The 57,671-nt window shown below is 71.5% G+C and carries 33 protein-coding genes and 4 pseudogenes (1 of these 37 cut by a window edge); 19 read left to right on the forward strand and 18 right to left on the reverse strand.

Going from position 1 to position 57,671, the window contains the following annotated elements; genetic code table 11:
- Positions 1-14,733, reverse strand: a 14,733-nt coding sequence (locus KUM38_RS32505; protein WP_217134798.1) for a non-ribosomal peptide synthetase, incomplete at its 3' end; no start/stop codon positions are given.
- A 552-nt stretch (positions 14,734-15,285) separates the two neighbouring features.
- Between KUM38_RS32505 and KUM38_RS32510 the strand changes: the two genes are divergently transcribed.
- Positions 15,286-16,833 (forward strand): MFS transporter, encoded by a 1,548-nt coding sequence (locus tag KUM38_RS32510; RefSeq protein ID WP_254398109.1) that lies wholly within the window; start codon positions 15,286-15,288, stop codon positions 16,831-16,833.
- Between the two features lie 182 nt (positions 16,834-17,015).
- On the opposite strand, the gene KUM38_RS32515 is transcribed toward KUM38_RS32510, so the two are convergent.
- Together KUM38_RS32515 and KUM38_RS32520 are read right to left on the reverse strand one after the other, a co-directional pair.
- Positions 17,016-19,184 carry an MMPL family transporter gene (locus KUM38_RS32515; protein ID WP_217134802.1) on the reverse strand — a complete coding sequence of 723 codons (2,169 nt, stop codon included), beginning with the start codon at positions 19,182-19,184 and terminating at the stop codon, positions 17,016-17,018.
- A gap of 25 nt (positions 19,185-19,209) precedes the next feature.
- Positions 19,210-19,758 carry a TetR/AcrR family transcriptional regulator gene (locus tag KUM38_RS32520; RefSeq protein WP_217134804.1) on the reverse strand — a complete coding sequence of 183 codons (549 nt, stop codon included), beginning with the start codon at positions 19,756-19,758 and terminating at the stop codon, positions 19,210-19,212.
- A 246-nt stretch (positions 19,759-20,004) separates the two neighbouring features.
- Here KUM38_RS32520 and KUM38_RS32525 point away from each other — a divergent pair, with 246 nt between their 5' ends.
- On the forward strand, positions 20,005-22,176 hold the full coding sequence (locus tag KUM38_RS32525) for a TerD family protein (RefSeq protein WP_217134806.1): 2,172 nt from the start codon (positions 20,005-20,007) through the stop codon (positions 22,174-22,176).
- A gap of 292 nt (positions 22,177-22,468) precedes the next feature.
- On the opposite strand, the gene KUM38_RS32530 is transcribed toward KUM38_RS32525, so the two are convergent.
- Positions 22,469-23,032, reverse strand: a complete 564-nt coding sequence (locus tag KUM38_RS32530) for a dihydrofolate reductase family protein (RefSeq protein ID WP_217134808.1) — start codon at positions 23,030-23,032, stop codon at positions 22,469-22,471.
- A 527-nt stretch (positions 23,033-23,559) separates the two neighbouring features.
- Positions 23,560-23,955: pseudogene (locus KUM38_RS32535) on the reverse strand (VOC family protein); the annotation flags it as partial.
- A gap of 97 nt (positions 23,956-24,052) precedes the next feature.
- Between KUM38_RS32535 and KUM38_RS32540 the strand changes: the two are divergent.
- From KUM38_RS32540 to KUM38_RS32555, 4 genes are all read left to right on the forward strand, one after another.
- Positions 24,053-25,690: a recombinase family protein gene (locus KUM38_RS32540; RefSeq protein WP_308409109.1), complete on the forward strand. Its 1,638-nt coding sequence runs from the start codon at positions 24,053-24,055 to the stop codon at positions 25,688-25,690.
- 2,096 nt (positions 25,691-27,786) lie between these two features.
- Positions 27,787-28,029, forward strand: coding sequence for a hypothetical protein (locus KUM38_RS32545; protein ID WP_217134810.1), 243 nt, complete (start codon positions 27,787-27,789; stop codon positions 28,027-28,029).
- A 549-nt stretch (positions 28,030-28,578) separates the two neighbouring features.
- Entirely contained in the window at positions 28,579-29,304 is a 726-nt protein-coding gene (locus KUM38_RS32550; RefSeq protein ID WP_217134813.1) for a hypothetical protein, read from the forward strand.
- A gap of 80 nt (positions 29,305-29,384) precedes the next feature.
- Positions 29,385-29,525: a hypothetical protein gene (locus tag KUM38_RS32555; RefSeq protein WP_217134814.1), complete on the forward strand. Its 141-nt coding sequence runs from the start codon at positions 29,385-29,387 to the stop codon at positions 29,523-29,525.
- A 500-nt stretch (positions 29,526-30,025) separates the two neighbouring features.
- On the opposite strand, the gene KUM38_RS32560 is transcribed toward KUM38_RS32555, so the two are convergent.
- The 4 genes from KUM38_RS32560 to KUM38_RS32575 all read right to left on the reverse strand — a co-directional run bounded on the left by KUM38_RS32560 (position 30,026) and on the right by KUM38_RS32575 (position 33,689).
- Positions 30,026-30,565 (reverse strand): hypothetical protein, encoded by a 540-nt coding sequence (locus KUM38_RS32560; RefSeq protein ID WP_217134815.1) that lies wholly within the window; start codon positions 30,563-30,565, stop codon positions 30,026-30,028.
- Positions 30,566-31,112: 547 nt separating this feature from the next.
- The gene (locus KUM38_RS32565) at positions 31,113-32,333 is read right to left on the reverse strand and encodes a helix-turn-helix transcriptional regulator (protein ID WP_217134816.1); all 1,221 of its coding nucleotides are present in this window, start codon (positions 32,331-32,333) and stop codon (positions 31,113-31,115) included.
- Positions 32,334-32,903: 570 nt separating this feature from the next.
- Positions 32,904-33,167, reverse strand: coding sequence for a hypothetical protein (locus KUM38_RS32570; RefSeq protein WP_217134817.1), 264 nt, complete (start codon positions 33,165-33,167; stop codon positions 32,904-32,906).
- Between the two features lie 180 nt (positions 33,168-33,347).
- Positions 33,348-33,689: a VOC family protein gene (locus KUM38_RS32575; protein ID WP_254398099.1), complete on the reverse strand. Its 342-nt coding sequence runs from the start codon at positions 33,687-33,689 to the stop codon at positions 33,348-33,350.
- Between the two features lie 217 nt (positions 33,690-33,906).
- Between KUM38_RS32575 and KUM38_RS32580 the strand changes: the two genes are divergently transcribed.
- From KUM38_RS32580 to KUM38_RS32595, 4 genes are all read left to right on the forward strand, one after another.
- Positions 33,907-34,164, forward strand: coding sequence for a hypothetical protein (locus tag KUM38_RS32580; protein WP_217134818.1), 258 nt, complete (start codon positions 33,907-33,909; stop codon positions 34,162-34,164).
- Positions 34,165-34,372: 208 nt separating this feature from the next.
- The gene (locus KUM38_RS32585; protein WP_217134819.1) at positions 34,373-34,891 is read left to right on the forward strand and encodes a hypothetical protein; all 519 of its coding nucleotides are present in this window, start codon (positions 34,373-34,375) and stop codon (positions 34,889-34,891) included.
- Between the two features lie 206 nt (positions 34,892-35,097).
- The gene (locus tag KUM38_RS32590; protein ID WP_217134821.1) at positions 35,098-36,432 is read left to right on the forward strand and encodes a S8 family serine peptidase; all 1,335 of its coding nucleotides are present in this window, start codon (positions 35,098-35,100) and stop codon (positions 36,430-36,432) included.
- Positions 36,429-36,677 carry a hypothetical protein gene (locus KUM38_RS32595; RefSeq protein ID WP_217134823.1) on the forward strand — a complete coding sequence of 83 codons (249 nt, stop codon included), beginning with the start codon at positions 36,429-36,431 and terminating at the stop codon, positions 36,675-36,677. The genes KUM38_RS32590 and KUM38_RS32595 overlap by 4 nt, the downstream gene beginning before the upstream one ends.
- Positions 36,678-37,061: 384 nt before the next feature.
- On the opposite strand, the gene KUM38_RS32600 is transcribed toward KUM38_RS32595, so the two are convergent.
- Positions 37,062-39,158, reverse strand: coding sequence for a BTAD domain-containing putative transcriptional regulator (locus tag KUM38_RS32600; RefSeq protein WP_308409110.1), 2,097 nt, complete (start codon positions 39,156-39,158; stop codon positions 37,062-37,064).
- Positions 39,159-39,312: 154 nt separating this feature from the next.
- Between KUM38_RS32600 and KUM38_RS32605 the strand changes: the two genes are divergently transcribed.
- Together KUM38_RS32605 and KUM38_RS43815 are read left to right on the forward strand one after the other, a co-directional pair.
- A complete protein-coding gene (locus KUM38_RS32605) occupies positions 39,313-40,194 on the forward strand; it encodes an alpha/beta fold hydrolase (RefSeq protein WP_217134825.1) in 882 nt (293 codons plus the stop codon).
- 105 nt (positions 40,195-40,299) lie between these two features.
- Positions 40,300-40,743, forward strand: coding sequence for a hypothetical protein (locus tag KUM38_RS43815; protein WP_374227114.1), 444 nt, complete (start codon positions 40,300-40,302; stop codon positions 40,741-40,743).
- 110 nt (positions 40,744-40,853) lie between these two features.
- Here KUM38_RS43815 and KUM38_RS42455 read toward each other — a convergent pair.
- The 3 genes and pseudogenes from KUM38_RS42455 to KUM38_RS32620 all read right to left on the reverse strand — a co-directional run.
- Positions 40,854-41,039, reverse strand: a pseudogene (locus KUM38_RS42455) (VOC family protein); the annotation flags it as partial.
- Between the two features lie 115 nt (positions 41,040-41,154).
- The gene (locus tag KUM38_RS32615; RefSeq protein ID WP_217134828.1) at positions 41,155-43,746 is read right to left on the reverse strand and encodes an MXAN_6230/SCO0854 family RING domain-containing protein; all 2,592 of its coding nucleotides are present in this window, start codon (positions 43,744-43,746) and stop codon (positions 41,155-41,157) included.
- Between the two features lie 565 nt (positions 43,747-44,311).
- Positions 44,312-45,580 carry an MFS transporter gene (locus KUM38_RS32620; RefSeq protein ID WP_217134830.1) on the reverse strand — a complete coding sequence of 423 codons (1,269 nt, stop codon included), beginning with the start codon at positions 45,578-45,580 and terminating at the stop codon, positions 44,312-44,314.
- A 133-nt stretch (positions 45,581-45,713) separates the two neighbouring features.
- Between KUM38_RS32620 and KUM38_RS32625 the strand changes: the two genes are divergently transcribed.
- On the forward strand, positions 45,714-46,649 hold the full coding sequence (locus KUM38_RS32625) for a LysR family transcriptional regulator (RefSeq protein ID WP_217134832.1): 936 nt from the start codon (positions 45,714-45,716) through the stop codon (positions 46,647-46,649).
- A 370-nt stretch (positions 46,650-47,019) separates the two neighbouring features.
- A pseudogene (locus tag KUM38_RS43380) lies at positions 47,020-47,149 on the forward strand (antibiotic acetyltransferase); the annotation flags it as partial.
- Between the two features lie 80 nt (positions 47,150-47,229).
- Here KUM38_RS43380 and KUM38_RS32630 read toward each other — a convergent pair.
- The 3 genes and pseudogenes from KUM38_RS32630 to KUM38_RS32640 all read right to left on the reverse strand — a co-directional run bounded on the left by KUM38_RS32630 (position 47,230) and on the right by KUM38_RS32640 (position 49,651).
- Positions 47,230-47,849 (reverse strand): annotated as a pseudogene (locus KUM38_RS32630) (LysE family translocator).
- 189 nt (positions 47,850-48,038) lie between these two features.
- Positions 48,039-49,046: an EamA family transporter gene (locus tag KUM38_RS32635; protein WP_308409111.1), complete on the reverse strand. Its 1,008-nt coding sequence runs from the start codon at positions 49,044-49,046 to the stop codon at positions 48,039-48,041.
- On the reverse strand, positions 49,043-49,651 hold the full coding sequence (locus KUM38_RS32640; protein WP_217134834.1) for a TetR/AcrR family transcriptional regulator: 609 nt from the start codon (positions 49,649-49,651) through the stop codon (positions 49,043-49,045). Before KUM38_RS32640 ends, KUM38_RS32635 begins: the two co-directional genes overlap by 4 nt.
- Before the next feature lie 604 nt (positions 49,652-50,255).
- Between KUM38_RS32640 and KUM38_RS32645 the strand changes: the two genes are divergently transcribed.
- Together KUM38_RS32645 and KUM38_RS32650 are read left to right on the forward strand one after the other, a co-directional pair.
- On the forward strand, positions 50,256-51,533 hold the full coding sequence (locus tag KUM38_RS32645; protein WP_308409116.1) for a GAF domain-containing protein: 1,278 nt from the start codon (positions 50,256-50,258) through the stop codon (positions 51,531-51,533).
- A 102-nt stretch (positions 51,534-51,635) separates the two neighbouring features.
- The gene (locus KUM38_RS32650) at positions 51,636-53,159 is read left to right on the forward strand and encodes an aldehyde dehydrogenase family protein (protein WP_217134838.1); all 1,524 of its coding nucleotides are present in this window, start codon (positions 51,636-51,638) and stop codon (positions 53,157-53,159) included.
- Between the two features lie 69 nt (positions 53,160-53,228).
- Here the strand turns inward: KUM38_RS32650 and KUM38_RS32655 are convergent, their stop codons facing one another.
- Complete coding sequence (locus KUM38_RS32655; RefSeq protein WP_217134840.1) at positions 53,229-54,257, reverse strand: LacI family DNA-binding transcriptional regulator; 1,029 nt, start codon at positions 54,255-54,257, stop codon at positions 53,229-53,231.
- Positions 54,258-54,328: 71 nt separating this feature from the next.
- Positions 54,329-54,892 (reverse strand): hypothetical protein, encoded by a 564-nt coding sequence (locus KUM38_RS32660; protein WP_217134842.1) that lies wholly within the window; start codon positions 54,890-54,892, stop codon positions 54,329-54,331.
- Positions 54,893-55,138: 246 nt separating this feature from the next.
- On the opposite strand from KUM38_RS32660, the gene KUM38_RS32665 reads away from it, so the two are divergent.
- The 3 genes in view from KUM38_RS32665 to KUM38_RS32675 are tightly spaced (at most 1 nt apart) and all read left to right on the forward strand, a layout consistent with a single transcriptional unit that may run on beyond the window.
- Entirely contained in the window at positions 55,139-56,449 is a 1,311-nt protein-coding gene (locus KUM38_RS32665; RefSeq protein WP_217134844.1) for an extracellular solute-binding protein, read from the forward strand.
- Positions 56,446-57,348 (forward strand): carbohydrate ABC transporter permease, encoded by a 903-nt coding sequence (locus KUM38_RS32670; protein WP_217134846.1) that lies wholly within the window; start codon positions 56,446-56,448, stop codon positions 57,346-57,348. Before KUM38_RS32665 ends, KUM38_RS32670 begins: the two co-directional genes overlap by 4 nt.
- A gap of 1 nt (position 57,349) precedes the next feature.
- Positions 57,350-57,671, forward strand: the beginning of a protein-coding gene (locus KUM38_RS32675; RefSeq protein ID WP_217134848.1) for a carbohydrate ABC transporter permease. 575 nt of this gene lie beyond the right edge of the window; only the first 322 of its 897 coding nucleotides appear in the window; its start codon is at positions 57,350-57,352; its stop codon lies off the right edge, out of view.

The raw sequence follows: 57,671 nt of genomic DNA on the forward strand, positions 1-57,671 counted from the left end.
CAGGTGGTGCACGGTCACCAGCAGCCGGCCCGGGGCCTCCGCGCCCGCGTCGAACCACACCACCTGCACCATCACGCCCGACTCCGGCGCCAGCCGCGCCACCGCGGCCCGCGCCTCGGCCACCACGTCGGCGTCGGCCAGGGACGTGCGGCGCACGCACGCGGCAGCGTCCACCGAGCCCCGCTCACCCACCTCCAGCGCCCAGACCAGTCCGCCCGCCGTCCGGGTCAGCCGCAGCCGCAGGGCGTCGTGGTGGTCAAGGAGTGCCCGCACCGCCGTCGTCAGCCGCTCCTCCCCCAGCCCGGCCGGGACCTGGAGCAGCACCGACTGGTGGAAGGCGTCGACGGGTCCGTGACGCTCGCGCAACCGGTGGACGATCGGGGTGAGTTCGACGGGTCCGGTCCCGTCGTCCTCGGCGCGGACGGCCGGCCGGTCGTCCGCGCGCCCGCTGACCCGGGCGAGTCCGGCCACCGTCTGGTGGGTGAAGACGTCACGCGGGGTGAGGACCAGGCCGGCCCGCCGCGCCCGGCTGACCAGCTGGATCGACATGATGCTGTCCCCGCCCAGCGCGAAGAACCCGTCGTCCGTGCCCACGCTCCCGGCATCGACGCCGAGCAGTTCGGCGAAGATGCCGCGGAGGGTCTCCTCGGCCGGGGTGCGCGGCGCGCGTCCTCCGTCCGCCGTGCCGGTGGGGTCGGGCACGGGCAGGGCCGCGCGGTCCAGCTTGCCGTTGGGGGTGACGGGGAGGGCGTCGAGCACCATGATCTCGGCGGGGACCAGGTACTCGGGCAGGGTGTCGGCGGCCCGGCGGCGCACCTGTCCGCCGTCCAGGGTGCGGCCCCGTTCGGGCACGACGTAGCCGACCAGGCGCCGGCCGCCGGAGGGAGCCCCGTGGGCCACGACCACGGCGGCGCCCACGCCCTCCTGCTCGCCGAGCGCGGCCGCGGCCTCGCCCGGCTCGACGCGTACGCCGCCGATCTTGACCTGGTCGTCGACGCGGCCCAGGTACTCCAGTTCGCCGTTGTCCGTCCAGCGGGCGAGGTCGCCGCTGCGGTACATCCGGGCGCCGGGCGGGCCGAAGGGGTCGGCGACGAAGCTCTCCGCCGTGGCGCCGGGGCGGTCCAGGTAGCCGCGGGCCAGCTGGGCACCGGCGATCCACAGCTCGCCGGAGGCGCCCGGCGGCACCGGCTCCAGGGCCGCGTCGAGGACGTACAGGCGGGTGTTGGCGACCGGCCGGCCGAGCGGCGGCGGGCCCTCGGGGTCGGCGGGGCAGCGCCACCAGGTGACGTCGACGGTGGCCTCGGTGGGACCGTACTGGTTGAACAGAGCCGCACCCGAGGCGCCGAGCACGTCGTGGAAGCGCCGTACGAGGCCGGCGGGCAGGGCCTCGCCGCCCGAGAACACCCGGCGCAGCCCGGTGCAGCCGGCGGCGGCCGGCTGGTCCAGGAAGGCGCGCAGGACGGTCGGCACGAAGTGCGCGGTGGTGACGGACCGGTCCCGTATCAGCTCGGCGAGCCGGGCGGGGTCGCGGTGCGCCTCGGGCTCGGCGACGACCACGGCGGCGCCGGCGAGCACCGGCCAGAACAGCTCCCACACGGAGACGTCGAAGCCGGCGGAGGCCTTGTGCAGCACCCGGTCGTCGGACCGGAGACCGTACTGCTCCTGCATGCCCCACAGACGGTTGACGACGGCCCGGTGCGGGACGGCGACGCCCTTGGGGCGCCCCGTCGAGCCGGAGGTGTGGATGACGTAGGCGGTGCTGTCGCGGTGCGGCGCCGCGAACCCGGCGGGCCCGGAGGCGTCGTCCCGCGGTCCGGGCGGCCCGTCGAGCGGCAGGGCCGGGGCCCGCACGGCGGAGGGCAGCAGGCCGCGCGTCTCCTCCGTGGTCACCACGCACACCGGGTCGGTGTCGGCGAGCAGCAGGGCGATGCGCTGGGCCGGGAGGTCGGGGTCCACGGGCACGTACGCGGCGCCGGTGCGCAGGACCGCGTGCAGGGCCACGGGCAGGCCCGCCGAGCGCGGGACGAGCACCGCGACGCGGCGCTCCGGTCCGGCCCCGAGCGCGCGCAGGCGGCGGGCGAGGGCGTCGACGCGGGTGTCCAGCTGCGCGTAGGTGAGCCGGTCGGCACCGCAGACGACGGCCTCGGCGTGCGGGGTGCGCGCGACGCGGTCGGCGAGGAGTTCGGGCACGGTGGCGGACGGGACGTCCATGGCGGTGTCGTTCCAGTCGGTGAGTACCCGCCGGCGTTCGTCGTCGGCGGTGGTGGCGGCCCGGGACACGGTGAGGTCCGGGTCGTCGGCGAAGGACTCCAGGAGCCGGGTCCAGCGCCGGGTGAGGAGCCGTACCGTCGCGGGGGTGAAGCGGTCCGCGCGGTATTCGACACGGCCGTCGATCCCGTCCGGAGCGCCTTCGGGGGTGCGGTGTTCGGCCATGTTGAAGGAGAGGTCGAAGCGGGCGGTGGCGGCGCCGACGCGGATCGGCTCGGCGGTGAGGCCGGGGAGTTCGACGGCGTCGCGGGTGAGCTCGGGCTGGGCGGCCAGCATCACCTGGAACAGCGGGTTGCGGTCCAGGGAGCGGGTCACGCCCAGGTGGTCGACGAGACGCTCGAAGGGCACGTCCTGGTGGGCGTAGGCGGTGAGGTCGGTCTCCCGCACCCGCCGCAGCAGCTCGCGGAAGTCCGGGTCGCCGCTGGTGTCGGTGCGCAGGACGAGCGTGTTGACGAAACATCCGACGAGGTCCTCCAGCACCTCGTCACCGCGCCCGGCCACGGCCGTGCCGAGCGGGATGTCCGTACCGGAGCCGAGACGGGTCAGCAGCGCGGCGAGGGCGGCCTGGAGCGTCATGAAGACGGTGGCGGAGTGCTCGCGGGCCAGCTCCGCCAGGCGGGCGTGGAGCGGTGCCGGGATGTGGAAGAGGTACGAGCCACCGGGCGCGGTGCCGGTGGAGTCGCCCGGTGCGACGGTGGTGGTGTCACCTGACGCGCCGGTGGTGGGGTCCACGGGCAGGTCGATGCGGTCCGGCAGGTCCGCGAGCCGCTGCCGCCAGTACGCGAGCTGACGGTCCGTCACCCCGTCCGCTCCGTCGTCGGCGAGCAGGTCGTGCTGCCACAGGCTGTAGTCGGCGTACTGGACGGGCAGCGGGGCCCAGTCGGGCGCCCGCCCCCGCGTACGGCTGCGGTAGGCGGTGGACAGGTCGGCCGCCAGCGGTCCGAACGACCAGCCGTCGGCGGCGATGTGGTGCAGCACCAGCGCCAGGACGTGGTCGTCCTCCCCCAGCTCGAACAGGGCCGCCCGCAGCGGGATCTCGGCGGCCAGGTCGAAGGGCCGGCGGACGGTCCGCTCCAGCTCGGCGGCCAGGTCCGCCTCCGCGACGCGGACCGCCTCCGGTTCCGGGCGGGCCCGCTCGGAACCGGCGTCCAGGATCTCCTGGCGGGGACGGCCGTCGACGTCGGGGAAGACGGTGCGCAGCGCCTCGTGGCGGGCGGTCAGGTCGGCGAGCGCGGCGCGCAGCGCGGGGAGGTCGAGGGGACCGCGCAGCCTCAGCACCACCCGCATGTGGTAGCCGTCCGTGGTGCCCTCGGCGAACCGGTGCAGGAACCACAGGCGGCGCTGGGCGGAGGACAGCGGGACGTCGTCGGGCCTGGGGCCGGCGGCGGGACGGGGACGGGGCGGGGCGCCTGCGGCGGCGGCGACGCGTTCGGCGAGTTCCGCGATCGTGGGGGCCTCGAAGACGGCGCGGACCGGCAGGTCGGCGCCGAGCGCGTTGCGCAGGTGGGCGACGAGGCGGGTGGCGAGCAGTGAGTGTCCGCCCAGGTCGAAGAAGCTGTCGTCGATGCCGATCCGGCCGACGCCGAGGAGCCGCGCGTACAGGCCGCACAGCACTTCCTCGAGCGGCGTGCGCGCCTCGCGGCCGCCGTCCGCCGCGGAGCCGTCCGCGGCGCCGGGGTCGGGCAGGGCGCGGCGGTCGACCTTGCCGTTGGGGGTGAGCGGCAGCCGGTCCAGGACGACGAACGCGGAGGGCACCATGTAGCCGGGCAGGCCGGCCGCGGCGTGGCGGCGCAGCTCGGCCGGGGCCGGGGCGCTCTCGGGCCCGGTTACGGTTCCGGCCCCGGTCTCCGGGACGACGTAGGCGACCAGCCGGAGGTCGCCCTCGGGCGTGTCCCGGCGTACGTCCGCGACGGCGCGGGCGACCGCCTCGTGGCTCTCCAGGAACGCCTCGACCTCGCCGAGTTCGACGCGGTGGCCGCGCACCTTGACCTGGTGGTCGGCGCGGCCGAGGTGGTCCAGGCGGCCGTCCGCGGTCCAGCGGGCCAGGTCGCCGGTGCGGTACATGCGGGTGCCGGGCCCGCCGTACGGGTCGGCGAGGAAGCGCTCGGCGGACGGACCGGGGCGGCCCGCGTAACCCCGGGTGACGCCGGGACCGGCCAGGTAGAGCTCGCCGGGCGTTCCGGCGGGGACCATGCGCAGCCGGTGGTCCAGGACGTAGGCGCGGACGCCCGGGCGGGGACGGCCGATCAGGAAGCGCCCGCCGGACCGCAGTGCCCCGGGCTCGTCCACCGCCTGGAAGGTGCTGCTCATGGTCGCCTCGGTGGGCCCGTACTGGTTGACGACCAGCGGGTTCCCGAGGGCGGCCGTCTGCCGGAGATGGCTTTCGGTGAGCGCTTCGCCGCAGGTCATCACCAGCCGCGGGGAGGGGCGTTCGCCGGCGGGCAGCTGTGCCGCCTCCTCGTTCAGGGCGACCAGCAGGGACGGTACGACGGAGAGCAGCGCGGTGACCCGGTGGCGGCGCATGGCGCGGACGAGGGCACGGGCGTCGTTGGCCTCGTCGGGCGGCACCATGACGACACGCCCGCCGACGGCCAGGGTGCCGAGGATGTCGCGCACCGAGGGGTCGAAGGAGACGGACGCCAGGTTGAGCACGACGTCGTCGGGGCCGAGCCGGGCGGTCCCGGACGTCAGGTACGAGAAGTAGGCGGCGACTCCCTCGTGCGGCACCACGACCGCCTTGGGCCGCCCGGTGGAGCCCGAGGTGTGGATGACGTAGGCCGGGTGGCCGGGCCTCAGCGGCGCGGTGCGCTCGTCGTCGGTGAGGTCGCCGTCCGGCAGGGCGCGCAGCGCGCGTCCGGTGTCGGGGGCGTCGAGCCGTACGGCGCCGGAGCGGGCGTCCTCGGGGAGCGACGCGGCCGCCCCGGTGGTGGTCAGCACCGTCACCGGCCCGGCGTCGCCGAGCATGTACGCGATGCGGTCCGCCGGGTAACCGGGGTCCACCGGGAGGTACGCCGCGCCGGCCTTGAGGACCGCCAGCAGGGCCACCACCAGGTCCGGGGAGCGGGGCACCGCGACGGCGACGGTCCGTTCGGGCCCGGCGCCCCGGGAGACGAGCAGGCGGGCGAGGCGGTTGGCGCGGGCGTGCAGTGCGCGGTGGGTGAGCCGCTCGTCCCCGAAGAGGACCGCCGGGGCGTCGGGGGCGGTGGCCGCCCGGGCCTCGAGGACGCCGGTGACGGTGCCGTCCGCCGTGCTCCCGTCCTGTGCTCCCTGCCAGGCGGTCAGCAGGTGGCCGCGTTCGCGCGGGGTGAGGACGCCGGCGCGTCCTGCGGGCCGGTCCAGGCCGTCGCCGAGCTCCTCGAAGAGGCGCACCAGCCGGTCCATGAGCGCTTCGGCGGCGGCCCGGTCGTAGGCGGAGGTGTGGTAGCCGAGGGTGAGGTGCAGCCGCTCGCCGGGGGTGGCGAGCAGCCGCAGCGGGTAGCTCGTGGCCACCCCACCGTCGACGGCGGAGACGCGGATGCCGTCCGCCGGCCGGAACACGGCCGGGTCCAGCGGGAAGTTGAGGAACACCACCATCGTGTCGGCGAGCGCTCCGGCACCGGTCTGCCGCTGGATCTCCGGCAGACCGAGGTGCTGGTGGGCGGCGAGACGGGACTGCTCGTCCTGCAGCCGGCGCAGGACGGCGGCCATCGGCCGCACCGGGTCGAGGCGCACCCGCACCGGAACGGTGCTGATGAACAGACCGATGACGGACTCCACGTCCTCGACGTCGGCCGGGCGGCCCGCGTTCGGAGCGTCGAGGACGACGTCGTCACGGCCCGTCAGCGCGCCGATCAGGGTGGCCCACGCGCCCTGCACCAGGGTGGCCGGTGTCAGGTCGTGGCGGCGGCAGTGCGCGGTCAGGCGGGACGTCAGGTCCGGGGGCAGCAGGCGCTCCACGACCTCGTGCCCGGGTGCGTACGCCGTGCTGCCGGTGTCGTCGTGGTCGGTCCGGCTGCCGGTCACCGGCACCACGAGGGTCGGTTCGGCGCCGTCGAGCGCCTGCCGCCACGCCCGCCGTGCCGCGTCCTTGTCCTGCCGGGCGAGCCAGGACAGGTACCGCTCGAACTGCGGCGCCGGGGGGAGGGAGTCCGGCTCGGCGTAGGCGGTCAGCAGTTCGTTCAGCAGCAGCGGCTGTGACCAGCCGTCGAGCAGGATGTGGTGGTAGGTCACGATCATCGTGTGCCGGTGCGGGGCCAGCCGGGCCAGCGCCACGCGCAGCAGCGGCGGCCGCGCCGGGTCGAACGGGGTCCGTCGCTCCGCGGCCCGCAGCTCGGCCAGCCGCGACTCCCGCTCCGGCCCGTCGGCCGTGGACAGGTCCGTCTCCCGCCAGGGCGGTTCCACCTCGCCGGAGACGATCTGCACCGGGCCCGCGTCCGCGTCGTGCACGAAGGCGGCCCGCAGGCTGCCGTGCCGGGCCAGCAGCCGGGCCCAGGCGGTGCGCAGCCGGGTCGGGTCGAGGGGGCCCTCCAGCGTGAGCGACAGCTGGACGGTGTAGTCGTCCACCCGGGCCCGACCGGCCTCCCCCGCCTGCGCGGCGGCCAGGGACTCGAAGAGCAGTCCTTCCTGCAACGGTGTCAGCGGGAGGATCGGCATGTCCGCCGGACCCGGGTACGGGGCGGTCAGCCGCTCGCGCACCGGCGCCGGTACCGGCAGCAAGGGCTCCTCGTGTGCCGCCTCCGGCACTTCGGTGACGCCGGTGTCCTCGGCCTCCCGCGCCACGGAGGCGAGGGCCGCGACGGTGGGGTGCGCGAAGACGTCACGGACGGCCAGGCCGATCCCCGCCCGGCGCGCGGCGCCCACCAGCCGCATGGCCAGCACGCTGTCGCCGCCCAGCGCGAAGAAACTGTCGTCGATCCCCACGTGCGGGAGGCCCAGCAGCTGGGCGAAAACAGTGCACAGGGCCTGCTCGGTCGCGTCGCGCGGCGCCCGGCTGTCCGGTGCGGCCGCGAAGTCCGGCGCCGGAAGGGCGGCGCGGTCCAGCTTGCCGTTCGTGGTGAGCGGCAGCTCCGCCAGCACCACGAAGGCGGCGGGCACGAGGGCCTCCGGCAGGGTGCGTTCGGCCAGGGTCCGCAGTTCGGCCGGAAGCACGGCGAGCCTGCGGGCGAGACCCGGCTCGTTGGTGTGCCGCGCCCGGGCCGGGACGGATTCCGTCGCGGCCCGGTAGGCGCACAGCACTTCACCGGTCGGGGAGTCCGGGGTGTCCGTGCGCCGGAAGACGGCGTCCACCGCGCCGGGGCCGGTCACCGACGGCGCCACGGCCACCCGGTAGCCCAGTTCCCCGGCGAGGGCGTACAGGTCCTCGGGGTCCACCGCGCCGGGCACCGGGACGTCGTCCGCGAGGACGCGCGCGGCACGGGCGGGTTCGGCCCCCTCGTCCAGCCGCCGGGCCGCCAGGACCTGCCGGGCCGTGCGCTCGTCGGGGAGCCCCGACACGCGCAGTCGGGCCGGGCGGGCCGTGGACAGGATGCGCCGCAGCCCGTCCAGGTCCGTTCCGTCGCCGGCGTCGTGGCTGTCGGCCGGCGTCGCCACGGCCGCCGGGGCCGTGTGCAGGACGACGTCGTAGCGGTAGCGGCTCAGTTCGTTGCGGTACCCGCCCCGCTTGACCTGGACGTCCGCGGCGGTGAAGGGGCCGCCGGGGCCGGTCCGGCCGGTGAACCAGGCGGGGTCGACGAGGAGTTCGTTCTCGTTCAGCAGGGCCCGGCCTATGGACCGGCGCAGCGCCGCGGTGCCGGTGTGCCGGCCCGGAGGGAGGCGGACGAGGTGCTTCTCCGTCTCGAAGACGCGGGCGGCCCGCAGGTCCCGTACGTCACCGACGAAGATCCGCCCGCCGGGGGCCAGCAGCGGCGTGACGGCGTGGATCACCCGGTCCAGGTAGCCGGCGTCCGGGAAGTACTGGATCACCGAGTTCAGTACGACGGTGTCGAAGAATCCGGTGGGCAGGCCCTCGGTGTCGTCCGCCGCCTGGTGTCGCAGGGTGACGCGGCCGGCGAGGTGGCCGGGCAGCCGGTCGCGCAGCGTGCCGATCACCGCGGCGGAGAAGTCGGTCGCCCAGTAGGTCTCGGTGTCCCCGGCGAGCCGCGACAGCAGCAGGCCCGCGCCGACGCCGATCTCCAGCAGGCGCACGGGACGCAGGGCGCGGATACGCTCCACGGTCGCGTCGCGCCAGCGGCTCATCTCCCGGTGCGGGAGGGGCCGGCCGTCGTAGCTGCTGTCCCAACTGGAGAAGTCGTCGCCGAAGGCGGGGGGTTCGCCGGTGGCGCCCGGTGCGGACGGTGTCTGGGCGGCGGGCGCGTAGACCGACTCCCAGACGGCGTTCCACTCCTGTACCTGTGCCCGTACCCGCTCGGACCCGGACACGTCCGTGTCACGTCCGTGGAGGGCCGGCACCACGTAGGCGGTGAGCTGCCGTCGGCCCGGCTCGTCCTCCCGCACGATCACCGCGGCCCGGCTCACCGCCGGGTGCCCGGCGAGCGCGGCCTCGATCTCGGCGGGCTCGGCGCGCACCCCCCGGATCTTGACCTGGTGGTCGGTCCGGCCCAGGTACTCCAGCGTGCCGTCGCCGCGCCACCGCGCCAGGTCGCCGGTGCGGTACATGCGGCTGCCCGCGGGGCCGAAGGGGTCGGCCACGAAGCGGAGCGCGGTCGTCCCGGGCAGGGCCGGGTAACCGCGGGCGAGCTGGCGTCCCGCCAGGTACAGCTCACCCGCGACGCCCGGGGCGGCCGGCCGGAGCGCCGCGTCGAGCACGTACACCCGGGTGTTGTCCACCGGACCGCCGATGGGGACCGTGCCCGTCCCTGCGGGCGGCGTGGTGCCCGTCCCGGCGGGGAGGCAACTCCACCGGGTGACGTCGATGGCCGCCTCGGTCGGCCCGTACAGGTTGAACAGCGGAACGCCGAGGAGGCCGAGGCAGGTGTCGGCGAGTTCGGCCTCGAGCGCCTCGCCGCTGCAGATCACGCGCCGCAGCCCGGCCCCCGCCGCGGCCGCGGCGGGCTCGTCGAGGACGTCGAGGAACACCCGGAGCATCGACGGGACGAAGTGCACCGTCGTCACCCGGTGGGTCTCGACGGCCGCCGCCAGGTACTGCGGGTCGCGGTGCCCGCCGGGGCGTGCCACGACCACCGTGGCGCCCGTGGTCAGCGGCCACAGCAACTCCCACACGGACACGTCGAACCCGACGGGCGTCTTGTGCAGCACCCGGTCGTCGGCGGTCAGGGCGAACTCCCGCTGCATGCCCAGCACCCGGTTGGCGATGGCCTCGTGGGAGACGACGACGCCCTTCGGGCGGCCGGTCGAGCCCGAGGTGAAGATCATGTACGCGGCCGAGCCGGGCGCCACGGGGACCGGCGAGGACAGGGCTCCGCCGTCGCCGGCGGACGCGCCGTCCCCGAGGAGGACCGTGTCCGGGCCGCTCAGGCGGGGGAACCGCTCGACGAGGCCGCGCGTGGTGAGGACGCAGGCCGGGGCCGCGTCGTCCAGCAACAGTCCGATCCGCTCCGCCGGCAGGTCCGGGTCCACCGGCACGTACACCGCGCCCGCGCGCAGCACGGCGTGGACGGCGACGAGCAGGTCCGCCGAACGCGGCACGGCGACGGCCACGCGGGTCTCGGGCACGGCCCCGCGCTCGCGCAGCAGCGCCGCGAGCGCCGCCACCCGGGCGTCGAACTCGGCGTACGTCAGCTCCTCGGTACCGTCCCCGCCGTCCCCGTACACCACGGCGGTCGCGTCGGGCGTGGCCGCCGCCCGTGCCGCGACCAGTTCGGGCACGGTGACGGGCGGCACCGGCACGGCGGTGTCGTTCCACTCCGCCAGCACCTGCCGCCGCTCCTCCGGGAGGAGCACGTCGACGGCGCCCACGGTCCGGGTGGGGTCGGCGACCGGTCCCTGGAGCAGCCGCACCAGCCGTTCGCCGACGAGGGCGACGTCCTCCGGTGAGAAGACGCCGGTCCGGTAGCCGAACCGCAGGCTGAGTCCGGCGGTCTCCGGCACCACCAGCAGCGTCAGCGCGTAGTGGGTGCCCGCGTGGACGTGCGGATCGGTGATGCCGAGGCCGGGGCCCGGCCGGAAGGCGGCCGGGTCGACGGGGAAGTTCTCGAAGGTCAGGACGGTGTCGAAGAGCCGGTCGAGCCCGGTCGGACGGGTGATGTCCGGCAGGCCCAGGTGCGCGGCGGCCGTGAGGCGCGACTGCCGGCGCTGCATCCCGTGCAGGACACCGAGCAGGTCGTCCGCCGGACGCAGCCGTACGCGCACGGGGACGGTGTCGACGAACAGCCCGACCATGGACTCGGCCCCGTCGATCTCGGCGGGACGGCTGGCGACCGTGGTGCCGAACACGACGTCGTCGCGCCCGGTCAGCCCGGCCAGGAGGAGGGCCCAGGCGCCCTGGACGACGGTGTTGAGGGTGAGGCCGTGCGCGGCGGCCAGGTCCCGCAGGGCGTCGGTGGTGCGGGCCGGCAGGTCGACGGTGTACCGGCCCTGCGCCGGCTCCGCCGCTTGAGTGGCGTCCGGCACGAGGAGCGTCGGTGCGTCGAGCCCGTCGAGCGCGGCGCTCCACTCGGCGCGGGCCGCGTCGCGGTCCTGCCGTCCGAGCCAGGACAGGTACGCGCGGGGCGGGGTCACCGGCGGCAGGGGTTCGTCGTGGTACAGCGCGAACAGCTCACGGCCCAGCAGGGGCAGCGACCAGCCGTCGAGCAGCATGTGGTGGTGGGTGAAGAGCACGGCGTGCCGCTCGGGGGCGAGCCGCACCAGGGCGATCCGCAGCAGCGGGGGGCGTGCCAGGTCGAAGCGTCCGGCCCGCTCCTCGGCGGCGACCTGCCGCAGCCGCCGGTCCCGTTCCCGGTCGTCGGTGTCCGTGGGCGGCTGGGTGAGGTCCACGTCGCGCCAGGGCGGCTCGACGTCGTCGAGCACCACCTGCGCCGGTACGTCGGCGGCGTCGGCGACGAACGCGGAGCGCAGGACGGGGTGCCGGCGCACCAGGGCGTGCCAGGCCGCACGCAGCCGGTGCCCGTCCAGCGGGCCCTCGACCGTGAAGCCGAGCTGCACGGTGTAGTCGTCGTCCCCGGCGGCCTGCGCGTCGTGCAGGGACTGGAACAGCAGGCCCTGTTGCACGGGGGTCAGGGGCAGGGCGTCCGAGAGTCGCGGGTAACGGGCGCGCAGGCGCCGGAGTTCCGCCTCGGCGAACAGGGCGGCGTCCGAGGACTCCGGTACCGGGGAGGCGTCGCCCGTGGCGTCCTCCCGCGGGAGCGCGCGGGCGGCGAGGTCCGCCACGGTCGGGTGCTCGAACACGTCGCGCAGGGCGATGGCCAGTCCCTCGCGGCGTGCGGCGGCGACCAGGCGCATCGCCGAGACGCTGTCGCCGCCGAGGGCGAAGAAGTCGTCGTCGACGCTCACGCCCGGTGTGTCGAGCAGGCCGGCGCAGAGCCGGCAGAGGGTCTCCTCGACCGGGTTCCGCGGCGTCCGGCCGCCACCGGGGACGGCCGCCGCAGGCGCGGGCAGCGCGGCGCGGTCGAGCTTGCCGTTCGCCGTCAGGGGCAGTTCCGGGAGGGTCACGAAGGCGGCGGGCACCATGTACGGGGGGAGGCTCCGCGCCAGCGCCGCGGCCAGCTCGCGCTCACCCGCCACCGGCTCCGTGCCCGGGACGAGGTACGCCGTCAGCTGCCGCCGGCCCGGTGTGTCCTCGCGGAGCACGACGGCGGCACGGTCCACGCCCGGCTGCCGCTCGAGCACGGCTTCGATCTCGCCCGGCTCGATACGGTGTCCGCGCACCTTGACCTGCTGGTCCGCCCGGCCCACGTAGGCGAGCCGGCCGTCCGGCGTCCACCGTACGAGGTCGCCGGTCCGGTACATGCGGGTGCCGGGGGCGCCGAAGGGGTCGGCCACGAAGCGTTCGGCCGTCAGGCCGGGCCGTCCCGCGTACCCGCGCGCCAGTCCGGCGCCGGCGATGTACAGCTCGCCCACCACTCCGGGCGGCACGGGTCGCGCCGCCCCGTCCAGCACGTACACCGCGGTACCGGCGATCGGCCGTCCGATGGTGACCGTCGCCGCTTCGGCGTCCTCGGCCGACAGGTCCGCCGCGGTCGACCAGACCGTCGTCTCCGTGGGTCCGTAGACGTTGGTCACCGACGCGGCGGACGCGAGGAGTTCACGCGCCAGCGCGCCCGGCAGCGCCTCACCGCCGACGAGGACCCGGACGCCGCCGAGGACGGGGGCGACCTCCGCGGACACCGCCTGCCACAGGCTCGGCGTCGCCTGCATCACCGAGACGCCCTCGGTCAGCAGCAGCCGCCGCAGTCGTGCCGGGTCGCGTGTCTCGTCGGGTCCGGCCACCACCACCGCGGCACCGGCCACCAGGGGCGCGAGCAGCTCCAGGTTGGCGATGTCGAAGCCCAGCGTGGTCACGGCGAGCAGGCGGTCGCCGCCGCCGAGGCCGGCCCGCCCGGCCATGTCCAGCAGCAGATTGGCGAGGCTCGACCGGGGGACGACCACGCCCTTGGGCCGTCCTGTCGACCCCGAGGTGAAGATGACGTACGCCGCGGCCGAGCCGTGCACCGTGGCGGGCGGCACCGCGACGCCGGCCTCCGCGGGGGCATGAGCGTGGATATGGGTTTGGGCACGGGTACGGGCGTCGGCGGGGGCGACGTCGCACGGCCCGTCGGTCAGCACGCGTCGCGGGCCCCGCGGCACCCGCCCGTCCAGTTCGGCCGTCGTCAGGACCACGGCCGGCCGTGCCTCGGCCACCATGAGCTCCAGCCGCTCCACCGGGTGCGACAGGTCCAGCGGCAGATAGGCGGCGCCGGCACGCAGGCAGGCCAGCACACCGGTCACCAGGTCCACCGAACGTGGCAGCGCCAGCGCCACGCGGTCCTCCGGCCCCACTCCGTGACCGGCCAGGACGCCGGCCAGCCGGGCCGCCCGGCCGACCAGTTCGCCGTACGTCAGGGACGTTCCCCGGGCGGCCACCGCGACGGCGTCCGGGGTTCGGGCCGCCTGCGCCGCGACCAGCCGCCACGGGTCGCTCTCCGCGTCGCTCTCCCCGGCGGGAACGACCTTGCCGGCGGCTCCGGCACCACCGGACCAGCCGCCCAGCACGCGCCGGCGCTCGTCCTCGTCGAGCAGGTCACCGTGGCCGATCGGCCGTGCGGCGGCGTCGTCCCCCGCGGTGAGCCTCTCCAGCAGCCGCAGGAACCGCTCGTGGTGTCCGGCCAGTTCACCGGCCGAGTACAGCTCGGGGTTCCCGTCGACGACGACCTCGATCGCGTCGCGCTGTCCCGGGCGTCCGCCGTAGCAGGCGACCGACAGGTCGGCCACCGGTCCCACGGCCAGACTGCGCAGAGTGCCGCGGAGGCCGCCGAAGGTGAAGTCCTGGCCGAACGGCATGACGTTGACGAGCGGCCCGTAGAGCCGGCCCCCCGCGGAGAGACCGAGGTCGCGGGCGAGGTCCGCCTCCGGATAGCGCTGGTGCCGCAGCGCGTTCTTCATCTCGGCCGCGACCCGGGCGGTCAGCTCGCCGTACGTCAGACCGGGGTCCACCCTCAGCCGCAGCGGGACGACGTTGGACACCATGCCGGGGGCGGCCTCCGCGACGGAACCGACGCGCGCGGTGACCGGGAAGCCCAGCACCAGGTCGTCCGCCCCGGTCATCCGGTGCAGATAGGCGGTGACGCCCGCGACGAAGGCGGCCGGCCAGCTCGACCGGCCGCTCCGCGCGACCTTCCGCATCCCCGACTCGGTCTCGGGGCTCAGCCATGAGGTCCGCCGGCGCACCGGGGCGGAAGGCGGCGCGGCCCGCTCCACCAGCCCGGCCGGTGCGGGCCGGCCGGCCATCCGTTCCAGCCAGTACGCCCGGTCGGCGCGGAAGTCGTCCGAGGCCCGGTAGGCCGCCTGCTCGTCCAGCAGTTCCCGGAGCGGCCGCAGGGCGCCCGCCGCGGGGTCGCGCCCCTCGGAGAGCGCCGTGTAGAGGGCCGCCGCGCGCCGTACGGCGATCCCGGCGCCGAACCCGTCGCTGATCAGATGGTGGATGCCCGAGTACCACCAGTGGCGCTGCCCGGCGACGCGGATCACCGCGCTCGTGAGGTTCGGCGGGTGGCCCAGGAGGCGCGGGCGCGCCATGTCGGCCTTCATCCAGGCGTGGGCCGCGGCCTCGGGGTCGGCCTCGGCCGACACGTCGACGAAGAGCTGCTCCCACGCGCCGGCCGGCTCGACCCACTGGCGCAGTTCGCCCTCGTGCTCCCCGATCCGGACGCGGAATCCGTCGGCCTCGTCGAGGAAGCGGCGCGTCACCTCGGCCAGCAGCGCGAGGTCGAGCGGACCGGCGATGTCGACGTAGATGCCGAGGTTGTAGGCGCGGCTCTCCGGTGCCAGTTGCTGGCCGAACCAGATGCCCGACTGCCCCGGGGTCAGCGGCAGGCCACGAGGGTGGTCGTCTAGCACGTGCGTAACTCCCAGGCGTACGGATGAGCGGCGAGCGTGGCCCGACCTCGGTGCCGGACCGGGAAAACCCCGGTGACCACGGCGTTCACCGCGTCGGCCCACCTCGGTCCGGGTTGATCGTCTGTCACCTCGGTGTCTAGCACGGTGAGTTGACCTGTCGGGGTGCCCGCGAGCGGAAAATGATCTTCAGGTGAACTGTCCCGCACCGCGCGGCCCTCCGCGGCGGTCGACGCCGGGGCAGGAACTGCGCATTCCACCTGTGGCGCACGCCCGGCATTCACCCCGGCATCACTCGCGGAGACCGCTTGTTCACCCGGCTGAACTTTCCCCCAACTGCGGTGATATGTGCGCTCCTGGACGACATCTGCCGTCCGCGGCCGGATGCCATCATCGAGCCGTCGCGGCGCCTCTTCGGTTCCGCGTCCCCGGGCCCCCGGCACTCACCCCGCCCTGCCCTCCCGATCCCTTCCCGACGCTTTCCCGGCCCCTCTCCGCCGCGCCGTGCGGCGGCAACCCCCGAGGACCCTCATGGCTCAGCTCGGCACCCCCTTGATGAGCCCCGCCGAAACCCGCCGCGCGTTCCGCGCCCTGCTGCTCGGCCTCTTCGCCGGCCTGCTGGCCGGCACCGTGGTCGTCACCGCGCTGCCCCGCGTCGTCACCGACCTGGACGGCGGCCAGGCCGCCTTCACCTGGGTCGTCGCGGCCACGATGGTCTCCTCCACGCTGAGCCTGCCGCTCTGGGGGAAGCTCGCCGACCGCACGGACCGCAAGACGCTGATCCAGTGCTCGCTCGGCCTGTTCGCCCTCGGGTCGGCGTGGTGCGCGCTGGCCGGTGACGTCGGGCAGCTCATCGCGGGCCGGACCGTGCAGGGGCTGGGAGCCGGCGGGGTGAACGCGCTGGCCCAGGTCATCATGGCCGCGCTGGTCCCGCCACGGGAGCGTGGCCGGTACAACGGCCGCATCACGCTGGTCGTCACGGCCGGAACGGCCGCCGGTCCCCCGCTCGGCGGCCTCCTCGCCGACACCCCCGGGGTGGGCTGGCGCGGCTGCTTCCATCTGGGCGTGCTCCTCGCGGCCGGCGCCGGACTCACCCTCCACCGAACACTGCGGCTGCCCGGGTCCGGTTCCGGGCGTGCGACACACGGAACCCGTCCCGACCTCTGGGGCGCGGCCCTGCTCACCGCGGCGGTCGGTACGCTCCTCCTCACCGTCACCCGGGCCGGTGACGGCGTCCCGTGGGTGTCCTGGCCGACCGCGGGAGCGGCCTGCGCCGTGCTCGTCCTGGCCGTGCTGTTCGTCCGTCGCGAGTCACGGGCCGCCGATCCGCTGGTGCCGCTGCGCCTGTTGCGCGACCGCACCATCGCCCTGTCGGCGCTCGCCGGTTTCGCGGTCGGACCGGCGCTGTTCGCCGCCCCCGCCCTGCTGGGTCAGTACTTCCAGACCGCCCGGGCGCAGTCGCCGACCGTATCGGGTCTGCTGACCCTGCCGATGATCGCGGGTCTGCTGGTGGCCTCCGGCGTCGCCGGCCGTCTGATCGCCACGCGAGGCCGCTGGAAACGCCTCCTGGCCGTCGGAGGACTGCTGCTCGTCCTCGGCTTCTCGCTCATGGGCACCGTGACGGCGGACACCCCGCTGCCGCTGGTGAGCGCCGCCCTGTTCACGGGAGGCGCGGGCGTCGGCATCATCTCGCAGAACCTCGTGCTGATCGCCCAGAACGCGGCGCCACCGGACGGCCTGGGCGCCACCACCACCTTGGTGGTCCTTTCCCGCAGCCTCGGCGGTGTGCTCGGGCTCGCCGCGCTCGGCTCCCTGCTGACCGCCCGCGTGGACGCCCTGTCCTCCGCGCACGCCGCGGCCGGGACCGGGCTCGACGGCGGCCTGCCGGACCTGGGCGCGCTGCCGCCCTCGGCCGTGGAGAACGTCCGGGCGGTGTACGGGCGGGCTTTCGGCGACGTGTTCGCCACCGCCGTGCCCTTCGCCCTGCTCGCACTGGCCGCCGTCCTGCTGATGCGGGAGACGCCTCTGCGCACCGCGCACGGGGAACCCGACCAGGGGCCGGGCCCCGGCCCGGAACAGGAACCGGGACCCGTCCGGACATAGGCCAGTGCCGACGCTCTCGGCTCCGGCCTGCTGAAACGGTGGACGAACCGCTCGTGCACAGCGTTCGGTTCATACGCCCGCGATCCGACCTCGACAAGGTGGGGCGGGGTGAACGGACGAGGGCGGGACCGCTGTGCGGGTCCCGCCCTCCGGGGTGCGGTCCGGGCCGGCCGGTGCGCGGGTCAGACCGGGACGGGGGTCTCGTCGCGCGTCTCCGCGGCCAGCTGCCGGTTCAGCTTCTCGCCCTCGATGTCGAGGTCGGGCAGGGCCTTGTCGACGGGCCCCGGCAGCCACCAGGCGGCGCGGCCGAGCAGCGACATCACCGCCGGGACCAGCGCCATGCGGACGACGAAGGCGTCGACGACCACGCCGACGGCGAGGGCGAACCCGATGGATTTGATGATCGGGTCGTCCATCAGGACGAAGCCCCCGAACACGGACGTCATGATGAGCGCGGCGGCCGTGACGACGCGGGCGTTGTGGCCCATGCCGCTGACCATGGCCGCCTGCGGGTCGGCGCCGTGGACGAAGTCCTCGCGCATGCGGGAGACGAGGAAGACCTCGTAGTCCATGGCGAGGCCGAACAGGATGCCGATGAGCAGGATCGGCAGGAAGCTCACCAGCGGGCCGGGGGTGTCGACACCCACCAGGCCGGCGAGGTGCCCCTCCTGGAAGATGGCGACGGTGATGCCGAAGGTCGCGCCCACGGTGAGCAGGAAGCCCAGGGCCGCCTTCAGCGGTACCAGGACCGACCGGAAGACCAGCATGAGCAGCAGGATGGACAGGCCCACCACCAGGAGCAGGTACACCGGCAGGGCGTCGGCGAGCTTCTCCGAGACGTCGATGCCCAGCGCGGTCGCGCCGGTGAGGGCGATGTCGGCGCCCTCGACGTCCGCGACCCGGTCACGGATGTCGTGGACGGCGTCCTCGGTGGCGACGGCGGTCGGGCCGGCCTCGGGGATGACGGCCAGCAGCGCGGTGGTGCCCTGCTCGTTCAGCTGCGGCGGGGCCACGGCCAGGATGCCGTCGGTGTCCTTGATGAGGGCGGTGGCCTTCTCGGCGGCCGCCCCGGTGGACTGCGCGTCGTCACCGTTGACGACGGCGATGAGACGGCCGTTGAAGCCCTCGCCGAAGCCCTCGGACGTCAGGTCGTACGCCTCGCGTGCCGGGGAGCCCTCGGCGGCGGTACCCGCGTCCGGCAGGGCTATGCGCATGTCCTGGGCCGGGAGGGTGAGCGCGCCCAGCCCGAGGATGCCGACGACCAGGAACGGCACGCGCAGCTTGGCGACGAGCCGGCCCCAGGCGAAGCCGAAGCCCTCGGCGGCAGTGCCGTCCTCGGCGGTGTGCCCGTCCGCCTGGCGCTGCTTGCGCGGCAGGATCTTCTTGCCGGCGAAGGAGAGGAAGGCCGGCAGCAGGGTGAGGGCGACCAGCACGGCGACGGCGACGGTGCCCGCCGCGGCCAGGCCCATCACGCTCAGGAAGGGGATGCCGACGACGGAGAGGCCGGCCAGGGCGATGACGACGGTGGCACCGGCGAAGACGACGGCGGAGCCGGCGGTGCCGGTCGCGCGGCCGGCAGCCTCCTCGGGCTTCAGGCCCTCGGCGAGGTACTGGCGGTAGCGGGAGGTGATGAAGAGCGAGTAGTCGATGCCGACGGCCAGGCCCAGCATCAGTGCCAGGACGGGGGCGGTGGAGGTCAGTTCGATCACGCTGGTCAGGGAGAAGAGGCCGGCCATGCCGACCGCGACGCCGATCAGCGCGTTCAGCAGGGTCATGCCGGCGGCGACCAGCGAGCCGAAGGTGACGACCAGGACCACCGCGGCGACCAGGACGCCGAGCGCCTCGGTGGAGCCGATCTCCACCTCACCGCCCATGACCTCGCCGCCGTGCTCGACCCGCAGGCCCTCGGCGTCGGCGCCGACTGCCGCGTAGGCCGACTTCTGCTCGTCGGTGACCTCGTCTGCGGCCTTGTCGAACTGCACCTGGATCAGGGCGTAGCGGCCGTCCCGGGAGACGGAGCCGGTTTGGAACGGGTCCATGGCGGCGGTGACGCCGTCGATCCCGGCGGCTTCCTTCACCAGGGGTGCCACCGCGGCGGGGTCCAGCTTCCCGCCCTCGGGCGCGGCGAGGACGATGGCACCGGTGGCTCCGCCGGCCTGCGGGAACTGCCGGTCGAGGTCGTCCAGCGCCCGCTGGGACTCGGTGCCCGGCATGGAGAACTTGTCGCTGGTCGGGCCCATCAGGGTGGCGGCGCCGACACCCAGCAGGGTCAGCAGGAGCAGCCAGAGGGCGGCTATTCGGCCTCTTCTGCGGAAGGAGAACCGCCCGAGCCGGTACAGCAGGGTCGCCATGGAGGAGGGGTCTTTCCGTGAGGGGTCAACTGGGGGTGTGGTCAAGCGCCCGCAGCGCGCTGCGGATCATTTCGGCGCGCAGCACCTCGTCCGGCGCCACCTCGTCATCGGCGGCACCGGTGATGAAGACGGCGCCCAGCACCATCCACGCCGCCACCCGGGCCGGTGCCCGTCGCGAGCGGCCGGCCAGCGCGTCCAGCAGCCCGTCCGCCAGCTCCATGACGTTGAGGTCCTGGTGGCAGGACATCTCGGCGATGTCCTCGAAGAGAAGCCGGATCTCACGGCGGAACCGCAGCGTCAGGTCGACGTATCCGACGACGGTCTCCTCCACCAGCCGGCCGCCGGTCAGCCCGGCCACGCGGTCGAGCAGTGCGGCGAGGGCGTCCCGGGCCGGGGCCAGCAGCTCGATGAGGATCTTCTCCTTGCCGGCGAAGTGGTAGAGGAGTGACGCCTTCGAGCAGCCCGCGTCGGAGGCGATGTCCTGCAACGAGGTGCCGCGGAAGCCGTGCACGGCGAACAGCCGCAGTGCCGACTCCAGGATCTGACCGCGCATGGCGGAGGCGGAGCGTGCCATTCCTCAACCATAACTGTCCGATCGGTCAGTTCTGACCGATCGGACAGTATGCCGCTGTGGCCTGCATCACTCCTCCCGCTCGGGACCTGCACGGGGCGCACACACGGCCGACTTCGCCGAGGGGCCGACCGACACCACCAGGCCGAAGGGCAGGCCCTCCACCCGAGAAGCGGGTGCGATCACGGCGTCGGAGCGCTGACAAAAACTCCTGTGCACCGCCTCGCACGCCTCTGCGATCATCCCCGAATGGCGCACAGTCTCGAATCGCTGGTCATCCGGCACACCCACCGCCTTCCCTCCCCCCAAGGCTCCGCGGGCGAAGGAGCCACCGCCGCGCGGCAGTTCGACGCGGCGTTGACGTCCGTGGGCTTCAAGCTCTCGGCGAAGCTGCTGGAGCGGCTGTCCGGACTGTCCGAGGCCGCGGTCGTGCACACCGCCAAGCGGACGCTGCGCACCGTGGGCGAGATGGTGGGCGACCACGTCCGGCACAACTCGTACTTCATCGACTTCCCGGCGAACGTGCCGGACACCGAGGAGTTCTGGATGCGGTGTGTGACGAAGGCGCTCGGCGACGACACAGCGCGGGAGAACGTGCTGACGCAGCTGGCACACGGGGTACTGGACCTGCTCAGCCTCCCCGCGTACGGCCGCTACCAGCACACCTACGAGGAGATGCTCGCGGCGCAGGACGAGCTGATCGCCTCGGCCGGCGACCGGGTGACCGTCCTGCACCTCGGGCGGGATCTGGACGACGAACTCACGGACCTGTACCTGGCCCTGGCGGGCAGCACGACGCCGCTGGGCGAGGACCACCTGCGCGACCTCAGGGTCCTCGCCGAGCGGTGCGCGCTCGGCCCCCAGCCGGAGTCGATCCCGGTCCGGGAGAACCGGGCGGTCGTCAACGAGGCCCGTCTCGCTGTCGGCGCGGACCTCCTGCTGGACACCGTCACCGATGTGCTGCGGCTGGCCTGCGCGCTGTCGGGCGGTGACGTGACGCTGCGGGAGCCGACCCGGTTCCGGGCTCTCTCGCGGCCGGCCCGCCGTGCGCTGCTCGCGGGCCTCGACGCCGTGGTCGCGGCGAACCCCGCCAAACTGGCCGATGTGCACGCGCACCGCGAGCCCTTCAAGCGGCTCGGTGAGCGCCTCCACCCGCACGAGTACCCGCGCTGGCCGCACGCCGCCGAGGTGTTCGCCGTGGCGCGGGGCGAGAAGGAGGCGCGGTCCTTCGACAGCCGTGTCGAGGAACTGCTCGACGAGTTCGACATCCTCGGTGCGGTACGGCTGCTGGAGTCCGCTCCCGGCAAGCTGTTCCGCGCCCTGGACCTCCTGCTGCGCATCGCCGCCGACCAGGAGCAGCGGGACGCGGTGGTGGCCGCCGCGGTGCGGGTCGCCCCCGAGGTCTCCGGTCGGCTCGTGCTCTCGGTCCGCGAGCACTTCCAGAACCGGGAGCGGGAGACCGACGAACCCCGGGTCTTCGTCAACCGCCGGGGCCGCGGCTGGGTCGCCCCCGACGTCCGGCCGCCGGTTCCCGCCGCCGACCGCGATCGTCTGATCGCCGCCCTCGACGCCGAGATGCGCCGCAGGCTCCCGACGCCGGACCGGCTGCTGCTCGGCCCCGACGTCCTCGACGTGGCGCTCCCGCTCAGCGGCAGGGCGACCGCGGCCGGGCTCGGCGTACTGCCGCGCGGTTCGCTCTCGGCGGTCGACGGCGAACAGCTGCGCTTCTTCGTGTACTGGAAGGAGGCCGGGCACCGGACCGACTACGACCTCTCCGCGCTGCTTCTCCACACCGACTACAGCACCGACTCCTGGCTCTCCTACACCTCCCTCAGAGCTGTCGGGGGCGAGCACTCGGGCGATGTCACCGAGGCTCCCGACGGGGCCTCGGAATTCATCAGCCTGTCCCTGGACCGGGTGCGCAGCAGCTTCATCGTTCCGCAGGTCAACATCTACGCCGGCGAGGGCTTCGAGGAGGTCGAGGAGTCGTTCTTCGGTTTCATGCTGCGCGACGGTGAGCAGCGGGGCCGACCGTTCGAGCCGCGCACGGTACGCATGAAGTCGGAGCTTCGCGGGGTGGGCCGAGTGGCGCTGCCCCTGGTGTTCCGGCGCGAGGACGACGGCCGGTGGCGCGCGAAGTGGCTGCACCTGTATCTGAAGGGCATCTCGTCCGCCAACCGGGTCGAGGAGAACCAGGTGTCGGTGTCCAAGGTGGTGCGCGCCGTCGTGGAGCGCGAGTACCTGACGGTGCGTTACATGATCGACCTGATGTCCGGCGACACCACGGCCGTGGAACTGTGGGACGGCGGACCGGTCCCGGACGAGCCCGTGATGTACATCGGTCTCGAACGTCCCGAAGGGCTGCACCCGGAGTCCCGGGTCGTCACCCTCGAAAATCTGCGCGACCTGATCCCGGGCTGAGTGCTAGCGTTGCCCACGGCGAGGCCATGAAGGGGCTTCCTTCTCAACTCCTTTCCTGAAACAAGTTCTTTCGCTTCCCTCGCCCTCGATGTCGCTCCGGGCGGCGCCCGAGCTCACCGCGCGGGCGCCGCCCGAGCCGTGTGAGCCGCTTGGCGCCCCGGAGGACGGCCATGGCAGCCGCCGGGGCACCGGCCGGACGCGGACGCCGGGCCCTCCGCCGTCTCGGAGCTCAGAGGCGGAGAGAACCTCACCGGCTGTGCCCGTTCTTCCCAGGGCTCGGCGGACGAGCCGGCTAGCGCGTCACGCGGTGGCGGAGGTAGACGACCTTCGAGCTGAAGGTGCGGGTCTCGACGAGTTCGAGATCCACCCGGCGCTCGCGCCGGGGGAAGAACGGAATGCCACCGCCGAGCAGCACCGGGTAGACCATGGCCCGGTACTCGTCGATCAGACCCGCCGCGGCCGCCTCGGCGGCGAGAGTCGCGCCGCCGATCGCGATGTCGCCCTCCCCCGGCTCGGCCCGCAACCGCTCGATCTCCTCCGCCAGGCCGCTTGAGGCCAGGCGGGCGTTGCCCTGCACCGCCGACAGCGTGGTGGAGAACACCACCTTGGGGAGCGGCTTCCAGAGCGCGGTCCACTCGCGCATCGAGTCGTCGAGTGACGGATCCTGGTCGGCGGTCTCCCAGTACAGCATCGTCTCGTACAGCCGTCGTCCCAACAGGTGAACGCCGACCTCCCGGATCTCGTCGATCCAGAAGCGGAAGACGTCCTCGTCGGGCGTCGTCCAGTCGAAGCCGCCGTCCGGCCCGACGATGTAGCCGTCAAGCGAGACGCTCATCGAATAGGTCACGCTGCGCATCAGAAGTCCTCCTCGGTGACGAGTTCGACAGTACGACCGCCGGACGCCGCAGGACTCGTCGTGGCTCGCGAGATCCTCCGGGCCGGTTCCGGCCTGATGCCGCCTTCGCCTCCTTCACCGGCGTCTCCCCACCGGTTGCGCCAAGGGCCGACCGTGCCCTCGCCCCTTGGCGCAACGCCTGGCACCGCATTCGCACCGCCCCGCCCCGGACCGCGTCGAGAGGGATCCCGTACGGGAACGCGGCCGGTGGGCCCCAGGTCGGTGCCCGGAACGGCACCTCGTCACCGGGGCACCGGTGCCCTGGTCAGCAGGGTGCGGGCACATTCGGCCCCGGCGAGGGCCGCGCGGCGCTCACCGCTCCTGGCCGGGGTGCGGGCGCGAACGGCGCGGAAGCGTGTGCACAGGGGGATGGGTGCGGCTTTCCCGGTGGGGCGCGTCGGGCCACTCGTTCGGTGACGGGAGCCTGCCCGACTTGCTGTGCTCTGCTCGGCAGCAACCGCCTGCCGCGGTTCCCGTCGGTTCCGGCTTCACCGGCGCGGGAGCACGCGGAACTCGTTGCCGTCGGGGTCGGCCAGCAGCACCGCGCCGTCCCCACCGCGGGCGGAGCCGAGACGCTTCGCCCCAAGGGAGAGCAGGCGCTCGACCTCCGCCTGCTGATCGTCGTCCGGCACGAGGTCGAAGTGCAGGTCCTTGCCGGAGTCCGGCATGAGCGGAGGACCGCCCCAGGTGATCTTCGTACCGCCGTTCGGCGACTGGATGGCGGTCTCCTCGTCCTGGTCCCAGACCAGCGGCCAGCCCAGCGCCTGGCTCCAGAAGTAGCCCACGGCCTGTGAACCGTCGCAGGCGAGCGCTCCGATGAAGCCGCAGCCGGCGAGGAAACCATTGCCCGGCTCCAGAACACAGAACTCGTTGCCCTCGGGATCTCCGAAAGCTCCCAACTAGCAGTTCTGGGAGTCACCCACCGTGACGGCATCTTCGCAGGTCAGGCGCACTAAGCAACCGACTCGCTTGACCACGTCCGTGACCACTCAACTCAGGGGCGTGTCCTGCCTCCGCCTGTCCGTACTGACCGACGAGACCACCAGCCCGGAGCGCCAGCGCGCGGCCAACCAGGGCGCAGCCTCAGCGCTGGGTATCGACCTGGGCAACCGGGAAGCTGTCGACCTGGGCGTCAGCGCCAGCAAGACCACGCCCTTTGAGCGCCCGGAATTGGGGGCATGGCTCAGGCGTCCAGACGAATTCGATGCGCTGGTGTGTTGGAGGTTTGACCGCCTGGTTCGATCCATGCAGGACATGCATGACCTTTCCAAGTGGGCACGCGAACACAAGAAAGTAGTTGTATTCGCCGAAGGTCCCGGCGGTCGCCTGGTGCTGGACTTCCGCAATCCGCTGGACCCCATGGCACAGCTCATGGTCACGCTGTTTGCCTTCGCCGCAGAAATGGAAGCACAGAGTATCCGGGAACGCGTGACCAGCGCTCAGGCAGCGATGCGCACTATGCCTTTTCGCTGGCGCGGTTCCCGTCCGCCGTACGGCTATGTATCCGTTCCGCTGGAATCCGGCGGGTGGACGCTGACACCGGCCCGTGAAGCGGTACCCGACTGTGGCCCTTCGCCTGTTGCTGTGATTGAACGGATCATCGCTGCGATTCAGCGCGGGGAAACCGTCAGCGCGATTGCCGAGAAACTGAACACTGACGGCATTCCGAGTCCGCGTGACTGGTGGTCGCTGCTCAAGGGACGGGAAAAGGGAGGAAAGACGGGCGGCACTAAGGGAGGCAAGGCAGTCACCAGGAATCAATTCCGATGGACCCCCGGCGCGATCACCAAACTGCTGCGCTCTCACTCGCTGATCGGCTGGAAGACGCACCAGGGTAATCCTGTACGCGACAGCGATGGAAAGCCAGTAATGGCTACGTCTGAGCCGATCCTTACTCGCGCCGAGTTTGACGCCGTGGGCGCACTAATGGTCTCGCGCAGCGCAAACAACAGCGAGCGCAAGGACACAAACTCGCTACTGCTCGGCGTAATCCATTGCTTTACCTGCGGTGGCCGTATGTACCTGTGTCGACCCACAAAGAACGGGGCCAGAATTCGCGGCCACTACGCATGTAACGCGCACGCCAGGGGTGAACGCTGCGAAGCACCAACGAATATTCGCGCCGATTGGGCAGACGACTACGTCACCCGCGAATTCTTGCGCATCCTGGGCGGCCTTGAAATCACGCACACTCGCACCATTCCCGGTTACGACCCTCAGCCGGAAATTGATGCCACGCTGGCTGAGTACGAAGACCACATGAACCAGCAAGGGCGGCAGCGCAGTAATGCAGCTCGCGCAGCTTGGCAGCGTCACGCTGATGCCCTTGACGCGCGATTGGCTGAGCTGGAATCCAGGGAGCGCATTGAGCCCCGCACTGAAGAGATCCGGACCGGCCGAACCTATGCGGAAATGTGGATCAAGGCAGATACGGCCGGACGGCGAAAGATGCTGACTGAGGCGGGGGCGCATCTGACGGTTAAGCGCGGTACCCGTGGCGGCTGGCGCAGTCTCGATGAACGGCGCGTTGATTTTGACGTCCGGGAACCGTTCTTCGGTGACGCAGCGGCAGACCTAACGGCCATGGCTGCTGAGTTGGAAGCCAACGAAGGGGCCTGAGCGCCCACCTGACAGCCTCTACGCCCCATCTGGCCCTGTGGTCGGGTGGGGCGCTTTCATGTCCGCAGACGGCCACACAGGGAATCTGACGGCCCATCGGGCTTGAGTAACGCGAGCCGCTCGCAGGCAGACAGGTAACCGACTCGCTAGCTCTACTGCGAGGCGAAATTGAACACGCCTCGCTGTGTCCCGCTGAGGAGAGAGGGAAACAACATGGCAGCGGAAGAAATGCTGAGCGTCATCATGTCTTGGGCTGGTGAGGATTCCCACCGTGGCCGGCTGGTGCGTGCATTCAAGTCGGACATGGGTAATGACCCCGTGCTACAGGCGAAGCGACTCGCCATGCTCGGTATCCACGCTGAGCGGCAGGCTAAGCGAAAGGCTGGCCTAGTGGCTGTCTGAGCACCACCAGGAAACATAAGCCGTCTGGTTTCGCGACCAGACGGCTTTTTCCTGACCCTATTTCGTCAGGGTTCCGACATTCAGGAATGACGAAACATGACGCAAGCCACCCCGTAAATGACGTATCCCTGACCCTAGACAGGGGTCAAATGATGAAAGGTAGACGTTTCCAATGACCCGTAAGGAACTGATCTCGCTACTACGCGTAGCAGAGTCCGCGCTATGGAATCTGACCCCAAACAGCGCTGAGGCAGAGGACGCCCACCAGCGCATTGCCCGTGCCCTGCGCGCTGTCGACTCGACCGAACGGTGCCAGCGCTGTGGGAATCCCCTTGTGCAGCCTGGCGTAGGCCGCCCTAGGCGGTATTGCTCGGACAACTGCCGCAAGTACGCGTATGCGGAGAAGCGGACCGGCTGAGGCAGCGAGGGACAGCGCGGAGGGGCAACCTAACTAACTACTCTCTGTTGTTATCCTCAATCAATATCAACTGTTACCAAAAACAAGATTCCATATAGAAAACCTAAGGGGAAACCAAACATCGGTAACCCCTCATCGAGATACAGGACACCCCACCCATGATCGGTTTCAGCGAGTCACCTACTTGTGATGAGTGCGGCGAGTGGCTGACTGGCCGCCAGACCCGTTTCTGTTCACCGCAATGCAAGATGCGTGCCCACCGGCGCGAGCATGCCCCTAAGCCAGCGGAGAAGGTCTGCCGACTGTGCGGCGCTTCGTTCCGTCCGCTGAGAGGTAAGCAAACGTTCTGCGACTACAACGAGCAGGCGTCTCCCTCCTGCTGCGAGCTACAGAATGCCCAGTTGGAGCTAGCGCGTGAAATGGAAGATGAGCGCTGGGATTCGACCTGCGCCCGTGAAGGCTGCGACAACTCGACAGGTTGGGGAGGCACGGGCCGCCCCCGTCGGTTCTGCTCACCTGCCCACAGGGTTGCCCACTATCGCGCCGAGAAGCGCCGGACGGCCGCCTGAGCGCCTTACAGCCTCGCCCTGGGGCTTCATGCCAGGGCACCCCCAATCGGCCGCCAGACGGCCCTACAGCCATTCTCTGGAAGGAACTTTCGCCATGCGTACTGAGCGACTATCCGAGCGCGACGCGCGTCTATCCCGACTCGCGAAGCGCAACCCCCAGGCTTACGCCGAATACTGCAATGCGCTGGCTAAGGTGCGGTATCTGCGCGGGGAGGCCGGCGAGCATGCTTGCGCCCTTTGCGCTGCCCCTGCGGCTGAGTGGCAGCTGACGTTTCTAGATCAGCGTGAGGGGCCGCAATTCTTCCTGTACAGCGATGACGAACACGACTACATGCCTTATTGCTCGCCTTGCTCGCTAGACGCTGAGGAGTTGCGCCTTACGGCGCTAGACCGTATCTGGGGCAGGTAACCGACTCGCTAGTAATAGGTAGGTGGATAAGTTCCCGCCCGCTCGCTCAGTAGGACGCCAGCGCACGCCGTAAGGTCGCGCATTCCTGAGCACCCTACGGCGAAAGCCCTTGACCAAAACCCCTGGTTTGGTTGTTTCCTCACAGACGCGGATTGGCGTCCTAGCTCTGTGAGTTTGAAGCAACCGGCCAGGGGTTTTTCTGTTTTTGCCCTGCGGAACCACATACGAACTTTCGTACGTGCCTCGCTGACCGACCCGCCCGTATGGGTCAATCGCTAATCTCTGAAGGAAAACACCTATGCCTACACCTGCCGCCATGGCTGCGCGCCGGCCCAATTCTGCTCAGACCCGTATGGCGCTGGAATCCGTCGTCACTGCGCTTGCAGAATCGATCGAGGCGGACGACTCAATTGATCTTGACGCTGTTGTCACGCTGACTCGCCTAGTAGATGCCGTGGCCAAGCTGACGCAGGCGCAGGCCGATTACACAATCGCGCTCAATCAACGGCATGCGCAGCGCACTGAAACGGTCGCTCAGTGAGCGCCAGCGACGCGCAGATAGCCGATGCGCTTGCCTATGTTCTCGAACCTGCGCCGGACCACGAAACGCACCTGTTGGATGTGTACGGCGCTGTTCGCAAGCGCCTTGCCAGCGTCTATTTCACAGATGCATCTGTGCGGGACGTAAAGCGCGTTATGCGGGCCGCTGGTGTCCGGACTCACACTCCCACTACAGCGACCGGATACGGTCCCCAACTGGCTGTAGGCGTGCGCCTGGTGACTGCCTCACGTCCCCCGGTTGATGTGGGAGACCTGAACAGCCGTATTCAGAGAGCGCTAAAGCCTTGATCTATGCGCTATCGGTCCGGCACCTAGCCATTTACAGCGCCGATTCTGCACCTGCCGTCGGTGGCCCGTTTGTGTGCCTTCAGTGCTTTGCACGACTGAAGCTCAGGCGTCCTATCCACCAGCGCCCCCATTGGTCGCATGGGATCACTACTGAGTGCCGATTGCGCCGTGACGCCATTTCAGGCTGGTCCCACGGACGCCGTACCGCTGAGGAAATCATGACTTACGAGGAGAATCACAAGTGATTGCCGATATCACCGTTATCGACTTCCCGCCCGCTGACTCGCTGCCCAGTGATGTGGCCGAGCTAATCGCCCAGCGGGATGCTGCCTATGAAAAGCTGGTCGACTTCGAGGAGGAGTGGTCCGACGCCCTAGCCGATAACTGGCGCACTCTTGCTGAGGCTAAGGACATTGAGGCTGCTGTCAGCGCTGCCAGGGCCGGTAAGGACGGCCTAAAGGGGACCAGCGAGGTAGCCAAGGCACGTGATGCGCGTCCGCGCGTGGTCGGCGTTCACCGCGTACTGACGCAGAACCTACGGGCGGCCGAGAATGCCGCTCAGAGAGCGTTTCGGCCTATCGCTGACACCCTGGAGCCTGGCGCGCTTGCGAGGCTGCGAGAGAGCGCCCAGGAAGCTGAGGACGCTTACCGCAGGTTCATGGACGCGCGGGCCGCTTTCGGCGCTGCTGCTGGCATCGTTCGTTTCGTCCGTGGCTGGCAGAACGGTGACCGGCCGGACTACAACGACACCCCGCAAAATCCGCTACGGGCCGACAGCATGGCCCCGGAATCCGGCGAGGCAATCGCGGAAATTCGCGAGGTGATCGCCAGCTTTGAAGCGCCTTTCACTGCCGATCCGCTGGTGACCGTTCGCACGCCCAATGGTCAGACACTCGAATTGCGCCGTTCGCAGGCTAAGGCGCTGGTGGGCAGCGTGAATAACGGCATGACCCTGGTTGACGCATAGCACATACGAACTTTCGTAGGTGGGTGGCTGGCTACCTCGCTGGCCACCCATCTGCGCTGACACACAATGGAGTTACCCACATGATCGAGTATCCCCCGCCCGGTATCACGCAGGCCGAATGGCAGGAAATGAGCACCAGCGAGCGCGCTGCCCTGGTCTATGACGGCGAGCCGATGAGCTGGGAATCTGACCCGGATGTGCAGGACCTGCGCAGGCCATGAGCGTGCGCCTACGCGTGGCACTTGCTAAACAATTCGTGTTCGCCGGCCGGACGCTCAGCAGTGGTGATGAATTCGAAGTGCCTGAGGCTACGGCCCTGGTGCTATTGGCCAGCGGATTGGTGTTGCCCGTTGATGGTAATTGGCGTGGCGTAATGCCTGCCCATCACGTTAGGTGAGCGCCCCTTGTGTCCGTTTCGGGTGATAGGGGTGGGGGTGTACCCCTTGGGGGGTGGGGGCTCCAGAACGCGGGGGAGGGCTGTCCCAGGTGCGCCCGGTTGAAGCACCTGGTCTACACCACTTACCGACCACAGAGAGTGAACCATGACCGAGTATCTCCACCACTGCCTACGCTGCGACCAGGATAAGCCAGAGTCCGAATTCGGAATGGACGCCGGCCACAGTACTGGGCTCCAGCGCTGGTGCCGTTCTTGTAAAAGCAGTTACCAGCGCGAGCGCCGCCAACACATGAGAAGCGAAAGGGAGAATACGCAAGGTGCACACTAGTTAGTACTGCCGTCATCATCAAGGGCCTTTCGTGCTACGGATTCGAACTCATCTAGGAGTTTACCTAGATGTTCGCATTGATCGATCAGGATCAGTTCCGCCTGATACCCTGGCGTTGAGCCATCCCCTTCGGAGGAGCCCTCCTTAATTTGACCCACCGATATTAGGATCAAATAGCTGGCGACGCGAATGGAGTTGGCGCATTTGGCTACAGATTGCGGGCCTGCTAGAGCGACATCGGACCAGACTTCTCGCACCTTATTAGCCGCTAACTCGACACGTTCGATATCTACATGAAACGAGATCCTCACTCCCGGGTTTTCGGCATGGGGCAGGATTGCAGCACGAAGGTCGTTTGCACGTAAAAGGAATTGCTTATAAACCGCGCTGCGCGACTCTAGGCGTTGCCGCCTGTGTTCTGAGCGGGCAGTGATTCGTGCCCCTTCCCGCTGTGCCCAACCTGTCGCCAGTGCTGCGCCAATCGTCGCCACTGACCCCGCCAGCGCCCCCAGCACTGCGGCTAGCCCTGCATCCATCTCTACCCCCTTGGGTCCCTGCGCACGTTGCTCAGGGACCCTCTTTCATGCCCAGAGGTCCCCTTGTTTACTCGCCCCTCAGTAGTCGACTGCGCCCGTTACGCAGCGCTGGCGCACGGCCAGCCGGTAACTGGTCGGATGCTGACCGACCACTACGGCGTGAGTCCGCGCACTGGCCGCCGGTACCTGGCCATGGCCGGTGATGTGACGTGACCTACGCGGAGTGGCGCGCATTCTTCGCCGCTAACCCTGAGGCAGCGTCCGCCCCGTTGTGGACCATGGCCAGCGCAGACCAGCGGAATGCGGCTGTAATAGCGCGTGCGACACGTGCTTACCGGGAACACCAGCGGCGCATTTCTGAGGGCGAGACAGAGTGGATAGAACCGCTGTCGTTGTCCCGAGTGACTGAGCCTACAAATCCGTACCTCGATACCGAATAATTAAGAGCCCTGCGCTAGCTTCCTGGCTGGTGCAGGGCATTTCTGCGTTCCGCCGGCTGAGCCTTTCAGGTGCGATGACAGCGAATTTCCGAACAGGTGTACGGGTGCTAACGGGTTGTGTGCTGGTGATCGGCCAACAGTGCTGCGACTTCCGGCACGTCCGCATATTCGCGCAGTCGGCGAAGAATGACGCGCACGCGTTCGGCCACTCTTTCTGATGATGCGTCAGCTCCCAAGGAAATGACCCGTTCGGCTACTGCTGCCGACTCTTCAGGCTCGCCACCATCGGCCAGCGCCACGGCCAGCCAAGAGAGGTACAGGGCTAGTTCCCTGGTGTGTGTGGCGTCATATCCGCTGAGTACTTCCCGGAGCAATGGCACGGCGCGCAGGGGTCGGTGAATCTCGGTAAAGACTCGCGCCTCCATCACTCGCAGTTCGCCAGCGTCGACCCAATAGAGCCACGCAGGCGACTCCGTTCCCTCGCTGTCTTCGCTGAGTGCTTGCCCAGCTTCCCCGAGTGCGCGCATGGCTTGTTGCCCGTGCTCGACTCCCCCGAGTTTCGTATGCGCCCAGGCCACCCGATCGAGGTACAGGGCACGCGCCTTAGGCGGAGCGTCCGGCCCCGCATCATTCAGCGCTGCCTGCGCCAGCGTGACCCCCTCGGCTTCCCGCCCTGTGTTGCTGAATTGGTAGGCGAGGCTGCCAGCGATATTGCCCGCAAGCGTGTGATCTTCCGCCTGCCTCGCTGCGCTGATTCCTAGCCGGTAGATGCGCTCGGCTTCCTGGTGCTGGCCAGCGTCCGAAGCGATCCATCCGGCGATTTGGGCCAACTCCCCAATCTGACGCAGGAGTTGACGCCCTACCTCGCTGGTGTGGGTTCCCTCGCGGTACAGCTTCACGGCTGAGCGGAGTTCCCTGAGCGCAGGGCGGATCAGGTCACCACCGGCTAGGACGTCATCGGCGAGCCGTAGGCCATGCACGCGCTGTTGTAGGTCATCCACCTGCCCCATTCCGATACGTCGCCCTGTGCGCCCCTGTAGCAGGCTGAGCGGGTCACCTTCGGGCAGGAAGTCGGCCAGCGTCGGCAAAGGCGGCTCAGCCGGTTTCAGCGGCTCGCGCAGCGCCTCTACGGGTACGCCCAGGGCGGCAGCGATGAACGGCAACCATTCGCGCGGAGTGCGCTTGCCTGTCTCCCAGCGGCTGACTTCCTGCCGCCCGACTGGCTCGCCCATGACGCCAGCGGCCTGACAGATCTCCCGTGCTAGCCGGGCCTGCGACCACCCGCGCTGTTCACGTTCCCGCCGGATGTTGGCCCCGAGTGCGCTCATGTCTTCAATTCTGGCCTACAGCACCGGATTTCTGGCCTACAGCGGGCCGACACGGGGCCGCTAGTCGTAGATCATCTGCGGGCGGACGCTGGCCCCCATGACGGAGCCGAGGACGTACCCGAGTGAGCCAGTCGAACTACCGTTGGGAAACGTCGAGTTGGAGCCCGTGCCCGTTGATGGCTGCGCCGGTTGCGCCGAACTGGCGAACGTTCGGGAGCGTGCGCGGGTGGTCGGAGATCTGGCCACGATCACGGACGCCAATGTGCTGCTGCGCAGGCACCCTCAGGGCCACGGGTGACAACGGCCTATCACCCCAAACCGCGCGCCGGACGGACCGGAGGAGAGGAACCCTGGTCACTTTGGAAATGGGGTGACCTTTGCGGCTGCTGCGCTGGCCAGCGTGTCATTTGGTGTGACGGCTGCTGCGGGTTCGCCGGCTGCGCGCTGTGCGGTTGGACCTACAAGCGTCCGTGTCCGCTGTGTGTCGGGGGAAATGCGGAACCTATCCGCTGGTGAGTACCCCGTAGCGCCCCTGGAAACGTCCGGGAGTCGCTACGGGGCGTGTGGTGCTCAGCGCTGGCCTAGAACGGAGCGCAACGCGTCTTCGAGTGCCCTTGCAGCCGGATTGTTGAGCCGCTCCCCGCGAAGCTCTGCCACTTCGGCCACGTCTTTTACGGCACCCGCCAACTTCTCCACCAGACGGCAGAGATCAGCGCGTGAGGCTTCCGGGCGCTGCGCCATGGTCAGAGCGTAGGCGGCATCATTCCGCGCCGTGCTGATGATGTGGGCTTCCGTCTGGTCTGTAATGCGCTGGTGCTCGGTAAGCTCAGGCACGCCGACTCCCAATCAGTCGGTAAGCCCCGGCGCGGAAGCTCTCACCCTTCCCGCTGGGGCGCTTTTCTGTCCCCACCAGGTTACGTGTGCTGACGCCTCGTCAGATGTGCGTCTGCCGCTGGTCCTGATGCCCCTTGATGCTGCCGAAACAGTGCGCTGACCAGGGGGTTTGTGCTAGAACTAGTAGTTCAGTGCTTTCGGATCGGCGAGCACCACATGGGAGGCGTCCGGTTCCTGGCCGACGTCGGCGTGCTGCGCGCCGAGGTCGAGCGCCCTGGCCACGGTCTCCCGCTGGTCCTCCGGGCAGGAGCTGGTCAGGTCGAAGTGCAGCCGGTTCTGGGCGATCTTCTGTGCCTGGGAGGGACGGAAGCCGAGGCGGTAGCCGGCGTCGTTCCCGGACAGCAGGGCGACGCCGTCGTCACACTCGTCGGCCCTCTCCAGGCCCAGGAGGCCGGACCAGAAATGCGCCAGGCGCTCGGGCCGGTGCGCGTCGAAGGAGATTGCGAAAAGTCTGCTGCTCATTGCGCCACGCGTCCTCGGTCCGTCGAGTGCCCACTGTCGGCAGGGCGCCATGTCAGCACCTCGAACAAGGATCCTATGGGCCGGTCGGCCCCGGTCGCAGCCGAGTATTCCGCGGCCCCGCGTGCGGACTCCGCTGTCATGTGTCAGCCGTCCACGGTCTGTTCACGCAGCGCTGTTTCCCTCCAGTGCAGATCCTGACGTGGTTCGTGGTGGTCGCGTGGTCGACGGCGGCCTCGCTGTCGCGTGCGGCCGCCCGCGTGTGGACAGCCTGGACCGTGGGACCTCCGAGAACCGCCGATCCGCGGTTTTGAATGCCGGTACGGCACGGAAAGTCGTGGGGTTCGGCGAGGACGAACTCCTGGCGCTGGTGCGGGAGCAGATCGCCGAAGACCGCCGGCTGCGCCGACGCCTCGAGCTTCGGGCCGTCGCCGCTCACTCCGACATCGATACGGTCGGGACCGGATCCTGGCACTGATCGACCCGCGGCCTTTCACCCGGTACGGCTACCTCGAGTACGCCGATGCCTCCGGGTATGCGCAGCAGGTGGCAGAGGCGGCAGCCGCGTTGCGCACTCCGACCACCGACGGTCAGGCGGTACAGGCGCTCGGTCCGGCCGAGGAGGCGATCCGGGTCCTGGGGGAAACGTACGGGGGATCGACGACTCCGACGGTAACGGCAATGACGTGATCGACCTGGATCCGCTCGACTACGCCGAGGTGCTGGGACCGAGTGGGTTTGCCCGACTGCGGCGGCCGACGGACGTGGTCGGGGTGTGCCGGGACCGCTTCCGTGTCGAGCGGTCCCTGGCCGCTTACCGGCAGTTGCGCTCTGCCGCTCAGGCGGCGCAGTGCTGGGAGGCCGAGCGTGTGGCCACGCCGGCTGCTCCGGGGGAGGGCGCCCGCCGTGGGTCCGGCGGGCGGTGCGGCGGGCCCGCGCTGATCGATGCGCCGCTCGACGACGGCGATACGGACGCGGCCTGGCACGAGGGCCGCTGCGGGCATTCGGACGGTTCGTCCATGTCCGTCTCCCTCGGTGCGTTTCCGTCTGTCACCAGGACCGCTGAAACCCCGTGGGTCAGCCAGATGAAACCCGACAAAGCCCATCCATCGGGAAATGCGTCACCGCTGACGATACCGAGACGGGGCCGGCTTGCTGTCAACTCCCGCACCGCAACCGGTACTCAGCGCCTTCGGAACGGCTGAAGCAGCGTCGTGTTGCGTGCCCCCGCACCCGGTGCGACGGTGGACAAGAGGGCGCTGCCCGGACGGCGGCCCGGCGGGGACAGTCCTGCAGGCGACAGCTCGCGTGTCGCCACGTGGCCGAACGGCGACCCACCGTTCCGAGGGCCGGCGCTGTGTGCGGGCGCGCGTCCACTGGTCGGGGAAGCACACAGAAAGCGGGAAATCCCATGGCGAACGGACCCTTGGACAGGCATGCCTCCGGCGAACAGCCGCCCCACTCCAACGGGGTCCCGTCGGGCCAGGGCGCGGAGTACACCGGCCGGTACGTGGTCCTGCTCGACCCCGGCAACCAGGAGAGCGGGCTGAACGCCCTGCGTTCCGCGGCCGACATCGCGCTCGTGGAGCGGGTCAGTGGAGCCGAGACCACCAACATCGCCGAACTCCTCGAGAACCCCGAGGTATCGGTGTACTTCGAAGAACTCGGCGCCGCCGTCGTCGAAGTGCGGGCCGACCAGCGCCACGCGCTGGTGACCACGGCCGAGGCCCATCCGTCGATCATCGCGGCCGAACCGGAACGCATGGTCTACACCTCGGTGATCACCGCCCCACAGCAGGCACCGACCGAGTTCTTCCCGGCCTACCGCAGCGACGAGGAAACGGTCGAGTGGCACACCAAGGCCGAGATGGCCGCCGCACAGGGCCCCGCCCTTGACGAACAGAAGTGGACATGGGGCCTCCAGGCGACCCGGGCCAGCCTGACCAGCCTGACCGGACGCGGCGTGAAGATCGCCGTCCTTGACACCGGCGTGGACACCGACCACCCGGACCTCATCGAACGGATCGAGGACACGTCCTCCTTCGTGCCCGGTGAGACCGTCGAGGACGGCCACGGCCACGGCACGCACTGCATCGGCACCGCCGCCGGTCCGGCCGGCCCTCGGCAGGGGCCCCGCTACGGCGTGGCGACCGAGGCCCTGATACTCGCCGGGAAGGTGCTCAGCAATGCGGGCAGCGGCTCCGACGGCCAGATCCTGGCGGGCATGGCCTGGGCCGTCGCCCGCGGCGCACGGGTGATCTCCATGTCGCTCGGCGCTCCCGTCCGGCCGGGTGAGCTCTTTCCCCAGACGTACGAGCAGTTGGCCCAGCGCACGCTTCAGCGGGGGACGCTGATCGTCGCCGCCGCGGGCAACGAAAGCCGACGTCCTCAGTCCGTCAGGCCCGTCGGCCGGCCCGCCAACTGCCCCTCCATCCTCGCGGTGGCCTCGCTCGACCCGTCACTCACGACGTCGTCCTTCTCCTGCGGCGCCATCAACGGCGCGGGCGGCGAGATCAACATCGCCGCGCCCGGCAGGAACGTGCGCTCGGCCGCCCCCGGCGGCGGGTACCAGTCGATGTCGGGTACCAGCATGGCCACGCCGCACGTCGCGGGTGTCGTCGCGCTGCTCGCCGAGGCCAACCCCGAAGCCTCTTCGGCCGACCTCAAGGCCGGCCTCCTGTCCGGTGCTTTCCCGCTTACGCAACCCGTCGAGGACGTCGGCTCGGGTCTGCTCCAGGCCCCGTGAGCGGGTCTTCGCAGTCGGGACCGGTCGGAGTCGTCCTCGCGGTCGACCCCGACCGGTTCGCGGAAGTGATCGAGGCCGCGCGACGGGCCGGACTCACCGTCACGGGTGAGCAGCCGATTCTCGGCACACTGTCCGGAACCATCGCAGAGGACCGGATCCCGGCTCTGAAGGAGGTCGCCGGAGTCGAAGCCGTGGACCGGGACCGCACCATCCACCTCCCCCCTCCCGACTCCCCGATCCAGTAAGGGCGCGCAGAGAGGACGACAGCGGCGCGGACAGCAACGCCCGCCCGAAGGTCAGGCTCTTCGAAGGACGTCGCCATGTGCTCCGCACCCGGCTCTACTCGGCCTGGGCCCCGGGAAGGCCGCGCTCATGCTCTGGTGACCGCCTGGCTGAGCTTCCTCCGGTTCCCGGTCCTCTCACCTGCGTCGAGCCGGGCCAGGAGCAGACCTCGGACGTTCCCGCAGGCAGCGGGCAGCGAATGTTCCGGCCCTTCCCGCTCCCCTTGTTCCATCCCGTCCCCCGCTGAACGCGCCCTCCCCGAAGGCCAGTTCACCGCATCTTGACCCATGCCGGGCCACCCGCCACGGCACGGTTCGTGACTCCCGCGCATCCCGCTGAACAGACGCTCAACGGACGCCCCGCGTCCACTCCGCCGTCATCCCGTCCGCGTCGGACGCGTCGGCCCCGGAGAAGGACGGGTCTCGTACGCCGAGGGCCGCGTCGGCGGCCCGCAGATGGCGAGCGACCGGACCGAAGGAGACCAGGCCGCTGCCGCCGCCGGCCGACTCGCCGTCAGCGGCGGCGAGTTCGTCACGGGCGCGGCGCAGGACCTCCTGGTGTCCCACGGCCGCGGCGGTACGGGCCAGTACGCACCAGAGCGCCTCCTGGAGGAGGTCGTGGGGTGGCCGGGGAACCGTCGCGAGTGCCTGCCGGGCCCGCTCGGTGGCGCCGGAGGAGGCCAGCAGCAGGGGGACGAGCCACGGCCGGTAGGGGCCGGCGTCGAGGCCGGCGAAGTCGTCGGGGTCGGGCAGGGTGTCGTCCCGCATGACCGGGACGAGCGCGACGAGGACGGCCGCTCCCCGGGTGAGTCCGGGCATGCCGTGGCCCGCGGTCTCCGCGAGGAGCTTCGCGTACCGGGGGCGGGCCGCCGGCCATCCGTCGGTCTCGCAGGTGCGCAGGGCCCGGTACCAGGAGGTGAACACCGCGGCGAGCGGCCGTTCGTCGCGGTGCGCCAGCCGGTCGATCTCCTCGGCCTCCGCGTCCGCCGCCGCGAGGTCGCCGAGACCGGCGAGGGCCTGGACGCGGACGAGGCGACCCAGCACCTCGTGGCCGGGCAGTTGGTGGTCGACGGCCAGCCGAGTCAGCTCGGCGCCGAGGGCGTCCCGGCGGGCGGCCGATCCGCAGGTGGTGAAGGACTGCATGAAGGCGCCGTTGAGGGCGAAGGCGAGCACCGCGGGGTCACCGAGGCGGCGGGCGAGGCGGACGGCCTCCTCGGCGGCGCGTTCGGCGCGCAGCCGCCACGGTTCGGCGGCGGACGCGGCGGCCGCCCGGGGAAGCGGTGCGTCCGCGGCGGCGTCGCCGCGTGACTCGACGGCGACGACCGACAGCAGCCGGGCCCGCAGCGCGGGCGGTCCGTCGGGGCCGAGCCGGGCGGCGGCGCGGGCGGCGGTCCGGACATGCTCGCCGGCGTCGGCGGGGTCGTCGGCCCGGGTCCAGACCGCCGGGACGTCGTAGGAACCGATGATCCTCGCGGCCAGCTCCGTGTCCCCGGTCGTCTCGGCCGCGGCGACCAGCTCGCGCCGGTGCTCGCGCGCCTCGCGCAGGCCGTCGGCGCCGGTCACCGCGAGGTCTCGCAGCAGGCCGGCGGTGGCGTGCAGCCGGGCCCTGGACCGGGCGGGCACCGAGCGGTCCCACGCGGCGGCCGTGCGGTCCCAGACGCCGTCCGCCGCCCCGGCCGGCTCGGTCGCGGAGCCGGTGGTGCCGCTGAGTATGCGGGCTTCGGCGCGCGTCAGAGCGGCTCCGGTGTCCGGTCCGTACGCGCCGACGAGGGCCTGACGGGCGTGCCGCAGGGTCTCCAGGGCCTCGCCGCGGCGGCCGGACCGGTCCAGAGCGGTCGCCAGCAGCACCCACCCGTCCTCCCGCCCCGGGTGCGCGGTGACGTGGGCCCGCAGATCGACGACGGCGTTCCGGGCGGCGCCGGTGGCCAGGAGGGCGTCGGCGCGACGCTCGACCGCGTCGAGGCGGAGCGCCTCCAGCCGGACCTGTTCGGCGGCGGCCCACGCCGCGGCGGGGAAGTCGGCCAGGACCGGCCCGCGCCACTGGGCGAGCGCCTGGTCCCACAGGGCGACCGCCGCGTGCGGCGGCGCCTCGGCGGCCCGCGCGGCCGCGTCCTCGAACCTCCAGGCGTCCACCGCCTCGCGTCCGGCGCGCAGAACGTATCCGGGGCCGTCGGTGACCAGCAGCCGCGACGGCTGCCGGGGAGGGCGCCCGGGTTCCAGGGCGCGGCGCAGCGCCGCGACGAAGGTGCGGAGTGCGCCGATCGCGCCGGCCGGGGGTTCGTCCTCCCACAGGTCGGCCACGAGCCGGCCGACCGGGACCACCCGGTTGCGGGCGATCAGCAACCGCCCGAGCACCTCCCGGTGGCGGGGCGCGCCGAGCGGCAGGGAGGCGCCGTCGGGGTCCCAGGCGGCGACCGGTCCCAGCAGTCCGAACTCCACACCCACGGCACGGTCCCTTCGAGGGCGGCGCCGTCCCCGGGGGTGCCGCGTGTCCACTCATCGATCGCTGATCCGGAGCCCGCAGCCTGGGTGACGTCCCCGGACGACCCGGGCCGCCGGGCCCGGAACGTCCACTCTGCCACGAGCCACAGGAGTCGCCGTGACCCACCCGAGCATCCCCGGATTCACCGAGCACCGCGTACCGGTCGGCGACGGCCTCGCGCTGAACGCCGCCGTCGGCGGCAGCGGTGCCCCGGTCGTGCTGCTGCACGGTTTTCCGCAGACCCACCTGATGTGGCGGCATGTCGCCGCCGATCTCGCCGCCGACCACACCGTCGTCTGCCCGGACCTGCGCGGCTACGGCGCCAGCGACAAGCCCGCGGAAAGCGGCCCGGACGTCTACTCCAAGCGCACCATGGCCCGGGACGTGGTCCGCCTCGCCGCCGAGCTGGGACACGACCGCTTCGCCCTGGCCGGCCACGACCGCGGCGCCCTCGTCGCCTTCCGCGCCGCGATGGATCACCCGGGCACCGTGTCCCGTGCGCTCTTCCTCGACGTCCTGCCGACCCTCGACATGTGGGACGCCCTGCACGGCGTGTCCGGCGCGGTCGGCTTCCACCTGTATCTGATGGCCCAGGCCCCGGGCCTGCCGGAACAGATGATCGAGGCGTCCGCCGACGCCTTCTTCGGCCACTTCCTCGACGCCTGGACCGAGGCCCCGGACGCGATCCCCGCCGACGTCCGCGCCCACTACCTCGCGGCGTCCGCGGCGGCCGTGCCCTCCATCGTCGCCGACTACCGCGCCTCGGCCGGTGTGGACGTGGACCACGACACCGCCGACCGGGAGGCGGCCAACCGGCTGGCCATGCCGGTCACCGTCCTCCAGCAGGACTGGGGCGCGGCACTCGGCTACCACGCCCAAGGGCTGTGGAGCGCCTGGGCCGGGGACCTGCGGCACCGCACGGTCTCCTGCGGCCACTTCATGGCCGAGGAGGACCCCGCATTGGTCGCCGACGAGATCCGGGCCCTCCACGACCGCTGACGACCAGCGCCCCGCTCTCCTCCCCGGGCGACGTACCCGGCTTACGTCTTCGCGCTGTGACCTGGCCGACAACGTGCTCGACGGCAGCGCGCGCAGCCGGAGATCATGCCGAGGAGCCGGGTGGCGGCCGGTCCGGGATCGTTCAGCACGACCGCGCCGGCTTCACGCCCGGCCTTCGGGACGACGTGCGGACCGCGTGCTCGGCACCATGTGGTCCTTGGCGACGGGTGGCCCCTCCGGCTCGGTCACGGCCCGGCGAACGGGCTCAAAGGGCGTTCGGGCAGGGCCGAGCGGACGGAGAGACCGGCCGCGGCGCTCGCGGTCACGGCCTGTTTCGAAGCCCTGGACGAGCTCGCGATGCCGATCACCCTGCGTTTTCTCGAGCTTGCGCCGACCGAGCAGACACGGCTCTCCACCGGGTCTTTTGCCGTGGACCGGCGCCAAGAGCTCTACGCACAACTCGCCGAAAACGTCCCGGAGTTCGCCTTCTGGGCCGACCAGGTCGATCACCGGGCCACCCGGGAGGGCATGCGGCCGACGCGCTCGTGACACACGCCCGTACGGTCGGATCTCACCAAGTTCCTCGCGGCTGTTCCGACCTCCGTAACCGCGCAGGACGCACCGCTGCCGGTACTCGGTCGGCCCGGTACCGGCACATGCCCGGGCTTCGGGGCAGACCCCGGGCGCCTGGTGCCGAGGCCTGACCAGATCGTCGGCTGCGGACCGCCGAACCCTTCGCGCGGCCCGATCTCCACCGAGCCGTCGTCCTCGCGATCGAGCACGACGAGGTCCAGGACCTCGCACCAGAACCGCGCCGGCACCTCAGGGCCGCGGCAACCGGGCACGAGCTCACCCTCCCTCCGGGCACTGGTTCCCTTCACGCTTCGAAGAGACAGGCCCCGGGACCACGCCGCCGTCGGCGGACCACCCGGTCGTGCGTCCCCGGCCTCGGCGCCGGTTTCACCCGAGTTCGGCGACCAGGTCGCCGGCCGTCACGCGGACCAAGGTCTCCGAGGCGTCTCCGGGGCCGGGGAACAGCCGGTAGAGGGTGCCCGACGCCTGCGCCGGCCCGACGCCGCCGTGGACCGTCGCCACGAACACCCGCTTGCCGGAGGCGAGTTCGACCGCCGCCGTGTCGGGGTCGGGGTGCCGGAGATGTTCCTCGCTGTCCTCCGTCGAAGACACCCTGGTGGCGAACGCGGCCGCGTCCTCGTCCGGACGCCGCCGGTACCGCAGCAGTGCGGGCTCCGGTTCCCGGGTCATCACGGCCACCTCGGCGGAGCGCGCCGCCGCTCGCCAGACCGCGAGGTCCCACAGGGTGGTCCGGCTGCCGGAGCCGAACTGCTCCCACAGGTCCCGGGCCACCGTGGCCAGCGGGCCACCGCCGTGCGAGCCGATGCTCTGGAAGCCGCCCGTCGGCGGCAGATGGGTGTCCGTCCACAGCGCCCGGCGACGGCCCAGGTCCACGATCATCGGCAGGCACACCTGCGAGTCGCCCGCCAGGTCGAAGCGCTGACGGACCGTGCGCGGATCGTAGGACGCGTCCCGCGGGCCGTGTGCGGGCAGCGCCATGAAGCCCGCGAAGGCGTCCGGCAACTCCTCGAACGGCACGTTGTTGTAGCTGAAGACCAGCGGGACGGCATAGACGTCCCCCCGCTCCGCCAGCCGCTCCAGGTCCAGGTCCACGTACTCGGTGGCGCCCCGCGGCGCGGGGGCGGACGTGAGGTCGCCGGAGTGGACCGCGGCGTCCGCGCCGTACACCAGGTCGGTGTAGTCGCACAGTCCGGTGAACCGCCACTCGGCGTCGAAGAACGCGACGGAGAGGTCCAGGTCCGTGCGGTTGCCCTGTGGTTCGGTCCAGTGCAGGAACAGCCGCAGCACCGCGCCCTCGGGCAGGGTCTGCGTGCTGCCCCGGGGGACCGCCACCAGGGCCTTCGCGGTGGACCGCTCGGTGAACGGCACGGTGAGGTCGGCCAGGCCGGTGTCCAGCACCGACAGCTCGTACGGCTCTCCGGCGGCGAACCGGCGCAGCACCTCCGCCCGCAGCAGCGTGACCGCCTCCGTCACCAGCCCGGAGGGCAGTGGAGTCCGCCGCTCCGGAACAGTCAGGGCGCGGGTGACCTCCCCGCGCGGGAAGAACACGCGACGGCGGCCGGTGCGGTCCTCGGTACGCGTCCGCAGCGCTCCGAGCGCCGACAGCAGCGGGCCGGGGCCCACCTTCGGCAGCCCGCGCAGGAGGGCTTTCTCGAGCTCGGGCTCGAGGGTGTCGGCGGTGTGCAGGCGAAGCAGCAGGTCCAGACGGCGGACCAGTTCACCGGGACGCTCCCCGGCGAGGGCCGCGGCCCTGCCCGCATCGCCCTCGGCCACCGCCTGTTCCAGTCGCCCGGCCCAGGTCGCCGGGCGGATCCGGGTGCCGTCCACACGGACGGCGTCCGGGTGCGCGGCGGCCGTCTCCAGCAGGGCGGCGCCGAACGTGGTACCGGGATCCACCGGGGTGCCGCGCAGGACCGCGAAGGCGAGGGCGGCGCGTGGATGCCGGGCGTGCCGCTCGAAGGGGTGCAGGATCTCCGCGGCCCGCTTCCATTCCGTGGGGTGCCGCAGCACGTCCTCCACGAGGTAAGGCGTCGGCAAGTCGTCGAGGAGCGAGAGCAGTTCGCGGCGCAGCGGGCGCGGCGGGCTCGTGAACCGCGACGGCGTCACCAGTGAGGCGTCACCGCCGGAGAGCACGGCGAGCAGCCGCAGCACGTCGGTGGCGGTGGTGAGTTGCCCGGTCAGCAGTTCTCGCGGTGGGGGGCCGTCCGGTGCCTCGCGCACCAGCGCGCCCAGCACCATCGCCTTGGTCTCCCGGACCGGGATGTCCTGGGGCAGCAGGCCCTGGCCGGCCGGGGTGAGGGGCAGCAGCGTCAGCAGGTCGTCGCGGTCCTGCGGGGAGAGCGGGGTCCGGCGGGCCAGCAGGGCGTCGACCACGGCGGTGGCGTCGGCGGCCCGGTCCGTGCCCAGGCGCAGCAGCCGCAGTGGGCCGGGCACCGGTGCCTTGGCGGCGCCGACGGCGCGGACCGGCCGCAGGAAGGGGTCGTCGGCGTCGATACGGCGGTGACACACCGGGCAGCCCGCATAGTCGGATCCGTCCCAGCACAGCCGGCACACCAGGTGCGCGCAGGGCGATACGGGGAACACCGTGCGTGCCTCGCCGCACAGCACGCAGGGCTGTTCCGGCTGTTGCAGCAGGTAGGCGAAGACCCGGTCCACGTACAGCGCCTCGGTGTTCCGCGGCACGGTGCGCGGGAACCGGCGGAAGAGCGGGACGTGGGTGCGGTCGGAGCCGAGCAGGTCGTCGGTCAGCCCGACCAGGTGGGTGTGCGCGACCGCCAGTTCCTCGGAGGTCAGCGAGTCGAGCGCCGCGTGCAGCCGGGGAGAGAGGAGGTGGCCGCGGCCGAGCAGTTCGGCCTCGAGCCGGCGCAGCGCCGGTCCTGTTCCACTGCCGGACGCGAACGCCCCGTCCACGTACACGGTCTGGATACGGCGCAGCAGTACGGACTCGGCAGCGAGCAACAGGGGAACCCTCCACGACGACCGGGACAGAGGAACGGGGGCGGAGAGTGGACGCGCTGGGTCTTTTTGCAGAAGGTGAGAAGGATGCGCGTCAGGGAGCCACCCCCGTCGCACCCGATTCCATCACGCACGTGCGCGACCGCCAAACGAATAAACGGTCCTCCTCGGTGCGAGCGCCGGGCAACCGTGCGCCGCTTCCCGCACCGGTCCTTCGGCGGTGTCAGGGGGAGCGCCCGCGGTGCCGGCCGGCGCGTCCGGCATGAGCGGACGCGGGTCCGCGTGTGAGGGTGCGGGCCCATGACGAAGGCGCCGCGTACAGCCGGTCGGTGCCGTTGTTGTCGAGCCCAGAGGTGTGGTCCAGGCCGAGGACGTGCCCGACCTCGTGACGCATGGAGGTGAGATCGCTCGGCCTCGCCGGAAGCACGGTGATCGGCAGCCTGCCGACACCGGTCGCGTCGCGCCGAGACCATCGCCGGCCGTGGCGGGGGCTGTCGCGGTCGCGCCGGGACAGGCCACTTCCCGGACGGGCGGCGCGACCCGCTCGTGCAAGGGTCATGGCGGCCCGTCAGGCTCGGTTCCGTGCCGGTTTCGGCTCGGCGGGAGGGGATTCCTCGCGGCGGCGGAGGAGCAGCGGGGTCACCAGCAGAAACACTCCGGCCAGTCCGATGGCCGTGCGCGGGCCGAGCAGGCTGCCCAGTACGCCCCACAGGGCCGTCAGAAGTGCGGTCGTGGCCCTGGTCGTCACCGCCCAGGCGGTCAGTGTGCGGGTGACCCGGTCGGTCGCGATGCGCTGGAGGCGGTAGGTGGCGTGGACGGGGTTGAAGACCCCGCAGCAGAGGACGAGCCCGAACTCGACGCCGATCACCAGCAGCAGCCCGCCGGTGCCCGGCCCCAGGAAGGCCAGGCCGATGGGCCAGACGGCGCGCAGCGACCCGGCCACGACCAGGACCTGGTGCTGCCCGAACCGGGTGACGAGCGGCCGGGCCAGCCACGATCCGAGCAGCCCGCCGATCGAGGGCGCGGCGAAGGCGAGGCCGTACTGCCACGGTGCGAACCCCAGCTGTCCGAGCATCTGGACGGCCAGCAGCGGTTGGGCGGCCATCACCAGGCCGTTGAACAGGGCGGTGTTGAAGAACAGCGGACGCAGGGCCGTGTCGGAGAGGACGTACCGCCAGCCGTCGAGCAGGTCCCCGGCGCGCATGCGCGCGGTCTCCCGGCGTTCGGGCCGCGGCTCGTGCCCGCCCGCCGCACGGATGCCCAGGGCCGAGAGCAGGTGGCTGACCGCGTCGGCCACCACCGTCGCCACCGGGCCGAGCAACCCGATCGCCGCGCCGCCCAGCGGCGGTCCGACGATCGTGACCGTCCAGGCCGTGGACTCCAACCGGGCGTTGGCGACGAGCAGGTCCTCGGCCGGCAGCAGGTTCTTCAGGTACGCGCCGGAGGCGGCGCGGAAGGTGATCTCGGCCGCCGCGACGACAACCGAGACCAGCAGGAGCTGAAGGAAGGTGAGCGCGCCGAGCGCGAACGCGGCGGGGACCGTCAGCAGCGCCGCGAACCGCGTCAGGTCCATCGCGACCAGCACCTGCCGCTTGCGGCGGAACTCCACCCACGGGCCGAGCGGCACAGCCACGGCCGCGCCCACCGCGGCCCCCACGGAGGACAGCGCGGCGACCTCGGCCGGTCCGGCGTGCAGGACCTGGACGGCGATCAGCGGGAACGCGCCGAAGGCGAGCCATGTGCCGAGCGCGCTGGTCCCGTACGCCGCCCAGAGCCATCCGAACTGCCGCCCCAGCCGATGTCCGGGCGGATGTCCCAGCCGGTGTCCGCTCCTCATGCCCGGACCCCCTCGCCCTTCACCCGCACAACCGATCAGCGATCGGGAGTATCCAAGCGAGGACCCTGGCCGGGGATCAAACAACCGGAGGGTCACGAGTCACAACCACCGGTTGTGGCATTAGGGTGTCGGCGTGGACCTCGACGCCGTACGGACCTTCGTCGCCGCCGCGGACGCGGGGCAGTTCCAGGAGGCCGCCGCCGAGCTGGCGATCACCCAGCAGGCCGTCTCCAAGCGCATCGCCGGGCTGGAACGCGACCTCGGCGTGCGGCTGTTCACCCGCACCGCCCGCGGCGCCCGGCTCAGCATCGACGGGCAGGCGTTCCTGCCCCACGCGCGCGAGCTGCTGCGCGTCGCCGAGCGCGCGCAGGCGTCCGTGCGCGCCGGCCGCCGTCCGCTGCGTGTCGACGTGATCGCCTCGCGCGGTGCGGCGTCGGGCCTGATGCGCGCCTTCCACCGCGCCCACCCGGAGATCGAGCTCGACGTGGTGTGGCTGTTCGACATCGAGACGGCCGTCGCCGCCCTCCGGTCCGGAACGATCGACGCGTCCTTCCGCGCCGTCGCCGTGCCCGGCCGACCCCTTCCCGAGGACATCGAGTCGGTCCGGGTGCTGGACGAGCCGCTCCAGCTCCTCACCGGTCCCGCCCACGTGCTGGCGGGCGCCCGGTCGGTGACCGTGGCGCAGCTCGCCGGGCACCGGATCTGGATGCCCGGCATCGTTCCCGGAACCGAGTGGGCCGCCTACTACGACGACCTCGTCGCCGAGTTCGGTCTCACCATCGAAGCCACCGGCCCCAACTTCGGCTCCGACGCGCTCCTCGACACCGTCGCCGACACCCCGGCCCTGGCCACCTTCATGGGCGAGCGGACCCGCCTCGTCTGGCCCGCCGGTCACGGCCTGCGCCGCATTCCGGTCACCGACCCGACCCCCGTCTACCCGCACTCGCTCCTGTGGCACCGTGACAACCTCCACCCGGCACTGGCCGTGCTCCGCGCCCACCTCGCCGCCGCACCGGCGGGCCACGACACCGCCGGGACCTGGACACCGGGCTGGGTGACACCGCGCTGAACGCCGTCCCGGAGCACCGCGGGGCTGCTCGGCATCCGCCGGGCAACCCTGTTCACGGTGCGGGTGAGGGGTGTTCGGACTGGGCGAAGCCCAGCTTGTCGAGCAGGGCGCCGAAGAGGTCTTCCACGAAGGTCTCGTGCGAGCGAAGCAGCTCCTCGACCTCGGACCGTTGTGCCGTGACCGGAACGCCGGCGGCGGCAGCCCAGGCAAGGACACCGTCGGAAGCGGGCGGTCGCTGCGGGCGAAGACCAGGTGACCCGAGAATCCCGTCCCGGTTCCTCCTTGGGGATACCGGGCACACCCCAAGGGCCGTCACTGACAGCGGCGACGGTCGTCATCCGCGCTCCGCCGGACTCCGAGCACGGCCGGCAACGTGCCCGACCACGGCGTCGTCGGCGGGAATCCGGCCCGCGGAACACATCACCCCACACGTGCGGACGATCATGTCGGGCAGCATCGCCGACCCGGAAGCCGCCGCCCCGAGGGCCCCGCACGCGTGACACCCGCGCCGGGTGCGAAAAGGACGCGCCATGTGAAGCGGGCGCGGCCTGTGGGGTGAGCGGCTGTTCCGGCACTCCGCTCAGGGTCGGGAGGTGGCGACCTTGACCCCGAACCCGATCAGGACGACACCTGTGACGCGGTCCATGGCGCGTCGTACGGCGGGCTTCTCGAAGAAGGCGCGGGCCCTGGCCGGCACCAGCACGTAGCCGCCGAGCCAGACGAGCCTCAGGGCCGTGTGGACGAGAACCAGCAAAGTCATCCCGAGATGCGGTGAGAGGCCGGAGGGCGCGAGCGTGGACAGGAGGCCGGTGTAGAAGATCGCGATCTTCGGGCTGAGAACGTTGCTGACCAGTCCCGTGCGCCACGGATCGCCGGACGGGGCCGCGGGGCCGGCCACCGGCGTCACCGAACGACCGCTCCGGCTCTGCAGCAGGGCCTGGGCACCCAGGAAACCGAGGTAAGCGGCCCCGGCGAGCTTGACGACCGTGTAGGCCGTGGCGGGCGCCGCCAGGACGGCCGCCAGACCGACCACCGTGAGCGCACCCCAGACGAGCAGTCCGCCGTGATGCCACCGACGGTGCGCAGGCCGTCCTGCCGGCCGGACGCGACGGCCCGCTTCGTCACCACCGCCATGTCCGGGCCGGGAACCACGGTCAGGACAGCGAGCACCCCCATGGCCGTGAGGAGCTGAACGAACATGAGTTCAGTGTCGTACCCGGGATCACCCGCGGTTCCCGAGGGGCGGCCTCGTGGAACGCTCAAGCCGCGTCCCGTGTCCCCGGCGAAGGCGGTGGCGATGCCTCACCGCGCTCACCGCTTCCACCGGTCGGGCACCCCGCGAGGGGCGACGTCTCAGCGGCCGCCGGGTCGCACCCGGGTGCCTCGGGTTCATGGGGTTTCGGCATGTCCTGCCAGTGCGGCGGTGTCCGTCCGGGCGGCGCCGTCCGCCCCCGTGGCGGTCGCCCGGGGCCTCACCGTGGTGCGGGTCGGCAGGGTGAGCACGGCAAGGCAGCCGACGACCAGGGCGATGCCGACCCATCCCGGCAGGGGCAGGCGTTCGCCGACGACGAGCACGGCCAGGACGGCGGCCACGGCGGGTTCCAGCAGCGAGAGGGTGGTCGCGGTGCTCGCCGGGACGTGGGCGAGGCCCCAGCCGAACAGGACGTAGCCGGCGAACATGGGCACCAGGGCCATGTAGACGCCGACGGCCGCGTTGGTCCAGGAGGCGAGGAGCGGGCCCCCGGTGGCCAGCAGCACGGGCATCAGCAGCAGTCCGCCCAGCCCGAAGACCGTCCCCATGGCCGCGCCGGAGGTGACACCGCGGCTGATCAGACGGTGGGCCGCCCAGGAGTACAGGGCGTAGGTGAGCCCGGCCACCAGGCCGAGCCCCACGCCGAGCACGGTCTCCCCCACGGACCGGGCCCCGGAGCCGGAGCGGGCGCCGGCGGCTTCGGCCGCGCACAGCAGCACCGTCCCGGACAGACCCAGCACCGCGCCGGTCGTCCAGCGGCGCGTGAGGCGGCGCCCGTCGACGACGCGCTCGATCAGGGCCGAGGCGAGCGGGGCCGAGCCGATCGACACCACGGTGCCGGCGGCGACCCCGGCCAGGTGCATGGAGGAGTAGAAGGCCAGGGGGTAGGCCCCGACCGACAGCAGGCCGACCAGCACCACACCTTTGTGCGCACGCAGCCGAGGAGCTTCCCGACGGATACGCGGGGCGGCGACGAGGGCCTGGAGCAGTCCGCCCAGCCCCATGGCCACAGCCCCGATCGCGAGCGGACCCACTGCGGGGGCGAAGGTCGCGGCGGTGCCCGTGGTGCCCCACAGCACCGACGCCACCAGCACACACACCGCCCCCACACCCGTCGCGCCGCCGGGTGTCCGGCGCCGCGTCACAGCCGGTCCAGCAGGTCGGCCGCCATCGCACGGGCGTGCTCCAGCCGAGTGCCCGCGCCCTCCAGGCCCGCGCGGGCCATCGCGCCCTCCAGCAGGAACGCCAGGTGTTCCGCCACCGCGCGCGCTTCCTCGGGCCGGCCCGGCAGCAGTTCCCCAAGATGGCCGGCGAGCAGGGACTCGACCTCCTCCTTGTGCCGGCGCACCACGGTCCGGCCCTCGTCCCCGGCGGGCAGTTCGGCGGCCGCGTTCAGCAGACCGCAGCCACGGAAACCGCGCTCGTAGGCGTGGGCGGCGTGATCGGCGTACGCGTCGAAGACGGCCAGCACGCCGCCGCGACCGTCCCGGGCCTGCTCCAGTCGGCGCCGGTACAGACCCAGCCACTCCTCATGCCGCGCGTCGAGGTAGGCCCGCACCAGGTCGGCCTTGGAGGAGAAGTTGTTGTACAGGCTCATCTTCGCCACGCCCGCCTCGGCGGTGATCGTGTCGATGCCCGTCGCCGTCACACCGTCCGCGTAGAAGCGGCGTGCCGCGGCGGCGAGCAGCTTCTCCCGCGCGGCCCCCCGTCGCGCGCCGGGGCGCCCTGCCGCCGTTCCGGTCTCGCTCATCGCAGCCTCTCCCCTTCACTAGGTAGGTCAGTCTACCCATGAAGTGGAGAGCTTTCGGATGAGGCGCCCGGCGCGAGCTCTTCCTCACCGAGGCCGGGGACAGCGAGGACAGCCGCCGCCCGGCCATCGGACCGGAGAGCACCGCACTGCCTGCCTGGACCGTCGGTCCATCGCCGCCCCGGCCCGCGAGCGGACTTCCTCGGCGTCTGCCGGCCCGGGCGCCGGAACGCCACTGCTCATCGGCAGCGCACCAGCGGCACTCCCGTTCAGGACTGCGGTCGCTTCCCGTGGTTCGCCGCGTGGTTGCGGCGCGTCTTCTTCTTGCGGCGCCTCTTCGAGGACATGCGCGCCTCCCTGGTGACGTACAGCCGTGAGACCACGTCTCACCCGGCGGTTCCCGGACCGGCGAACGCCAATGGTCCGTTCCGCCAGTGTTCCTCGCGGCACGGGGTGCCGCCACTCGCACGCCGGCCGGCCAGGTCGCCGGAGCCGGGGGCGGCCATGCCGGCGGCGACGGCAGGGGGCCGCCCTCGTCGGTACGGTTGTCGCCGCGCGGCCCCCGCGCGACGATGTCCCCCAGCGCATCGCCCCGCGGGAGGCCATGGTGACCGATCCCTGGGTGGCCCTGGAGCCGGGAGCCGACCCTGCCGAGCGCGTACGCGTGCTGCACCGGGCGCACGAGACCTTCACCGAGGCCGGTACGGTGCCGCGCCCGGTGCGCGGCGTGGTCGCCGAGTCGTGGCGGCGCTCGGCACGTGCCGGGGTGCGTCCGGACGGCACCGCCGACATCGAACTGACGGGCAGTGACCTCGGGGCCTACCGGGCCGAACACCCGCTGGCGCATGTGATGCCGCTGTTCCGGGAGCTGCTGGGCACGTTCGCCTCCGACGGCCGGCACCTGCTGGCGGTGTGCGACGCGCGCGGCAGGCTGCTGTGGGTCGAGGGGCACGCGTCGACGCTGCGGCAGGCGCGGCGGATGAACTTCGTGCCGGGCGCGCGGTGGTCGGAGAGCGCGGTCGGTACGAACGCGCCGGGCACGGCGGTCGCCGTGGGCCGTCCGGTCCAGGTGTTCGCGGCCGAGCACTTCGCGCGGCGCGTGCAGCCGTGGACGTGCGCCGCGGCCCCGGTCCACGATCCCCGCACGGGGCGGCTGCTCGGTGCCGTGGACATCACCGGCGGGGACGGCCTCGCGCATCCGCACAGCCTGGGGTTCGTGCAGGCCGTGGCGCGTGCGGCGGAGTCCCAGCTGGCGCTGCTCGCTCCCGGACGCCGGGCTTCCGGCCGGCCCGAACTGGCGGCGCTGGGCCGCGACCGGGCGGTGCTGACGACGGAGGGCCGCAGCATCCGGCTCAGCCGTCGGCACAGCGAGATCCTCGTCCTGCTGGCCGAGCGTCCCGACGGCCTGACCGGTGACGAGTTGCTGTGCGCCCTGTACGAGGACGAGTCGGTGACACCGGTGACGCTGCGCGCGGAGCTCGCCCGGCTGCGCCAGGTGATCGGGCCGGGGCTGCTCGCGTCGCGGCCCTACCGGCTCACGGTGTCCCCGGAGTCGGACGTCGCCGTCGTCGAACGCCGGATGAGGGCCGGCGCGGTCACCACCGCCCTGGCCGCCTATCCGGGCCCGCTGCTGCCCGCCTCCCGGGCCCCGGCGGTCGTACGGCTCAGGCGCCGCCTCGCCGACGGCCTGCGCGCGGCGCTGATCGCCCGCTCGGACCCCGACCTGCTGGCCGACTGGGTCCACGCGCCGTGGGGCGAGGATGACGTGGACGTGTGGCGGGCGCTGACCATGCTCCGGCCGACGGCCGTGAACCGGGTCCGTCTGGCCACGCTCGAAGCGGAGTTGAGGGCCCCGGACGGCTGGGCCCGCCGCGAGGACCGCTAGCGCCTCCGCTCTCCCGCAACGTGGTTGCAACGTCCGCCTCCTTACGCTCCGGCGCGGAGCTGCCCAACGGCGGGCAGCGCTGCCGAAGGAGGCCAGTTCCGCATGACCCGTTACGCGGCGCCCGGGAGCGAGGGCGCGATCGTCTCCTACCAGTCCCGCTACGACCACTTCATCGGCGGCGAGTACGTGCCTCCGGTCGCGGGGCGGTACTTCGAGAACCCGAGCCCGGTGAACGGACAGCCGTTCACCGAGGTGGCGCGTGGCACGGCGGAGGACGTCGAGGCGGCGCTCGACGCGGCGCACGCGGCCGCGCCCGGCTGGGGGCGCAGGCCGGCGTCCGAGCGGTCCGACATCCTGCTGAAGATCGCCGACCGCATGGAGGCCCACCTGGAAGCACTCGCGGTGGCGGAGAGCTGGGAGAACGGCAAGCCCGTGCGGGAGACCCTGACGGCCGACATCCCGCTGGCCATCGACCACTTCCGCTACTTCGCCGGTGCCGTGCGCGCCCAGGAGGGCTCGCTCAGCGAGGTCGACGACGACACGGTCGCCTACCACTTCCACGAGCCGCTGGGCGTCGTCGCCCAGATCATCCCGTGGAACTTCCCCATTCTGATGGCGACGTGGAAGCTCGCGCCCGCCCTCGCCGCGGGCAACACGGTCGTCCTCAAACCCGCCGAGCAGACGCCGGTCTCCATCCACTACTGGCTGAGCCTCGTCTCCGACCTGCTGCCGCCGGGCGTGCTGAACATCGTCAACGGCTTCGGCCCGGAGGCCGGGAAGCCGCTCGCGTCGAGTCCGCGGGTGGCGAAGGTGGCCTTCACCGGCGAGACGTCCACGGGGCGGCTGATCATGCAGTACGCGGCCGAGAACCTGAAGCCGGTCACGCTGGAGCTGGGCGGCAAGTCGCCGAACATCTTCTTCGACGACGTGTGGGAGAAGGACGACGAGCTGCGCGACAAGGCCCTCGAAGGGTTCACGATGTTCGCGCTGAACCAGGGCGAGGTGTGCACGTGCCCCTCCCGGGGGCTGATCCAGCGCGGCAACTACCCCGACTTCCTGGCCGCGGCCGTCGCCCGCACCGAGCTGATCAGGCCCGGGCACCCGCTCGACACCGACACGATGATCGGCGCGCAGGCCTCCAGCGAGCAGCTGACCAAGATCCTGTCCTACATCGACATCGGCCGGAAGGAGGGCGCCAGGGTCCTCACGGGCGGCGAACGCGCCGAGTACGACGGCGACTTGAAGGGCGGCTACTACGTGCGGCCGACCATCTTCGAGGGCGACAACCGGATGCGTGTCTTCCAGGAGGAGATCTTCGGTCCCGTCGTCTCGGTGGCCTCGTTCGACGGCTTCGACGACGCGATCAGGATCGCCAACGACACGTCGTACGGCCTCGGCGCGGGCGTGTGGACCCGTGACATCAACACGGCCTACCGCGCCGGGCGCGCGATCCAGGCGGGCCGCGTCTGGACGAACTGCTACCACACCTACCCCGCGCACGCGGCGTTCGGCGGCTACAAGCAGTCGGGGATCGGCCGGGAGACGCACAAGATGATGCTGGACCACTACCAGCAGACGAAGAATCTGCTGGTGTCGTATTCGCCGAAGAAGCTGGGCTTCTTCTAGACGCAGGAAAGGGGCGCCCGACCAGGGCAGATACTTCGCCAACGCTGCCCGATGCCCCCTCGCCTGCGATCACCTGCGCGCCGAAGTCTCCTCGCGGAGCGGCGCCGTCGAGGCGCGTACCACGAGTTCGGTGGCGAGCTCGATGTGGTGGGACTCGACCTTCTCGCCGTTGGCCAGTCGGAGGGCGATGCGCAGGGCGGCACCGCCCATCTCCCGTAGTGGCTGGCGCACGGTGGTCAGTGGCGGTGAGGTCATCCGGGCGAGGCTTGTGTCGTCGAAGCCGACCACGCTCAGGTCCTCAGGGACGCGCAGACCTCGGGCACGGGCGGTCTCGATGACACCGAGGGCGATCTCGTCGTTGCCTGCGAAGATCGCCGTCGGTGGCTCTTGCAGGCCCAGCAGCGCCGTGGCGCCGAGCAACCCGGTCTCGTACGTGAATTCTCCGGGCCGGACGTAGGCGTCGGGTACCTGCGCTCCTTCCGCCTCCATGGCGGCGCGGTAGCCGTGCATGCGTGCCTGGTTGCATACGGCCATGGCCGGTCCGCCGAGATAGGCGACGCGGCGGTGGCCCAGGGAGAGCAGGTGCTGGGTCGCCGTCAGGCCGCCGGCGAAGTTGGTCGCCCCGACGCTGTTGACCCGGCTGTCCGGCAGGTGCAGTGGGTCCAGCACGACCAGAGGCAGCCCGGACCGGGCCAGTTCGTTCAGGTGCGCTGTGGTGTACACGCTGGTGACCGCGATGACGGCGCGGCGCCCGGCCGAGACCAGGTCCCGGGCCCAGTGTGGGGCACGGGACGCCTTGCTGATCACCACCGAGGCCCCCGATTCGGCTGCGGAGTCGATGATGCCTTCCAGGGTCTCCGCCACGTACGACTTGAGGCCACCCTTGAACTGCACCTCGATGGTCGGGCTTTCGACGGCCTCGGTGTGGCGGAACACGGGCGCGAGGTACTGGTGCTGACGCAGCAGTTCCTGCACCCGGGTGCGGGTGTGCGGCGCCACGTCACCGCGACCGTTGACCACTTTGGACACGGTCGCGACGGAGACCCCGGCCGCTTGGGCGATATCCGCCAAAGTGGTGCGCCTGGCGTTCGGTCGCATCGGTTCCTCTCAGCTGTACGTCCACCAGTGTGGTGAGCCGCCGGTCGGGTCGGCAACGCGTGTGGAACCGGTCAACCGTACGGCAACCCGGCACCGAGCTCGTCCGGGTAAGCGCCGACGGGCCCCTCCGCCTCGACACGTCCGACGACGTGCGTGAGATCGCGTCCGGTGAACACGGTCCGATCGGCATGCGCGCCGACCCGTACGCGTGCGCTCGCGACCGGCTCCAGCCGTACCTGGGCGCAGCGGGCCAACTGCCGGACTGTCCGGCCCGACCGCTCGGGACGGCAGGGGATCCGCACCCACAGCTCGGTGGGCAGGCCCCGGTCACCGGCGGCTGCCGTACACCCGGGTGAGGTGACCGAGACCATGTGGGGCGACCTCTTCCGACGGAACGCTCCCGTGACTCCCGCGAACGCGACCTCCAGAGGCGCCACTTGCAGGCTCTCGGCCCGTCCGTCGCCGCCTTCGGCCACACGCCCCGGGCAGTTGCCGACCCAGCGGCTGCCGAGCCGCGCGACCTTGCCCGCCACCGTCGCCTCAGCCAGGAGGGCATCGACCCGGTCCGGCATGGGCGGCACCGGGCCCGGCCGGCGCGGCATGACCTGCGCCGACAGTGTGTCAGCCGCAGCCATCGCATCGTCCCCCGCCCTCAACCAGCCCGCTTCGAAACAGTTTCGGTCCCTGCCAAGGTTTCTCCAGGGTCGTTCCCGCCCGATACTACGCAGGCCGACTGCAGCCCGACAACGCGCCTGCACATACCTTGACAGGGCGTCAGCCCGAAACTTAATTTGCACGAACAGAGCTCGGAGAAGGCCTTTTCGAAAACCTTTCACCACGACTCACGAGAAGCCGATGGCTCTCGAGTGCGGAGAAAAGACATGGCGCTCTCCCGACGTACCCTCCTCGGCCTGGCCGCCGGCGTGCCGGTCTCCGCGGCGCTGGCGGCCTGCGGCTCGTCCGGCCCCAGCAAGAGCGGCGGTGGGGCCACGTACTGGTACCTGAACGGCCAGCCGCAGGAAGGCGTCCGAGCCAGTGCGGTGGACGCGTTCAACAAGGCCCACCCCAAGGAGGAGATCGAGGACACCTCCTTCGAGAACGACGCGTACAAGACGAAGATCAAGACCGCCATCGGTGCCGGGCAGGCGCCCACCATCATCTGGGGCTGGGGCGGCGGGACGCTGCGCACCTACGCGGAAGCGGGCCAGGTCGAGGACCTCACCTCGTGGTTCGACGAGCACTCCGAGGTCAAGAAGCGGCTGTTCCCGTCCTCGTTCGGCGCGGCGACCATCGACGGCAAGATCTACGCGATGCCGTCCGAGGTCGTGCAGCCGATCATCCTCTACTACAACAAGAAGGTCTTCGACCAGGTCGGCGTGGAACCGCCGGAGTCCTGGGACGACATCATGGCGCTGGTGCCCAAGTTCAAGGCGAAGGACATAGCACCGTTCGCCCTCGGTGGCCAGTCCCGGTGGACGAACATGATGTGGCTGGAGTTCCTGTTCGACCGCATCGGCGGTCCCGAGGTGTTCCAGGCCGTCCTGGAAGGCGAGAAGAACGCCTGGTCCAACCCGGCCGCCATCACCGCGCTGACCAAGGTGCAGGAGCTGGTCGAAGCCGGTGGGTTCGTCAAGGGCTTCTCCTCGATCACCGCGGACTCCAACGCCGACCAGGCGCTGCTGTACACCGGCAAGGCCGCGATGATGCTGCACGGCGCCTGGTCGTACGGCATCCAGCAGACCGAGGGCGGGGACTTCGTCTCCAGCGGCTCGCTGGGCTTCATGACCTTCCCACCCGTGGAAGGCGGCAAGGGCGATCCGAGCAACACCGTCGGCAATCCCGCCCAGTACCTGTCCATCTCCTCGAAGGCCAGCGCCGAGCAGAAGAAGATCGCCAAGGACTTCTTCGCCACAGGCGCCCTCCAGGACGATGAGGTGAAGAGGTGGATCGCCAACGGGTCGGTGCCGATCCGGCTGGGCACGGAGAAGCTGCTGGCCGCCGCCAAGGGCGCCGAATTCCTGCAGTTCACCTACGACATCGCCAGCAAGGCCAAGGTGTTCGCCCAGTCCTGGGACCAAGCGCTCAGTCCGACGGCCGCCGAGACCATGCTGGACAACATCGTCAAGTTGTTCCAGCTGTCCGTCTCACCGAAGCAGTTCGCCGGCAACCTCAACGCGGTCATCGGCACATGAGCTCACTCACCGGTCGTCCGCCGCGTCGCGAACCGCGCAGCATCCTGCCGTGGCTGGCGGCGCCGGCGCTGGTGCTCTTCGTCGGCTTCGCCGTGCTTCCACTCGTCGGAGCCTTCGCCCTGAGCTTCACCACGTGGGACGGAATCGGCGCCATCCACCCATCGGGACTGACCAGTTGGCGTGCGGTGCTCACCGACCCCGGACTGCCGCACGCCCTCTGGGTGACGTTTCTGGTGATGGCCGTGTCCTGGGCCGTTCAGACGCCGATGAGTATCCTGCTCGGCACGTTCCTGGCAGGCCGCCAGCGCTACCGTGCGGTGCTGGGCGTGGTGTACTTCGTCCCGCTGATGCTCAGTTCCGCGGCGATCGCGATCGCGTACAAGGCCCTGCTGGACCCCAACTTCGGGCTCGGCGCCGGGCTGAAGATCGAGGCGCTCAGCAAGGACTGGCTGGGGCGGCCCTGGCTCGCGTTCGGGGTCGTCGTCTTCGTCGTCTCCTGGCAGTTCGTCCCGTTCCACTCCCTGATCTACCAGGGTGGTGTCCAGCAGATCCCGCAATCCCTGTACGAGGCGGCGCAGTTGGACGGAGCCGGACGGATCCGGCAGTTCTTCAGCATCACGCTGCCCCAGCTGAAATACACCATCATCACCTCGTCCACGCTGATGGTGGTCGGGTCACTGACCTTCTTCGACCTCATCTTCGTCCTGACCGAGGGCGGCCCCGGCGACGCCACCCGGGTCCTCGCGCTGGACATGTACAAGCGGGGATTCCAGGCCAGCCTGATGGGACCGGCCAGCGCCATCGCGGTCATCCTGGTCCTGGTGGGTCTGGCCCTCGCCCTCCTGCTGCGCCGGCTCGGTGGCCGGGACGCCGGCGCGAGCCAACTCGAGGGGGCCTGACGTGACCACCACGCTGACCGAACCGCGACGGCCGCAGAAGACCACCCACCACGAGGGGCGTCGCCGCTCCCGTCCGGCGGCCCGCCGGCGCAACTGGGCCGGCGGCCTGGCCGGCTGGCTCTGGCTCGTCGTCGTCGCCGTACCCCTGTACTGGACCCTCATCACCAGCCTCAAGGACCGGAGCCGCTACTACGCGAGCAACCCGCTGGTGCCTTCGAGCGACTCGACACTGGACAACTACCGACTGGTCATCGAATCCGACTTCCTTCGCTACTTCATGAACAGCGTCGTGGTCACCGTCGGCGCCGTGGTGCCGGCGGTCC

Source organism: Streptomyces sp. AC558_RSS880, assembly GCF_019049255.1.
In the GTDB taxonomy this organism is placed as follows: Bacteria; Actinomycetota; Actinomycetes; order Streptomycetales; family Streptomycetaceae; genus Streptomyces.

Bases quoted from the DNA above. Each gene is read 5' to 3' on its own strand.
- KUM38_RS32510 (WP_254398109.1), top strand. From the start codon at position 15,286: ATGAGCCCCGCCGAAACCCGCCGCGCGTTCCGCGCCCTGCTGCTCGGC.
- KUM38_RS32515 (WP_217134802.1), bottom strand. From the start codon at position 19,184: ATGGCGACCCTGCTGTACCGGCTCGGGCGGTTCTCCTTCCGCAGAAGA.
- KUM38_RS32520 (WP_217134804.1), bottom strand. From the start codon at position 19,758: ATGGCACGCTCCGCCTCCGCCATGCGCGGTCAGATCCTGGAGTCGGCA.
- KUM38_RS32525 (WP_217134806.1), top strand. From the start codon at position 20,005: ATGGCGCACAGTCTCGAATCGCTGGTCATCCGGCACACCCACCGCCTT.
- KUM38_RS32530 (WP_217134808.1), bottom strand. From the start codon at position 23,032: ATGCGCAGCGTGACCTATTCGATGAGCGTCTCGCTTGACGGCTACATC.
- KUM38_RS32545 (WP_217134810.1), top strand. From the start codon at position 27,787: ATGCCTACACCTGCCGCCATGGCTGCGCGCCGGCCCAATTCTGCTCAG.
- KUM38_RS32555 (WP_217134814.1), top strand. From the start codon at position 29,385: ATGATCGAGTATCCCCCGCCCGGTATCACGCAGGCCGAATGGCAGGAA.
- KUM38_RS32560 (WP_217134815.1), bottom strand. From the start codon at position 30,565: ATGGATGCAGGGCTAGCCGCAGTGCTGGGGGCGCTGGCGGGGTCAGTG.
- KUM38_RS32565 (WP_217134816.1), bottom strand. From the start codon at position 32,333: ATGAGCGCACTCGGGGCCAACATCCGGCGGGAACGTGAACAGCGCGGG.
- KUM38_RS32575 (WP_254398099.1), bottom strand. From the start codon at position 33,689: ATGAGCAGCAGACTTTTCGCAATCTCCTTCGACGCGCACCGGCCCGAG.
- KUM38_RS32590 (WP_217134821.1), top strand. From the start codon at position 35,098: ATGGCGAACGGACCCTTGGACAGGCATGCCTCCGGCGAACAGCCGCCC.
- KUM38_RS43815 (WP_374227114.1), top strand. From the start codon at position 40,300: ATGCCGAGGAGCCGGGTGGCGGCCGGTCCGGGATCGTTCAGCACGACC.
- KUM38_RS32620 (WP_217134830.1), bottom strand. From the start codon at position 45,580: ATGAGGAGCGGACACCGGCTGGGACATCCGCCCGGACATCGGCTGGGG.
- KUM38_RS32640 (WP_217134834.1), bottom strand. From the start codon at position 49,651: ATGAGCGAGACCGGAACGGCGGCAGGGCGCCCCGGCGCGCGACGGGGG.
- KUM38_RS32650 (WP_217134838.1), top strand. From the start codon at position 51,636: ATGACCCGTTACGCGGCGCCCGGGAGCGAGGGCGCGATCGTCTCCTAC.
- KUM38_RS32655 (WP_217134840.1), bottom strand. From the start codon at position 54,257: ATGCGACCGAACGCCAGGCGCACCACTTTGGCGGATATCGCCCAAGCG.
- KUM38_RS32660 (WP_217134842.1), bottom strand. From the start codon at position 54,892: ATGGCTGCGGCTGACACACTGTCGGCGCAGGTCATGCCGCGCCGGCCG.
- KUM38_RS32665 (WP_217134844.1), top strand. From the start codon at position 55,139: ATGGCGCTCTCCCGACGTACCCTCCTCGGCCTGGCCGCCGGCGTGCCG.
- KUM38_RS32670 (WP_217134846.1), top strand. From the start codon at position 56,446: ATGAGCTCACTCACCGGTCGTCCGCCGCGTCGCGAACCGCGCAGCATC.